Source organism: Phyllobacterium sp. 1468 (assembly GCF_031455525.1).
In the GTDB taxonomy this organism is placed as follows: domain Bacteria; phylum Pseudomonadota; class Alphaproteobacteria; order Rhizobiales; family Rhizobiaceae; genus Phyllobacterium.
Window position 1 is genome coordinate 230,309 of sequence record NZ_JAVDSX010000006.1, and the last position, 56,706, is coordinate 287,014.

At 57.4% G+C, this 56,706-nt stretch carries 58 protein-coding genes (2 of these 58 only partly in view); 31 read left to right on the top strand and 27 right to left on the bottom strand.

Annotated elements, in window-relative coordinates:
- The 3 genes in view from J2X72_RS17760 to J2X72_RS17770 are tightly spaced (at most 42 nt apart) and all read left to right on the top strand, a layout consistent with a single transcriptional unit that may run on beyond the window.
- A protein-coding gene (locus tag J2X72_RS17760; protein WP_210002923.1) for a DUF3300 domain-containing protein crosses the window boundary here: on the top strand, positions 1-1,131 show its 3' portion. 339 nt of this gene lie to the left of the window's left edge; 1,131 of the gene's 1,470 nt are visible here — the last part of the coding sequence; the start codon falls outside the window, past its left edge; the stop codon is at positions 1,129-1,131.
- A 42-nt stretch (positions 1,132-1,173) separates the two neighbouring features.
- A complete protein-coding gene (locus J2X72_RS17765; RefSeq protein ID WP_310074020.1) occupies positions 1,174-2,103 on the top strand; it encodes a DUF2950 family protein in 930 nt (309 codons plus the stop codon).
- Between the two features lie 26 nt (positions 2,104-2,129).
- Positions 2,130-2,918 (top strand): DUF481 domain-containing protein, encoded by a 789-nt coding sequence (locus J2X72_RS17770; protein WP_210002925.1) that lies wholly within the window; start codon positions 2,130-2,132, stop codon positions 2,916-2,918.
- 46 nt (positions 2,919-2,964) lie between these two features.
- Here J2X72_RS17770 and J2X72_RS17775 read toward each other — a convergent pair whose 3' ends face one another.
- From J2X72_RS17775 to J2X72_RS17810, 8 genes are all read right to left on the bottom strand, one after another.
- Positions 2,965-3,381, bottom strand: a complete 417-nt coding sequence (locus J2X72_RS17775) for a hypothetical protein (protein WP_310074021.1) — start codon at positions 3,379-3,381, stop codon at positions 2,965-2,967.
- A gap of 111 nt (positions 3,382-3,492) precedes the next feature.
- Positions 3,493-4,599, bottom strand: coding sequence for an ionic transporter (locus tag J2X72_RS17780; protein WP_310074022.1), 1,107 nt, complete (start codon positions 4,597-4,599; stop codon positions 3,493-3,495).
- 118 nt (positions 4,600-4,717) lie between these two features.
- Positions 4,718-5,890 (bottom strand): 4-hydroxybenzoate 3-monooxygenase, encoded by a 1,173-nt coding sequence (pobA, locus tag J2X72_RS17785; protein ID WP_310074023.1) that lies wholly within the window; start codon positions 5,888-5,890, stop codon positions 4,718-4,720.
- Between the two features lie 73 nt (positions 5,891-5,963).
- Positions 5,964-6,785 carry a carbohydrate ABC transporter permease gene (locus J2X72_RS17790; protein WP_310074024.1) on the bottom strand — a complete coding sequence of 274 codons (822 nt, stop codon included), beginning with the start codon at positions 6,783-6,785 and terminating at the stop codon, positions 5,964-5,966.
- Positions 6,782-7,657 carry a sugar ABC transporter permease gene (locus tag J2X72_RS17795; protein ID WP_310074026.1) on the bottom strand — a complete coding sequence of 292 codons (876 nt, stop codon included), beginning with the start codon at positions 7,655-7,657 and terminating at the stop codon, positions 6,782-6,784. Before J2X72_RS17795 ends, J2X72_RS17790 begins: the two co-directional genes overlap by 4 nt.
- Positions 7,658-7,810: 153 nt before the next feature.
- Entirely contained in the window at positions 7,811-9,136 is a 1,326-nt protein-coding gene (locus J2X72_RS17800; RefSeq protein WP_310074028.1) for a sugar ABC transporter substrate-binding protein, read from the bottom strand.
- 16 nt (positions 9,137-9,152) lie between these two features.
- Entirely contained in the window at positions 9,153-10,685 is a 1,533-nt protein-coding gene (locus J2X72_RS17805; RefSeq protein ID WP_310074030.1) for a putative N-acetylmannosamine-6-phosphate 2-epimerase, read from the bottom strand.
- Positions 10,686-10,755: 70 nt separating this feature from the next.
- Positions 10,756-11,505 carry a GntR family transcriptional regulator gene (locus tag J2X72_RS17810; RefSeq protein WP_310074031.1) on the bottom strand — a complete coding sequence of 250 codons (750 nt, stop codon included), beginning with the start codon at positions 11,503-11,505 and terminating at the stop codon, positions 10,756-10,758.
- A 385-nt stretch (positions 11,506-11,890) separates the two neighbouring features.
- Between J2X72_RS17810 and J2X72_RS17815 the strand changes: the two genes are divergently transcribed.
- On the top strand, positions 11,891-13,648 hold the full coding sequence (locus J2X72_RS17815; protein WP_210002934.1) for a cation:proton antiporter: 1,758 nt from the start codon (positions 11,891-11,893) through the stop codon (positions 13,646-13,648).
- Positions 13,649-13,651: 3 nt separating this feature from the next.
- On the opposite strand, the gene treY is transcribed toward J2X72_RS17815, so the two are convergent.
- Positions 13,652-16,306 carry a malto-oligosyltrehalose synthase gene (treY, locus tag J2X72_RS17820; protein ID WP_310074034.1) on the bottom strand — a complete coding sequence of 885 codons (2,655 nt, stop codon included), beginning with the start codon at positions 16,304-16,306 and terminating at the stop codon, positions 13,652-13,654.
- Between the two features lie 5 nt (positions 16,307-16,311).
- Positions 16,312-17,712, bottom strand: a complete 1,401-nt coding sequence (locus J2X72_RS17825; RefSeq protein WP_310074036.1) for a trehalose-6-phosphate synthase — start codon at positions 17,710-17,712, stop codon at positions 16,312-16,314.
- 149 nt (positions 17,713-17,861) lie between these two features.
- Here J2X72_RS17825 and otsB point away from each other — a divergent pair, with 149 nt between their 5' ends.
- Complete coding sequence (gene otsB, locus J2X72_RS17830) at positions 17,862-18,632, top strand: trehalose-phosphatase (RefSeq protein WP_310074038.1); 771 nt, start codon at positions 17,862-17,864, stop codon at positions 18,630-18,632.
- A 162-nt stretch (positions 18,633-18,794) separates the two neighbouring features.
- The gene (locus J2X72_RS17835; RefSeq protein ID WP_210002938.1) at positions 18,795-19,643 is read left to right on the top strand and encodes a DUF2189 domain-containing protein; all 849 of its coding nucleotides are present in this window, start codon (positions 18,795-18,797) and stop codon (positions 19,641-19,643) included.
- A 58-nt stretch (positions 19,644-19,701) separates the two neighbouring features.
- On the opposite strand, the gene J2X72_RS17840 is transcribed toward J2X72_RS17835, so the two are convergent.
- The 9 genes from J2X72_RS17840 to J2X72_RS17880 all read right to left on the bottom strand — a co-directional run bounded on the left by J2X72_RS17840 (position 19,702) and on the right by J2X72_RS17880 (position 28,237).
- Positions 19,702-20,049, bottom strand: a complete 348-nt coding sequence (locus J2X72_RS17840; protein ID WP_310074041.1) for a cytochrome C oxidase subunit IV family protein — start codon at positions 20,047-20,049, stop codon at positions 19,702-19,704.
- 11 nt (positions 20,050-20,060) lie between these two features.
- Positions 20,061-20,783 carry a heme-copper oxidase subunit III family protein gene (locus J2X72_RS17845; RefSeq protein WP_310074043.1) on the bottom strand — a complete coding sequence of 241 codons (723 nt, stop codon included), beginning with the start codon at positions 20,781-20,783 and terminating at the stop codon, positions 20,061-20,063.
- Between the two features lie 10 nt (positions 20,784-20,793).
- Positions 20,794-21,498, bottom strand: coding sequence for a cytochrome c oxidase subunit 3 (locus tag J2X72_RS17850; RefSeq protein ID WP_310074045.1), 705 nt, complete (start codon positions 21,496-21,498; stop codon positions 20,794-20,796).
- Positions 21,495-23,273, bottom strand: a complete 1,779-nt coding sequence (ctaD, locus tag J2X72_RS17855) for a cytochrome c oxidase subunit I (RefSeq protein ID WP_210002942.1) — start codon at positions 23,271-23,273, stop codon at positions 21,495-21,497. The genes J2X72_RS17850 and ctaD overlap by 4 nt, the downstream gene beginning before the upstream one ends.
- A 49-nt stretch (positions 23,274-23,322) precedes the next feature.
- Positions 23,323-24,141 (bottom strand): cytochrome c oxidase subunit II, encoded by an 819-nt coding sequence (locus J2X72_RS17860; RefSeq protein ID WP_310074046.1) that lies wholly within the window; start codon positions 24,139-24,141, stop codon positions 23,323-23,325.
- 211 nt (positions 24,142-24,352) lie between these two features.
- The gene (locus tag J2X72_RS17865) at positions 24,353-24,706 is read right to left on the bottom strand and encodes a DUF1428 family protein (protein ID WP_210002944.1); all 354 of its coding nucleotides are present in this window, start codon (positions 24,704-24,706) and stop codon (positions 24,353-24,355) included.
- Between the two features lie 66 nt (positions 24,707-24,772).
- Complete coding sequence (locus J2X72_RS17870) at positions 24,773-26,638, bottom strand: adenylate/guanylate cyclase domain-containing protein (RefSeq protein WP_310074048.1); 1,866 nt, start codon at positions 26,636-26,638, stop codon at positions 24,773-24,775.
- Between the two features lie 6 nt (positions 26,639-26,644).
- A complete protein-coding gene (locus tag J2X72_RS17875; protein ID WP_210002946.1) occupies positions 26,645-27,175 on the bottom strand; it encodes a FecR domain-containing protein in 531 nt (176 codons plus the stop codon).
- A gap of 123 nt (positions 27,176-27,298) precedes the next feature.
- A complete protein-coding gene (locus J2X72_RS17880) occupies positions 27,299-28,237 on the bottom strand; it encodes a LysR family transcriptional regulator (RefSeq protein WP_310074053.1) in 939 nt (312 codons plus the stop codon).
- Between the two features lie 117 nt (positions 28,238-28,354).
- On the opposite strand from J2X72_RS17880, the gene J2X72_RS17885 reads away from it, so the two are divergent.
- Genes J2X72_RS17885 through J2X72_RS17925 form a run of 9 tightly spaced genes read left to right on the top strand, consistent with a single transcriptional unit; the run spans position 28,355 to position 37,526 of the window.
- Positions 28,355-29,404 carry a class 1 fructose-bisphosphatase gene (locus J2X72_RS17885; RefSeq protein WP_210002948.1) on the top strand — a complete coding sequence of 350 codons (1,050 nt, stop codon included), beginning with the start codon at positions 28,355-28,357 and terminating at the stop codon, positions 29,402-29,404.
- A 15-nt stretch (positions 29,405-29,419) separates the two neighbouring features.
- Positions 29,420-30,292, top strand: a complete 873-nt coding sequence (locus J2X72_RS17890) for a phosphoribulokinase (RefSeq protein WP_310074055.1) — start codon at positions 29,420-29,422, stop codon at positions 30,290-30,292.
- Positions 30,293-30,303: 11 nt separating this feature from the next.
- On the top strand, positions 30,304-32,316 hold the full coding sequence (gene tkt / locus J2X72_RS17895) for a transketolase (RefSeq protein WP_310074057.1): 2,013 nt from the start codon (positions 30,304-30,306) through the stop codon (positions 32,314-32,316).
- A gap of 19 nt (positions 32,317-32,335) precedes the next feature.
- Entirely contained in the window at positions 32,336-33,415 is a 1,080-nt protein-coding gene (fba, locus tag J2X72_RS17900; RefSeq protein WP_210002951.1) for a class II fructose-bisphosphate aldolase, read from the top strand.
- Positions 33,416-33,445: 30 nt separating this feature from the next.
- Positions 33,446-34,906 (top strand): form I ribulose bisphosphate carboxylase large subunit, encoded by a 1,461-nt coding sequence (locus J2X72_RS17905; RefSeq protein WP_210002952.1) that lies wholly within the window; start codon positions 33,446-33,448, stop codon positions 34,904-34,906.
- 10 nt (positions 34,907-34,916) lie between these two features.
- Positions 34,917-35,336: a ribulose bisphosphate carboxylase small subunit gene (locus J2X72_RS17910; protein ID WP_210002953.1), complete on the top strand. Its 420-nt coding sequence runs from the start codon at positions 34,917-34,919 to the stop codon at positions 35,334-35,336.
- The gene (cbbX, locus tag J2X72_RS17915; RefSeq protein WP_310074061.1) at positions 35,329-36,267 is read left to right on the top strand and encodes a CbbX protein; all 939 of its coding nucleotides are present in this window, start codon (positions 35,329-35,331) and stop codon (positions 36,265-36,267) included. The genes J2X72_RS17910 and cbbX overlap by 8 nt, the downstream gene beginning before the upstream one ends.
- Positions 36,264-36,953: a ribulose-phosphate 3-epimerase gene (gene rpe / locus J2X72_RS17920; protein ID WP_310074062.1), complete on the top strand. Its 690-nt coding sequence runs from the start codon at positions 36,264-36,266 to the stop codon at positions 36,951-36,953. Before cbbX ends, rpe begins: the two co-directional genes overlap by 4 nt.
- A 15-nt stretch (positions 36,954-36,968) precedes the next feature.
- Complete coding sequence (locus J2X72_RS17925; protein WP_310074064.1) at positions 36,969-37,526, top strand: thioredoxin family protein; 558 nt, start codon at positions 36,969-36,971, stop codon at positions 37,524-37,526.
- A 35-nt stretch (positions 37,527-37,561) separates the two neighbouring features.
- Here J2X72_RS17925 and J2X72_RS17930 read toward each other — a convergent pair whose 3' ends face one another.
- On the bottom strand, positions 37,562-37,948 hold the full coding sequence (locus J2X72_RS17930) for a cytochrome c family protein (protein ID WP_210002957.1): 387 nt from the start codon (positions 37,946-37,948) through the stop codon (positions 37,562-37,564).
- Between the two features lie 330 nt (positions 37,949-38,278).
- Here J2X72_RS17930 and J2X72_RS17935 point away from each other — a divergent pair, with 330 nt between their 5' ends.
- The 6 genes from J2X72_RS17935 to J2X72_RS17960 all read left to right on the top strand — a co-directional run bounded on the left by J2X72_RS17935 (position 38,279) and on the right by J2X72_RS17960 (position 42,966).
- The gene (locus J2X72_RS17935) at positions 38,279-38,488 is read left to right on the top strand and encodes a hypothetical protein (protein ID WP_210002958.1); all 210 of its coding nucleotides are present in this window, start codon (positions 38,279-38,281) and stop codon (positions 38,486-38,488) included.
- 66 nt (positions 38,489-38,554) lie between these two features.
- Positions 38,555-39,538: an ABC transporter substrate-binding protein gene (locus tag J2X72_RS17940; RefSeq protein WP_310074065.1), complete on the top strand. Its 984-nt coding sequence runs from the start codon at positions 38,555-38,557 to the stop codon at positions 39,536-39,538.
- Positions 39,539-39,622: 84 nt separating this feature from the next.
- Positions 39,623-40,357, top strand: a complete 735-nt coding sequence (locus J2X72_RS17945) for an ABC transporter permease (protein WP_310074238.1) — start codon at positions 39,623-39,625, stop codon at positions 40,355-40,357.
- Positions 40,317-41,075 carry an ATP-binding cassette domain-containing protein gene (locus J2X72_RS17950; protein ID WP_310074067.1) on the top strand — a complete coding sequence of 253 codons (759 nt, stop codon included), beginning with the start codon at positions 40,317-40,319 and terminating at the stop codon, positions 41,073-41,075. Before J2X72_RS17945 ends, J2X72_RS17950 begins: the two co-directional genes overlap by 41 nt.
- Complete coding sequence (locus J2X72_RS17955; RefSeq protein ID WP_310074069.1) at positions 41,072-42,031, top strand: quinoprotein relay system zinc metallohydrolase 2; 960 nt, start codon at positions 41,072-41,074, stop codon at positions 42,029-42,031. The genes J2X72_RS17950 and J2X72_RS17955 overlap by 4 nt, the downstream gene beginning before the upstream one ends.
- A gap of 80 nt (positions 42,032-42,111) precedes the next feature.
- Positions 42,112-42,966, top strand: a complete 855-nt coding sequence (locus J2X72_RS17960) for a quinoprotein dehydrogenase-associated SoxYZ-like carrier (protein ID WP_310074070.1) — start codon at positions 42,112-42,114, stop codon at positions 42,964-42,966.
- A gap of 48 nt (positions 42,967-43,014) precedes the next feature.
- Here the strand turns inward: J2X72_RS17960 and J2X72_RS17965 are convergent, their stop codons facing one another.
- Positions 43,015-43,362: a hypothetical protein gene (locus J2X72_RS17965; RefSeq protein ID WP_210002961.1), complete on the bottom strand. Its 348-nt coding sequence runs from the start codon at positions 43,360-43,362 to the stop codon at positions 43,015-43,017.
- A gap of 502 nt (positions 43,363-43,864) precedes the next feature.
- Here J2X72_RS17965 and xoxF5 point away from each other — a divergent pair.
- From xoxF5 to pqqE, 9 genes are all read left to right on the top strand, one after another.
- Positions 43,865-45,640 (top strand): lanthanide-dependent methanol dehydrogenase XoxF5, encoded by a 1,776-nt coding sequence (gene xoxF5, locus J2X72_RS17970; RefSeq protein WP_210003038.1) that lies wholly within the window; start codon positions 43,865-43,867, stop codon positions 45,638-45,640.
- 187 nt (positions 45,641-45,827) lie between these two features.
- Positions 45,828-46,340, top strand: a complete 513-nt coding sequence (locus J2X72_RS17975) for a c-type cytochrome, methanol metabolism-related (protein ID WP_405044740.1) — start codon at positions 45,828-45,830, stop codon at positions 46,338-46,340.
- Complete coding sequence (locus J2X72_RS17980; protein WP_310074075.1) at positions 46,341-47,204, top strand: substrate-binding domain-containing protein; 864 nt, start codon at positions 46,341-46,343, stop codon at positions 47,202-47,204. It abuts the gene before it with no gap.
- Between the two features lie 54 nt (positions 47,205-47,258).
- The gene (locus J2X72_RS17985) at positions 47,259-47,780 is read left to right on the top strand and encodes a PQQ-dependent catabolism-associated CXXCW motif protein (RefSeq protein ID WP_310074077.1); all 522 of its coding nucleotides are present in this window, start codon (positions 47,259-47,261) and stop codon (positions 47,778-47,780) included.
- A 75-nt stretch (positions 47,781-47,855) separates the two neighbouring features.
- Positions 47,856-47,951 carry a pyrroloquinoline quinone precursor peptide PqqA gene (locus J2X72_RS17990; RefSeq protein ID WP_100002498.1) on the top strand — a complete coding sequence of 32 codons (96 nt, stop codon included), beginning with the start codon at positions 47,856-47,858 and terminating at the stop codon, positions 47,949-47,951.
- A gap of 98 nt (positions 47,952-48,049) precedes the next feature.
- Complete coding sequence (gene pqqB, locus J2X72_RS17995; RefSeq protein ID WP_310074083.1) at positions 48,050-48,985, top strand: pyrroloquinoline quinone biosynthesis protein PqqB; 936 nt, start codon at positions 48,050-48,052, stop codon at positions 48,983-48,985.
- Positions 48,982-49,737, top strand: coding sequence for a pyrroloquinoline-quinone synthase PqqC (pqqC, locus tag J2X72_RS18000; protein ID WP_210002964.1), 756 nt, complete (start codon positions 48,982-48,984; stop codon positions 49,735-49,737). The genes pqqB and pqqC overlap by 4 nt, the downstream gene beginning before the upstream one ends.
- On the top strand, positions 49,734-50,033 hold the full coding sequence (gene pqqD / locus J2X72_RS18005) for a pyrroloquinoline quinone biosynthesis peptide chaperone PqqD (protein ID WP_310074085.1): 300 nt from the start codon (positions 49,734-49,736) through the stop codon (positions 50,031-50,033). The genes pqqC and pqqD overlap by 4 nt, the downstream gene beginning before the upstream one ends.
- On the top strand, positions 50,030-51,172 hold the full coding sequence (pqqE, locus tag J2X72_RS18010) for a pyrroloquinoline quinone biosynthesis protein PqqE (RefSeq protein ID WP_310074087.1): 1,143 nt from the start codon (positions 50,030-50,032) through the stop codon (positions 51,170-51,172). Before pqqD ends, pqqE begins: the two co-directional genes overlap by 4 nt.
- Positions 51,173-51,184: 12 nt before the next feature.
- Here the strand turns inward: pqqE and J2X72_RS18015 are convergent, their stop codons facing one another.
- From J2X72_RS18015 to J2X72_RS18040, 6 genes are read right to left on the bottom strand one after another with little or no spacing between them, the layout of a single operon-like run.
- Positions 51,185-51,817, bottom strand: coding sequence for a hypothetical protein (locus J2X72_RS18015; RefSeq protein WP_310074089.1), 633 nt, complete (start codon positions 51,815-51,817; stop codon positions 51,185-51,187).
- Positions 51,814-52,668: an ABC transporter permease gene (locus J2X72_RS18020; RefSeq protein WP_310074092.1), complete on the bottom strand. Its 855-nt coding sequence runs from the start codon at positions 52,666-52,668 to the stop codon at positions 51,814-51,816. The genes J2X72_RS18015 and J2X72_RS18020 overlap by 4 nt, the downstream gene beginning before the upstream one ends.
- On the bottom strand, positions 52,665-53,471 hold the full coding sequence (locus J2X72_RS18025; protein ID WP_310074095.1) for an ABC transporter ATP-binding protein: 807 nt from the start codon (positions 53,469-53,471) through the stop codon (positions 52,665-52,667). The genes J2X72_RS18020 and J2X72_RS18025 overlap by 4 nt, the downstream gene beginning before the upstream one ends.
- Positions 53,472-53,524: 53 nt before the next feature.
- Positions 53,525-54,025, bottom strand: coding sequence for a hypothetical protein (locus tag J2X72_RS18030; RefSeq protein WP_310074097.1), 501 nt, complete (start codon positions 54,023-54,025; stop codon positions 53,525-53,527).
- A 31-nt stretch (positions 54,026-54,056) separates the two neighbouring features.
- Positions 54,057-55,034, bottom strand: a complete 978-nt coding sequence (locus J2X72_RS18035; RefSeq protein WP_310074101.1) for a YVTN family beta-propeller repeat protein — start codon at positions 55,032-55,034, stop codon at positions 54,057-54,059.
- A 22-nt stretch (positions 55,035-55,056) separates the two neighbouring features.
- Positions 55,057-56,289 (bottom strand): ABC transporter substrate-binding protein, encoded by a 1,233-nt coding sequence (locus tag J2X72_RS18040; protein WP_310074102.1) that lies wholly within the window; start codon positions 56,287-56,289, stop codon positions 55,057-55,059.
- 160 nt (positions 56,290-56,449) lie between these two features.
- On the opposite strand from J2X72_RS18040, the gene J2X72_RS18045 reads away from it, so the two are divergent.
- On the top strand, positions 56,450-56,706 hold the start of the coding sequence (locus tag J2X72_RS18045) for a (5-formylfuran-3-yl)methyl phosphate synthase (RefSeq protein ID WP_310074104.1). The gene runs 916 nt beyond the window's last position; only the first 257 of its 1,173 coding nucleotides appear in the window; it begins with the start codon at positions 56,450-56,452; its stop codon lies beyond the right edge, outside the window.

Consider the following 56,706-nt stretch of genomic DNA (forward strand, 5'->3'; position numbering starts at 1 on the left):
TATCCAACAGTACTGACGATGATGAACGACGATCTCGAATGGACTCAGCAATTGGGCGAGGCGGTCGTCAATCAGCAAAAAGATCTGCTTGTGGCGATACAGGAACTCCGCGACAAGGCAGTGGACAATGGTACGATCAAGTCAAATGACAAGGTTGTCGTAGAGACAAACGACGACGACAACGTTGTCATCCGCCCAGCCAAGAAGGAGGTGACGTATGTCCCGACCTACGACCCCGTCATCCTGACCAGCCCGACCTATGTTGCGACAGCCCCGATCGTTTATGGCGATCCTTATCCTTCGTACTATTACCCATATGCGCCCTATTGGAGCGGATTTATCACGGGAGCAGTTTTTGGCGCTGCAATCGACTGGGATAATTGGCATTCATGGGGAGGCAACGACGTCGACATCAACATTGGCGACATCAATCGCAACGATTTTCACTTTGACAAAAACAATATCAACAACCTCAATTTCGACAGCAGCAAATTCAATTTCGACCGGGATTCCATTGCGAATAATGTTCGCGAGAACAGGGGAAACCGGCTTGATCTAAGGGAAAACGGCGGCCAGCTCGGCAACCTCGGTAACCTTGGCGGACTCGCCGGTGCCGGGCTTGCAGGCGCCGCGGGTGGCGCACTCGGATCAAGGATCCAGAGCAGCGATGTGCGCCGCGATGTCCAGAACCAGCTGAAGCAAAGGGATGGCGGCAATTTTGCCGGCAATCGCCCTGGTCAAGGGGCAAATCGCCCGGCCAATCGCGATATCGGGCAAGGAGCGGGAGCGGGTAACCGCAACATCGGACAAGGCGCCGGCGCCGCCAATCGCCCGAATCGGGACAGGCCAAATGCAAACCGTCCCGATCGCCCGCGGCAACAGCCGACAGGCGGCCGCGTCGATAATCGTCCGAGGCAGCCAAGCGCTCTCGGCAATTATGGCTCTGGCCGGGATGCCCGCGCCTCGTCCCAGCGCGGCAATGCTAGCCTGGGTGGCGGCGGCGGACGTCCCAGGGTCCAGGGTGGCGGTGGTTCCAGGGTCCAGGGCGGGGGAGGACGCCCGAGATTCCAGGGTGGCGGCGGAGGCAGAGGCGGCGGAGGCCGGGGTGGCGGAGGCCGCGGTCGTCGGTGACCTGTCGAAGCCATCACCATTCCTTGTGAAGGGATCAGGAAAATGTATCGCTCAACTTTGAAAATACTTCTCGCTTCTGCCTTTCTTTCGATGGCGGCAACGTCTCCCTTGATCGCGGCGGAGCCTTCGCTTCAACGTTTCGTTGGCGCAAAGCCGGAAACCTTCAAGGAACCGGGAGATGCGCTTGATGCTCTGAAGAAAGATCTCGGTGCCAAGGATGCAGACGCTTTGGCCAAGGTTCTTGGTCTGAATGCCGAAGCGGCCAAGAAATCAGACGACTTCGATGATCGTCTGACCGACCTCCAGAAGGCCTCCACGGAACGCGCCGAACTGAAAGACCGGAAAGACGGCAGCAAGGAAGTTGTCCTCGGAAATCTTGCCTGGCCATTTCCGTTTCCCTTGGTCAAGCAGGACGCCGGCTGGCAGTTCGATACGCAAAAGGGGCTCGAGGAGATTCTGGCGCGGCGGATCGGCGAGAATGAAAACGAGGCATTAGAGACGTTGCGTAATTATATCCTCGCCCAAACTGCCTACGCGCAGGAGGATCATGATGGTGATGGCGTGCTCGAATTTGCTCAGAAGCTGATCAGCGAGGAGGGCAAGCACGACGGTCTTTACTGGAAATCGGACGGCGGCGAGGAAAGCCCTGCCGGCAGTTTCGGAGATGATGCCAAGATCGAAGCCAGCGCGAAGTCAGACCGCGGTTATTTCGGCTATCGCTACCGGATACTCAAAGGCCAGGGCAGCAACATTGCCGGCGGCAAGTATGATTTTGTCATCAATGGCAACATGATCGCCGGACATGCTTTGATCGCCTGGCCCGCAATATATGGCGAAACCGGTATCAAGACTTTCGTCGTCAGTCATCATGGGACTATTTACGAAAAGGATCTCGGACCGGCTACCGACAAGATGGTTAAGGAGATAAGATCGTTCAATCCGGATCAAACATGGGATTCGGTTGACGACTGATCGCGACGTTCAAAAGGGGGACAGCGATGAAACTTTTCAATACTTTGGCACCGGCGCTTGCGGCGGGTTTGCTGTTTGCAAGCCCGGTCTCGGCGGCCGACATTACCTCGCCAATGGCGCCGGAACTCAAGCAAATCGAAAAGGATGGTTGGACCTTTGCGGTCAGCCCCTATTTCTGGGCGGCGGGCATGTCGGGCGATTCGGGTCTGTTCGGCCTGCCGACAGTGCACATGGACATGAAATTTAGCGACATTCTCAAGGAGCTCGATTTTGCCGCCATGGCCATTGGCGAGGCGCGCTATGATCGCTACAGCATTTTCACCGATATCATGTACTCGAAGATCTCCAGTGGCCGGGGCACGCCGCGAGGGATTATCGCGGACAATGTCAGCGTGACCTCCGAAACCTTTGCCGGGCTCGTCGGCGCGGGGTATTCCGTGCTGCAGAGCGACAGAGGCAACCTCGATGTTGTCGCCGGGTTGAGGGTCTGGAATGCAAGCACCGAGATTGCGTTTAGCGGCGGCATTCTCGATGGTGTGAAGCGTGAAGACAGCGCGACCTGGGTCGATGGCCTCGGCGGCATACGTGCCAAATATTCGATCACCGACAAGGTCTATTTTACCGGTTGGGGTCTTGTAGGCGGCGGCGGCGCCGATGTCGACTGGGATGTCGCCGGAGGCATCGGCTACAGTTTCAACGAAAAGGTTTCAGCCGTCGCCGGCTATCGGGCGCTCGGCGTCGACTACAGCAATGACGGTTTTGTCATGAACGTCGTCCAGCAGGGACCGATCTTCGGCGTCGTCATGCATTTCTGACAGCCAGGTCGGGCCCCGCCGCGAACAGGCGGGCAGGGCCCGAACATTACATGTCACACTTCTTGTAGGTGACATACATATTGTCGCCGAAGGGGTCGAACCGCTGAAAGGTGTTGGCATCGACGATCTTGAACGTCTGGGTCATGTCGCTTTCGATCATTGAATCGGTGCAGGACAACGTCGCCGACAGCCGGTCTTTCAGTTTCTTGACGCTCTTTGTCGTGCACACGGCGTTCGGCCCGGTGACCTTGCTGCCGCTGATCAGCAATCCCGTTGAAGTCGAAGCCGTCCGGTCCTTGAACTCGACCGTCTTGCCGGCTTTCTTGAATGTGTCCTCACACTTGGTTCCGTTCATGGTCCATGCGCCCTGCAGCTCCTTGATCGTTGCCGCCGCGACGCTCGTTGTCAGGCACAGGCCGAGGACACCGCCCGCCAATATGACTTTGCCGAATTTGCTCTTCATCGAATTGCTCCGGAATCCATTTCACCTCGACAACGATAGATGTTCGTCCGGGCGCTGGAAATGCGGCGGCGGCAAATATACGGCTACGATACGGTAAATGCGCCTCGTGTCTTAGGGAGCCGCAAGCAAAAGCACGAAGGCGATGAAGACGACCAGATGCACCATGCCGGTGAGCACGTTGGTGCGTCCCGTTCCGAAACTGTGGATGCTGATCGAAAGGATCAGCGCCAGCAGTACCGTATCGCCCGGCGAAAGGCCGAGCGTCAGTTCTCGCCCCGTGACAAGGCTTGCCATGCCGACTGCTGGAATCGTCAGCCCGATTGTCGCCAGGGCCGAACCGAGCGCAATGTTGAGGCTGCGCTGCAATTCATTGTTGAGCGCGGCACGAATGGCGGCCAGGCCTTCAGGCAGAAGCACCAGCGTCGCGATAAAGGCGCCGACGATGGCATCGCTCTGGGCAACATTCAGCGCGGCAAGGCCGTCCTCGATGCCGACGGCCACCTGTTCCGCGAGCAGGACAATGCCGACCAGTCCTGTCACCAGGAAAAATGCATTCGCGTAAAGTGCTCGCTTGGATGTATTTCCCGCATGAACACCGGCATAAGCGGCGCTTTCATCGAGAAAGTCATCGCGGTGTCGCACCGTCTGCGCAAACACGAAACTCGCGTAGAGCAGCACGGCGCAGAAGCTGACGAAGACGAGCTGCACCGGCGAAAAGCTGCCCGGGTCCGTCGAAAGTGTGTAATTGGGCAGAACGAGCGTCAGTACCGTCAAGGCGGTCAGAACCGAAAGGATGGCGCTTGTTCCCTGCCGTTTCAGATCCTGCTGGCGATGCAGCCATGCTCCAAGCGTAAGACACAGGCCGACGACACCGGCGCAGACGATCATCACCGTCGAGAAGACAGACTCGCGCGCCAGCGTCGGGTTGTTTTCGCCATGCAGCATCATCGAGACGATAATCGAAACCTCTACGGTCGTGACGGCAAAGGTTAGCAGCAGCGTCCCGTACGGCTGGCCAAGACGGAACGCCAGGGCTTCGGCATGTTCGAGGACGACGAATACGGTGACGAGCAGCACGCACAGGGTGAACAATGAAACCAGGATCGTAACCCAGGCATGACCTTTGCCCGCAACGCCAAAGAGCTGCAAAACAATGGCAAGTGCCAGCGCCCCCAGCGGTACCACATATGACGAAGCCGGCAGGTGACGCGAGATCATGAGCGCGAATCCAAATGAGCGACTTCCCGACACTAGAGTCTTTCATGCTTGGATGGAAACAGTTCTGTTTCCCGGATGGCGGGTTTCCGGTCCGGCCACAGGCCGACCGAAATCGCGTTCAGTAAGGCAGACCGACGTAGTTTTCCGCCAGCACCGTAGAAGCGGCGCGGGAATGGGTGAGATAGTCGAGTTCGGTCTCCTGGATCTTCTGGTCGAATTCCCCCGTATCCGGAAAACGATGCATCATCGTTGTCATCCACCAGGAAAAGCGCACCGCTTTCCAGACACGTGCAAGCGACCGCACCGAATATGCGTCGATGCCGCTGTCCGAACCATCGCGATAATATTCGGCAAGTCCGGAGAAAAGGTAATGGACGTCACTCGCCGCCAGATTAAGCCCCTTGGCTCCGGTTGGAGGCACAATGTGCGCCGCATCGCCGACGAGGAAAAGACGGCCGAAGCGCATGGGTTCCGCAACGAAGGAACGCAGGGGCGCGATTGACTTTTCAAACGAAGGTCCAGTTGTCACCGCGTCCGCGTGGTGGGGAGGCAGTCTGCGCCGCAGCTCGTCCCAGAAGCGATCGTCGCTCCAGTCCTCGATCTTCTGGTCGAGTGCACATTGCACATAGTAGCGGCTGCGGGTTGTGGAGCGCATGGAGCATAGCGCAAAGCCGCGCGGATGATTGGCATAGATCAGTTCGTGATTGACCGGCGGCACATCGGCAAGGATGCCCAGCCAGCCGAAGGGGTAGACCTTCTCGAAGACGCGCAGCGATTTTTCCGGGATGGATTTGCGGCTGACACCATGAAAACCATCGCAACCGGCAATGAAATCGCAGTCGATACGATGGGTGAGGCCGTCCTTTTCATAAGTGACGTAGGGCGAGTTGCCGTCGAAATCATGCGGCTGAACGTTGCTTGCATCATAGATGCTCCCGCCGCCGCTCTTTTCGCGATGTTCCATCAGGTCGCGGGTGAGCTCGGTCTGGCCGTAGACCATGACGCGCTTGCCGCCAGTAAGGCCGGTCAGGTCGATGCGATGATCGCGTCCGTCGAAAACAAGCGAAAAGCCATCATGCCGCAGCCCCTCGACATGCATCCTCGTGCCGGATTTCGCCCTGTCGATGAGGTCGACTGTGCCTTCCTCGAGAACCCCCGCGCGGACGCGGCCGAGGATATATTCCTTGCCGACGCGGTCGAGGACTATGTTGCTGATACCAGCATCACTCAAGAGCTGTCCGAGCAGCAGGCCGGATGGCCCCGAGCCTATTATGACGATCTGGGTACGCATTATCCCCCCGCATTTTTGGCTCAACTCTGTACCGGCGAGGCTCGGACAGCAAGCGAGATTTCGCGAACGGACCCTAACCCTTCACCGCACCTGCCGTCATGGAGCCGCTGATTTGCCGGTACATGATGATGCCGATGAGCATTGGCGGCAACGCGCCTACGATCATGACGGCCGACGCCGCGCCCCATTGAATGCCGCCGCCGCTCGCCGCAAAGAAGAAAGAAGCGCCGACTGTCATCGGCACGGCCCTGTTTGACGTCAGCATCAGTCCGAACAGGAATTCGTTCCACGCTGTGATGAACCCGAATATGAAGACCGTCGCCAGCGCCGGGCGGCAGACAGGGAACAACATCCCCTTCATGATTCCCCATCTGCTCATACCGTCCAGCTTTGCCGCCTCGTCGATCTCGATGGGAACTTCCGCGATCGCGTTGACGAATACGATCAGCGAAAGCGGCAGATTGACGATCGTCAGGATCAGCCCGAGGCCAAGCTGTGTATCGAGCAGGCCGGCAAACTGGAACATCATGTAAAGTGGGATCGCAAAGATGATGAGCGGCACTGCGCGCAGATTGACGATCAGCGGCATCAGGATCTTGCGGCCATATCTGCCGCGGGCAATGGCATAGGCTGCCGGAAAAGAAATGATCATGGCGAGCCCCGTGCCGATCAGTGACGCCGCCAGGCTGTTGAAGAGATAGGCGAAAATGTTCAACCGGTCGCTCACCCGCAGAACCGTCGCATAGTTTTCGAGGGTGGGGCTCGAAATCCAGAATCCCGGATTGACCGATATCTCCTTGCCGCTCTTGAACGAGGTGAGCAGCGTGACGATTACCGGAAAATTCAGGGCAAGAGCAGCCACGGCATAGACGATCCAGCGCAAGAGCCTAATCATGTAAGGCTGCCTTTCCCGCGGCGGGATAGCCATGTCAGGGCGTACAAACCAAGGAACGATGCCAGGAACAGAATGACGGAAGCGGCGATTGCCTTGCCGATGGCGCCTTGCTTGAAGAAGGCCTCGTAGATGTAGATCGGCAGCGATGTGGTTGAACCGCCGGGACCACTGCCGGTCAACGTATAGACATTGTCGAATACGCGAAATCCATCGATAAACCGGATGAAAAAAGTGAAGATGAGCGTGGGGCGCATCAGGGGCAATTCAATTGCAGTCAGGATTTGGCGAGCGGAAGCGCCATCGATAGCCGAGGCTTCGCGCACATCGTCCGGAATGGCCCGATAGGCGGTATAAAAGAGCAGCAGTGCGAAAGGTGTCCACTGCAATGTCTCGACGACGACAAGCGTCCAGAAGGCATTCTGCGCATTGAGGAATGATGGGCTATCGCCCAACCATAGATACAAATAATACGGAACCGGGCCGACGAACTCATGCAGCACGAGCCGGTACATCAGCCCGATCATCGCGGGCGCCACCATCAGTGGCAACATCAGGGGCGCCATGAGCCAGGAGCGCTTCTCGATGAGAGGCGAGAGGAATACGGCAAGCCCGAGACCGAGCACACATTCCAGAATTGCTGTGATCAGGCCGAAGCGCAGCGAAAACCAGCTGGCCCGCCAGAATTGCGCATCGCCGAGCACCTCGCCGTAATTTCCGAAACCGACGATTTCCGGGCTGCGCAAATTTGTGAAACTGACGTGAGAAAAGCTGTAGACAAGATCGATCAGGATCGGAAATCCGAGGAAAAGCAGGAGAAACCCGACCAGCGGGCTAGCAAAAACTCTCCAGCCTTTGTGGTGCAAATCGACCATGTTTTTCCTTTTACAAATGGTCTGGAACAGGATGCGTTGTTTTATCTCCCCCTTTGTGGGGGAGATGGCGCCTTCAGCATCTCAGCACCTGCTAAGTGCTAGAACTCGCGAGAGAAGGGGATTTGCTGCACTCATCCGCATCTACCGGCGCAACTATTGCTTCAGCAATTTCTCCATGCCAGCCTTTGTGTTGGCGAGCGCTTCGTCCAGGGTTTCCTGCCCCGACCAGTAGCCGGTGAATTCCTTCGCCTGCAGTTCGTAAACCGGGAAGGCATTGGCCGAGGTGGCTCCCGTCATGACATAGCCATAGGCGCCGGCATATTGACCGAGCGTAACCAGGTCCGGCCGCTCCTTGGCAATCTTTGCTGCCACATCCGGCAGGAGCGCAGGCGAACCGCCGCTGCGGGCATAAAGCAAGGCTGCGTCCTCGGTCGCGAGCCATTGCAGGAACTTCGCTGCACCTGGTTTGTTCTTGGCGTTCTTGTTGATACCAAGCCCGAGACCGTGAATATGGTCAGCCCGACCGGCGGAGCCCGCTGGCGGTGCAACGATACCGACATTCTCGGCGATCGCCGGAGATTTGGCGGGATCGCTGAGTTCGCTGGCAGCAGCATTCCATTGCAACGCCGTCGCCACCTGACCGGAGCCGAACGCGGCATTGGTTTCAGCATATTCATAGGATAGCGAATCCTTCGGCGAAGCACCCGCATCATAGAGCTTCTTGTAAAGCTCGAGCGCCGTCCGGTAGGCCGGAGAGTCGATGGTGATATTACCCGAAGCATCCATCCAGTCGCCGCCATTGGCACGGGCCACGGACTGCCACACCATGATATTGAAGAGGAGGTTCTTCATCTGCAGCACCGTACCGTAGCGCACGGGGCTTTCGGGATTTACGGACTTTGCGAAATAGAGTGCGGTCGCCGCCCAATCATCCCACGTCCAGCTGTCGGCCGCTTTCGGCTCGAGGGGCTTGCCGAGATATTTCTCGCTGATCTCGGCATATTTGGTCTTGGCTGCCGGGTCGGCGAGCAGGGCGTCGATAAGGTCCTTGCGATAATACATGAAATGCAGGGAGAGATCCGTCGGGACGCCGTATTGCTTGCCATCGAACTGCATGGTCTTCAAAACTGACTCGCCAAATACCTTGGCGGCATCCGGGCCAAGGTCGACCGGCTCCATGTAGGACGCGTAGCGGCCGATCGAATATGTCGCGAGAAGATTGATGTCGAAGGCGCTCGATCCGGCTGCCATGTCGGCCTGCAACTTGTCGTAGAAGCCATCACGGCTGTAGAAAAGAAGCTCGACCTTATCCGCGTCGGCAACGCCGCTTTGTGCGTTGTAAGCTTCAGCGACAGCGCGCAACGCGGTCTCTTCCGAACCGCCCGGCCAGCCAAGAACGGTAACCGCGGCGTTGGCGGCACCCAAGGACGTGGTGACCAGTGCAAGAGCCGATAAAGTGATTTTGGCTAGTTTAAGCATTATAGCCTCCAATGATTTATGAGTTACGACCGATACTTTTAATGGCGAGATCCGCCGCGCCGACAACCCCCGCATGACGGCCGAGGCCGGCACTCACAAGGGTAGGGCGCAGCGATATTTTGGGAAATGTAAACGCCCCCCGAACCTGATCGATATATCCGTCTGCAAGCCCGATCCCGCCGCCAATGACGATGCATTTCGGATCAAGCGCCAGCTGTATGTTCTGGCAGAGTACAGCTAGTCGCCGGGCGGAAATTGCGATGATATGCGATGCCCAAGGCGCGCCGGACCTCGCTGCGGCGAAGATGGCCGGCGCCTCTAGCTCATAGCCCGCCTTGCAGGCTTCCGCATGCATCCAGTGGCCCGAAATGCTGTCTTCGAGCGGTCGGTGTGAGCATTCGAAATAGCCCTGAAATAGTCCGAAATGACCGGCGGTTCCCTGCAACAGCCGGCCGTTAGTGACGATGCCGCCGCCAATGCCGGTCGAGATCGTGAGGAACACCATGTCTTTTTGTGCGCCGGCGCCGAACCGGTGTTCGCCCCAGGCAGCGCATTGCGCATCGTTGACGGCAATTGCGTCGACGCCAAACGTACTGCGCAACCTGTCGATGAGCGGATAGTCGTGCGGCAGATTGAGCGTAGCCGGATTTAGTGCCTGCCAATTTCCGTCGACGACAATCCCTGTAACGGCTGCAGCAACCCGCCTGTAGGAGCCGCGCCAGTTGGACACCTTGGCCGCGATAGCGTCGATCCAGCCGTCGGGACCAAGATTGTGGTCGGTAGCAAATTGCGCCTCCTCGATGACTTTGCCTTCCCTGACCAGACACGCCATCGTCTTCGTACCGCCAATATCGATCGCCAGCACGGCTTTATTGGTGGCATGTTCACGCCCGGTATCGATTGCCTGCTTGAACCACGAGGTGACATGCTCGGTGCGGGTGATGGCGGAGCCGACGACAACGCTGTGTGCCCCACGACGAAGTGCCTCCGTCGCTTGCTCGGGCGTCCGGATGCGCCCCTCCGCAATCACGTAGGGGGTCAGTTTCCGCAGTCCGGCTATCAGCTCGAAATCCGGCGCATCGGGAACCGGCCCCCCGGTATAGCCGGACAGTGTCGATCCGACGCAATCGGCACCCGCGGCCAGTGCGGCGCGGCCATCCTCGACCGACGAACAGTCGGCCATCGCCAAAGCGCCTTTCGCGTGGATCGCCGCAATGATATCTGCGACGTTCTCGGGTCGCGGCCGCAGTGTCGCGTCGAACGCGACGATCTGTGCGCCGGCAGCAACCAGCGCCACCGCGTCGGCCACATGGGGCGTGATCCGGACGGGCGACGTTTCAAGATCTTTTTTAACGATACCGATGATGGGCGCGTCCGTCACCCGGCGGACCGCTCGCACATATTCCACGGATTCGATCCTGAGTGCGCCTGCACCTCCGGCGATCGCCGCCAAGGCAAACGCCGTGACCATGTCGGCACGATCCATCGGGCCGTCGGGAACCGGCTGGCAGGAGACGATAAGGCTACGTTCGAGATCCCCGATTTTCACTTCAAAATCCTCGCTTGTTGCGAGAACGATATCCGGTTCATACCAGATTGCAACCAGTCAAAAACTGGTATTAGCGGCTTAACTCCGTAACGAAATCGTAGAGATCGCCGCGATATCTTGTTTCGGTAAATTCCACGGGCTGGTCGTCGGCAAGGAAACAACGCCGCTCAATGATAAGCAGCGGTGCGCCGGCCGCGCATTTCAAGAGCTCGCTGTCACGGTCCGAAGCTGGCCGCGAACGCAACCGTTGTATGGCCCGCTGGGGCAAAGCATTGCGCTTTGCCAGTGCCTCGTAGAGGGAGTCCCCAACGAGTTCGGGCGATGGCAGGAACCTTGCCGGAACGACTGCGGTCTCGTAGGCGGCAGGCTGGCCGTCAGCAGTTCGTATCCGTTTCAAGCGGATGATGTCTGCATTTGGCGGCAGGGCGAGCGCCATCGCTTCCGCCGGGGATGGTCGGCCTATCTCTTTGGAAATCCAGATACATCCGGGTTCAAGCCCCCGTGCAACCATATCTTCGGAAAAGCTCGCCAAGGTCGAAAGCGATTTTTCGACGGGAACGCTCACTTCTGTCTTCGCGCCATGCCGCCGTCGCAAATGGCCATCCTGGATAAGAAGTTCCAGGGCCTTCCTAACGGTCACACGCGAAAGCGAAAGAGCTTCCGCCACCGCCCGCTCGCCCGGAAGGGTAGAGCCCCGCTTGATGCGATTGCTGATGATGAGATCCTGCAGCGCCATCTTCAATTTCTTGTGCAGGGGAATTCCCGTTTCGAACGCATCGATCCGTGACCGGATCTCCGCTAACAGCTGCTGGCGTTCCATGATCTCTCCTTGCCAGCGGTCTTTCCAAGGGCTGGATTGTCACCCTTGCATTATTTTTTTGGAAATCCAACTGGTATTATTGCATTGACGGTTTTTCCATCGCCGGAGATCGGGAAAGCGCGAAGCAACTGATTTTGCGCAGCAGGTTCTCATTTCTGTGGGGTTCCTATATGGAATAGAGCCATTTTCGCACGGTAACATCCGATTCTTGCGCGAGTATCCTTGAATTCGGAACGGTTTTCGCTACGCAGGATTGAAATTTACGTGTGACCAGTTGTAACTGCGGGGGTTCAAACATAATCGAACGATCTATTGCAATTTCCTGCGGATCGACCTTTTGTGAAATCCTGCTTCGAGAGCCCGCAAAATTCATGGAAAGAGAGACGTGCATCAAGAGGTCTCACTCTTAGCGACGGTTGCTTTCGGCTTTGTGTTTGCCGCGGTCTTCGGCTATCTGGCCGATCGTCTGCGCTTGCCGCCGCTCGTCGGTTATCTCGTCGCCGGTATCATGATGGGGCCGTATACACCAGGCATCGTCGCAGACAGCGGGCTTGCCTCGCAGCTCGCGGAAATGGGCGTTATCCTTTTGATGTTCGGCGTGGGTCTGCATTTCTCCGCCTCCGATCTGTTGGCGGTTCGCGGGGTTGCTGTCCCCGGAGCCCTGGGGCGTATCCTGCTTGCTACCCTGCTCGGTATCGGCCTTTGTTCCTTATGGGGCTGGGGTCTTGGTGCGGGTATCGTCTTTGGGCTTAGTCTTTCCGTCGCCAGCACCGTGGTCCTGCTCAAGGCGCTTGAGGAGCATAATCAGGTGGACACCGTTAATGGCCGCGTGACGGTCGGCTGGCTCATCGTCGAGGATCTGGCGATGGTTCTCGCCTTGGTCCTGTTGCCAGCATTTTCGGGGGTTTTGGGCGGTCATGCGGACGTAGCAGCCGGAGAGGCCGCCACGGCTGGTGGCGGCCTCTCCATCACATTGACCATTGGCATAACCCTGCTCAAAGTCGGCGCTTTTACGGTGATGGCCATATATTTCGGGCCCAAGGTCGTTCCGTGGATTCTCACATTGGTTGCCCGCACCGGCTCACCGGAACTGTTCACGCTTTCCGTTCTCGCCGTTGCCCTCGGCATCGCCTTTGGCTCGGCGGAGATTTTCGGCGTATCCTTTGCGCTCGGGGCGTTTGTCGCAGGCGTCGTCATGAGCGAGTCGCATCTCAGCCATCGTGCCGCGGCCGACTCCCTGCCTCTGCAAAATGCGTTCGCCGTATTGTTTTTCGTTTCGGTCGGGATGCTTTTCGACCCCTATGTCATCATCCGCGATCCGCTTGCGGTTGCCGCCGTGCTGGCGCTGATCATTTTTGGTAAATCGTTGATCGGATTTCTGATCGTCGTTCTCCTACGCTTTCCGATCGCTATGGGCCTGTCGGTCGCTGCCGGTCTGGCGCAGATCGGCGAGTTTTCTTTCATTCTGGCCAGCCTCGGTGTTTCGCTTGGCCTTTTGCCGCGTGAGGGACAGGATCTGATCCTTGCCGGTGCCATCCTGTCGATCACCGTCAATCCACTCGTTCTGCTCGGTGGCGACTGGCTACAAAAAGCCGTTCGTCGAAAGTGGCCATCGCTGTTCGAACAATACGGCAAGAGCAAGCATGACGCACTTTGCCGCGAACTGGAGCGCATCCGGAAGATCAGCGATGAAAGAAACAGGCAGCATCAGCTCGAAATGCAGCAACTGATCGAGACGTTCCCGATGTTTGCCCAGGTTGATGAAAACTCTCAGGAAGAGCTTCTCCTGTTGTTTCGGCCAAAGGTGGCATCGCCCGGCGAACGCGTCATCCGTATCGGCGATCGTGGCGACGGTATGTATTTCATTTCCTCGGGAGCCGTAGAGGTTCAACTGGAGGACGACCCGGTTCGACTCCAGGCCGGTTCCTTCTTTGGCGAAATGGCACTTTTGAGCGGCGGGCGCAGGACGGCGGATGTCATCGCTGTCGATTTTTGTCAGTTCCTGGTCCTCGAACGCCGGGATTTTAATGTTTTCATGTCGAAGCATCCCGCACTTCGGACCGCAGTCAGCGATATGGCCAAAGAGAGAAAAGCGATGAACGTTTCACGCAGGAAGCGCAAGAAGTCTCTCGATGCGACGTAATTACTAGTCCGACATCAGCGACAGCGTGGAAAATCCTCGCATCGCGTCGGCCACGAGACACTTGTCCGTCAGGGTCAATCGATTTCCCGTCACGATGTCCTGGAATTCCTTGCCATTGATTTCCGCTGGAACATGCACTGCGGTGTCGCCCCACGCGGGTATCGGCATGAAGGGTTCGTGAAACCGTTTCACCGCTTCGAAGGATTGGCGGGGCACGGCAACCAGACAATAGTCGGATTCGTGCTTGCGCAGAAAAGCGATAACGTTTTTTCGCTTCTTGCCGGTGACCTTCAGAGGAATGTATTGGCCGCCGATGAACAGCTCAGGCTTGCGCTTTCGCGCCCGAAGATGGGCGGCGACTAGCCGCTGTTTGACGGCGCCCGTGTGCCAATCTTCCAGAAGAATGTTCAAGGGGCACTGGTCCGCATAGGAAAGCCGGGCAGTCAACGCATCGAAATCTATGTCATTCGATGCCGGGATATTCGATACGGCGAAATCCCAGGATTCCGCTCCATTGTAGATAACGGGAACGCCGGGAGCAGTTGCTTTGAGGACCGTTTGCGAAAAACTGTTGAGCGCCCCGGCTATCCAGAAGGGCCGCATGGTCTTCGTGAAGTCGAGGAGGAAAGGACGGTCGGCGAAAAGCTGGTCGATGTAGTCCATTACGGCCAACTCATAGGGCTTGTTGATTTCCGTCCAGAAGGAATCTCTCTGAATTTCGCTTATCGCTTTCTGGATGAACGCGCAAAGATCGTTACGAACGGCCTGCAGGCTGTTTTCATCGTCGATCTGCAGCGTCAAAGGCCAGATCGCAGCAAGGGTTTGATAGATCAGCCATTCAGTCTGAGGGTCCGGCGCCAGCGTTTCCTCGATCGTCGCCACATCGCCCGCATGGAGCTCGCGCCAGCGTGCCACCGCCTCGCACCAGATTTCCGGCGCTTCGGACAGAGCGAGTAGCCGCATCCTCGCATCCTCGCCGAATTTGGTGGTGTAGGAGAACGTTGTCGCCAGCATGCCTTTCGGCGCAACTTCGGCTTTGCGCAGCATCTTTGAGTGGAAAAGCTGCACCGGATCCCCGGCATCACCCGAGCGTAAAATGATTTCATCAAGCGCGATCGGCCCGCGGCCATATTGGTAGGATTGTTCGATTGCCTGTGCCATGACTGCGGCAGTCAATTGCTGGAATCTCACAATGAATTGGCCGATATTTCCGTCAGGATCATTCGCCGCTTCCAATATGCGTTGTACGAATTTCAGCGGAGCGGGATCGGCAGCGTCGGGGCGCGCCAGGATATCGGAAATGGTGGACTGGAGAATGGCTCGATAGGATCCGAGAATTCCCGCCGCATTCGAATAGGTCCGGAAAACCGGAAGTTCGATAACGAGATCGCTTACCGCGCGTCTCAGCTCCAGCTCGTCGGCTACATTCGGTTCTATCACCATGAGCAGGTCGACCAGAGCCTGCAGTTCCGCAGCAAATCTGCTATGCAGCACAGCTGACTTTGCACCGCGATAGTGGAGCGTACTTTGCGCACCAATATTGCTGCTGTAGAGTTGTTCGAGCGCAGCCAGCTTTGCATGATCCACCATAAGGTTCGCCGTCACCGAAATGAACTCGTAACCTGCGGTTCCATCGACATGCCATGAAGCGGGATAAGGTTCGCCGTCCAGGAGAATCTTGTCGGCGACAAGATAGGCTTTGTCACCGGCGTGCCGGCGCAATTCCTGCGAATATGTTTCAGGATCAGCCAGACCGTCGATCTGGTTGACACGAAAACCGATGACTTGGCTGATCTCGAGCAGATCGAGTGGAACCTCGTGAAAATCCTTGAATGGTTGTGTCTTTTCGACTTGAACGCCCACAGAGTGCATGGATTCGAACGAGTGGCGGTAGTTCATCCGGCGGCGAGCCTTCTGACGTGTTACAAGACGCCACTTTTGCATCGACAGCACGTCTTCGAGCATCGAGATGTCCTGTGAGATATCTTTCAGCCGTGATGCAAGCGCGAGACGATGAGCGAGTTCACTGTTGTCGTAGAGTTCACGCAACCGAACGTGAAATTCCTCCGATCGTTGCGGGTCGGCCTCGTTTACAGCATCCAGGATATCATTCGAGAGAGCGTTGTCGACGCCGCGAAGAACAGTTTCGTAGGATTTTGGATGCAGCGGATAAAAGACCTCGCCGTAAGAGATTCCGAGGGCATGTTTATTCGCATCGAATTTGAGCTGCAGAGCCTCGGCCTCGACTTCTTCGATCAACGGGCGCTGTAAAACAGGCAACGCCAGGCGTTTCTTCCAGTCCACGTCGAAATGATCGGCGTAACGACTCTTTGCTCCCCATTCGAGAACATCAAACCACCACGGATTGTGGTGGGTAGCTGGCAGCTGGTTTGGATTGATATCGACGATGAGGCCCATACCGAACGTGCGAAGTGCAGAATCAAGGGCGACGAAGCCGTCTTCACCCCCGGCGTCCCTGTCCAGCTTCGTCGGGTTATACGATTTCTTGCCGCGGCCGACATCGATCGAGCTGAAAATTGGAGAAATGGTGAGCGTGTCGATGCCGAGATTATGCAGGTATGGCACGATCGCTGCTATATCAGTGAAGGACAGTCCGTTCCTCAATTGAATGCGATAGGCGGAATTGGGTAAGGCCATATTCTTCACGCAACCCGTTCATTGGCGGAGTGCTGATCGCCATGTTGCAGCGCATGGAGATATTCCCGCTGCCACCATTGCGCATCGCGATCGACGACACGCTTCAGAAGCTTGCGATGGCGCAGTTGTCGCTCTTCCAGCGGCATTGTGACGGCCGTCTTCAAAGCGTGTGCAACCTCGCTGATGTCGTAGGGATTGACAATGAGCGCCTCGCTCAGCTCCTCGGCTGCACCGGCGAACTTGGACAGGATCAGGATGCCTGGATCCTTGTTGTCCTGAGCCGCGATGTATTCTTTGGCCACAAGGTTCATTCCGTCCCGCAACGGCGTTACCAGCCCGATCAGACTTGCCCGAAACAGAGGGGCCAGCTTTTCTCTTGGAATATTGCGGTTGATGTATTGGACAGGGGCCCAGTTGAAATCCGCGAATCTGCCATTGACCGCGCCTGCGAGCTGTTCGAGTTCGGCCTTGATATCGGAATAGGCGGTAACATCTTCCCTGGATGGCGAGGCAATCTGCAGGTAGTCCGCATGCCCCTGATATTCCGGACACATCTCCAGGAATTTTCTAAAGGCTTTCATGCGGTGCGGCAGGCCTTTCGAATAATCCAGGCGATCCGCAGAAATGACCTGGAAGCGCTTCAAAACGGTACGGCGCATGCGTTCGAGTTCGATCGTATCGTCGGTTCTGGCCGACACTTTCGCAAACTCCTTGACATCGATGCCTATGGGGAAATGCCCGATATGGATTGTGCGATCGTTGACGCGGACGAGTTCCGGCGAAATGATTGCCGCGTCGGAATGCTCTTTGAGGTAGCGGTGAAAATTATGGACGTCATTGATCGTCTGGAAGCCGATGAGATCAAACTGCAGCAGGCAATATCGCAGCCATTCGTGGCGAGGGACGGCGGAGAAGATGTCCGCAGAGGGGAACGGGATGTGCAGGAAAAATCCGATCCTGTTCTTGTGGCCGCGTTTGCGGAGCTCGGCAGCCATAGGTATCAGATGGTAGTCGTGCACCCAGATAACGTCGTCGTCCCGCAGATGCGGACTGACCATCTCGGCGAACTTCGCATTGGTCGCCGAATAGCAATCCACAAACTCCATACGGTAATCCATCAGGTCAAGGCGGTAATGAAAGGCAGGCCAAAGGACCTTGTTGGCGAAGCCGAGATAATATTTTTCGTGCTCTTGGCTCGTCAGCGGGGTGGTCAGGCTCGTGACGTTGCCGTGGGTCTGAATTTTGGTTGGTGTGGTTTCTTCGGCGTCAACGACACTTCCGTCCCAGCCGGCCCAAAGGCCGCCTTGAGCTTTAAGCGCATCCACGATACCGACAGCGAGTCCGCCAATTTGAGTATTCTTTCCCAAATTCGCCGTGCGATTTGAGATTACGACTAGCCGTCCCATAAAATGTCCCTTGCATGCAATCAGGACTCTACCCAACGCCTTCAATCCATGATGGTTCCGCAAAAAAGTGGTAGCACGTCAACTTTGATTGAACGATTCCGGGCCGGTTGAGTTCTCCAAATATGAGAGTTCACGCAAAGGAAACAGATATGCAGCCGAGCACGGCGGTTGACAATGCAAGCCACCCACTGCCAGACGATCTGAAAGGTTGGGCGCTTTTCATCGACATTGACGGCACGCTGATTGATCTGGCGGCAACGCCTGAAAGCATCGTTATTCCCCCAGAGTTACCGCTTCAACTCATGAAGCTCTCGCAAAAGGTGGATGGTGCCATGGCGCTTGTGACGGGCCGTTCCATCGCTGCAGTTGATGCGATGTTTGAACCCTACCACTTCACCGTCGCAGGGCTTCATGGCGCGGAAATCCGCAGGGAAAATGCAGAAATTCTCAGGAAGGGGATGGAGGCAGCAGCCCTCGATCAGCCGCGCATGGTGTTGCAGAAATTTGCGAGCCGATGGCCGGGTATGGTGATCGAGGACAAAGGCCTGGGGCTCGCTGTACACTACAGGCAGGTGCCGGAAGCGGCCATTGCCGCGACGCATGCGGTCGATGGCCTGGTCAAGGACCTCGGTTACGGGTGGAAGCGCCAGGACGGCAAGATGGTCATCGAAATTGGGCCTGCCGGAACCGACAAAGGCATGGCAGTCGCGCATTTCATGGAGACCGCACCCTATGCAGGGCGGAAGCTTCTCGTCATGGGCGATGACCTGACCGACGAGACCATGTTCCGCTTTGCCAAAGAAACAGGCGGACGCTCGGTAAGAGTGGGTGACCCGCCTTTCAAGAGCGTTGCCGAATTCAAGCTGGACTCTGCAGCTGCCGTTCGATCATGGATCGCCAGGATGGTGGCTCCGCAATGATTTTGCGCTGCCGCGTGACCACCCTGAGGGCCTATTGTCTCTGGCTTAATTTTTCCGATTCGCGTATGTTTTGTCTTGTGCAGGTTTGGGTCCGTTGGTACCGCCTCTAGCATGGTACCACTGGTGCCTTTCCCGCTCGAAACGAGATTGGGAGAATTGCTCATGGCACAATTTCATGTGATCGCTGGCGCAAATGATACCAGCGCCTATCCTGAGGTGCGTAAAATCAGTGTGGCAGATGTGTTTGCTGCGCTTCGTCAGGGGCTCGACGATTTTTGGGAAAAGCCCTCCCACTATGTTTTCCTATGCCTGATTTATCCTGTCGCCGGCCTGGTATTGGCGCGCTGGTCGTCGGGAGCCAACGCGCTGCCGATCCTGTTTCCGCTGATGTCGGGTTTCGCGTTGATCGGTCCGTTTGCAGCGATCGGTCTTTATGAGATCAGCCGCAGGCGCGAACTCGGTCTCGATACATCATGGCAGCACGCACTTGAGGTCAGGCGATCGCCTGCCATGCCATCGATCTTCGCCGTCGGTATACTTCTCTTTGCAATCTTCATCGTATGGCTGCTCACCGCACAGGCGCTTTACGTGAGCTTGTTCGGTCCCGCAGCGCCGGAGTCTATCAGTGCCTTCCTTAACCAGGTGTTCAACACATCCGAAGGCTGGCGGATGATCATCCTCGGTAACGCCATTGGATTTGTCTTTTCCGTTGTTGTCCTCTGCACCAGCGTGATCACCTTTCCGCTTCTCCTCGATCGGGATGTAGGTGCGCTGGCGGCCGTCGTAACATCGATCAAGGCCGTCCTTGCCAATCCGATACCGATGCTATTGTGGGGCTTGATAGTGGCCGCGCTGCTCTTCGTCGGCTTCTTGACGCTGTTCGTCGGCTTGGCGATCTTCATTCCGGTACTCGGTCATGCGACATGGCATCTTTACCGCAAGGTCGTCGCGCCGCTCCCGAGCGTGGAAGTACAGAACATCGCGATGCCAAGACCACGCAGAAAGGCTTGAATGAACAAAAAATGCGGCACCTGCGGGTGCCGCTTTTTTTTCATGCCTATGAGAAACTTTACGGTCCGGTCCCGAAGAAGGTCATCCGGCTCGACAGGACGTAGTGGGATTCCGAAACCATCATTGCCACGAACACGAGCACGAGAAGCGGCGGGAGAATGATGGCATAGATAAGCGCCAGCCTTTCCCACGCCATGTGCATGAAAATCGCGACGATCAGCCCGGCCTTGAGGATCATGAAAAGCAGGATAAGCGACCATCGCAGATAGCCTTGAAGACCGAGGTAGTCGACCATATACGAGAAGAGGCTCAGGACGAAAAGCATACCCCAGACGACGAGATAAAGTTTGATCGGGTGCTCTTGATGTTCCGTTTGAATTGCCGGTTGCGTTGCCGGTTGTGTCATGATTGGAGCCCTCACCACAAATAGAAGAAAGCGAAGATAAAAACCCAGACCAGATCGACGAAGTGCCAATAGAGACCAGTGATTTCGACGATTTCATAGTGGCCCTTCCGACTGGTGAAGAAGCCGCGTTTCTGCGTGTCGAAATCGCCGCGCCAGACCTTACGGGCTATGATGATCAGGAAGATGACGCCGATTGTGACGTGCGTACCGTGAAAGCCGGTGATCATGAAAAAAGTCGAACCAAACTGTGGAGCGCCCCAGGGATTCCCCCATGGACGAACACCTTCGGAGATTAACTTGGTCCATTCGAAAGCCTGCATTCCTACAAACGTTGCACCAAACAAGGCGGTCAGCAGCATTAATAGCGCCGTCCTGCGCCGGTCGCGCCGGTAACCGAAATTGACGGCCATAGCCATCGTACCGCTGCTGCTGATGAGAACGAACGTCATGATGGCGATCAGAATCAGGGGGACTTCCGTTCCGCCGATATTCAGCGCAAAAACCTCGCTCGGATTGGGCCAGGGAACAGTGGTCGACATGCGGGCGCTCATATAGGCCAGCAGGAAACAACCGAAGACGAACGTATCGCTGAGAAGGAAGATCCACATCATGGCCTTCCCCCAGGAGACATTCTTGAATGTTCGCTGGTCGGAGGCCCAGTCGGAAGCGAAGCCACGCAGGCCGTCAGGCCGGGGCGGGGATATTCTGGTTTCGGTTTCCACGACGTCGGTCATTGTCACATCCTCAGGTCAACAGTTGCCGGCAGATATCGACGAAATCATTGGCCCAGCCTGCGAACAGCGCAAAAATGACCAGCCAGACGATGAGCATGAAATGCCAGTACATCGCGCAGAGTTCGATGCTGAGCCGCGCCTCTTTTGGCGGCTCGCCTTGCCATGCGTTGAACGTTGTCCGGCTTAGGACCAGGAGACCACCAAGAATATGCAGCCCGTGCATTCCCGTGATCAGATAGAAAAAGCTGTTGGCGGGATTGTCGGCGAGGACATAGCCCTCAGACACCAGCTCGCGCCAGGCGAACAACTGTCCGGCCAGGAAACCGATCGCTGTGACGAAACTTGCCAGAAGCGCGATCTTCATGGCGTTGGCATCGTTCTGCTGTGCCGAGGATTTTGCCATCTCCAGGGCAATGCTGCTCACAACGAGCGCAGCCGTATTGACCCAGAGCACGCCGGGCAGGGGAATGGCCCACCAATCCTGCAACCCCATGCGCATGAAGTAAGCACTGATGAAAAGTGTGAACAACGCGCCGACCACGGCGAGAAATACGCCGAGGCCGATTTTTGCAGTTGGTATCTGTGACCGCGTAATCGGGGAAAAGTCACTGGCTCGTGCGGACTCAAGCCATGGTTTGGACGTCAGCCGCTGTTGCGCCATCCACCAGATGATGATCGACGCCAGCCCCGCCAGGAAGATCAGGATAGCGCTCATGACGCGTGCTCGCGCGATCGGTTTTCAGGATCTGGTTCATTCTGCGGAATGAAATCCTCGGGAGCGCCGGGAACGCTGTAATCATAGGCCCAGCGATAGACGACTGGCAGTTCCTTGCCAAAATTGCCATGCGGCGGCGGCGTCGTTGGCGTCTGCCATTCGAGCGTCGTCGCCCGCCAGGGATTTCCCCCCGCGTCTTTTCCGTGTCGCAGACTCCAGGCGGCATTGAACAGGAACAGGACTTGTGCGGCACCGACAGTCAGCGCCATCATGGTGATGAAGATATTCAAATCATGCGCCGATGGCGGGTTGACCACGGATTCGCCGAGTTCGTAGTAACGGCGCGGAGCCCCCAGCAGACCGAGATAGTGCATCGGGAAGAAGATCAGATAGGCGCCGAGGAACGTTACCCAGAAGTGAATCCGCCCCATGGTTTCATCCAACATTCGCCCGGTGATCTTTGGATACCAATGGTAGATCGCGCCGAAGATCACCATGATCGGCGCAACGCCCATCACCATGTGAAAATGTGCAACGACGAACATCGTATCGGAAAGCGGGACGTCCACGACGACATTGCCGAGAAACAGTCCCGTCAATCCGCCATTGACGAATGTAACGATGAAGCCGAGCGCGAAGAGCATCGGTATCGTCAGGTGGATATCGCCGCGCCATAGCGTGAGAACCCAGTTATAGACCTTGATCGCGGTGGGAACCGCGATGATCAGCGTCGTCGTGGCGAAGAAGAACCCAAAATTGGGATTCATGCCGCTGACATACATGTGGTGTGCCCAGACAACGAAGCTCAGCGCACCGATGATCACGATGGCCCAGACCATCATTCGGTACCCGAAGATATTCTTGCGGGCATGAACACTGATGAGGTCCGACACGATACCAAAGGCAGGCAAGGCGACGATGTAGACTTCCGGATGGCCGAAGAACCAGAACAGATGCTGGAAAAGGATGGGACTGCCGCCGCCATGTTGCAGCTGTGTTCCCATCTCGACGATTGCGGGCATGAAGAAGCTTGTGCCGAGGACGCGGTCGAACAACATCATGACGGAGGCGACGAAGAGGGCGGGGAAGGCGAGCAGCGCCATGACCGTCGCGGTAAAAATCCCCCAGATGGTCAAGGGCATGCGCATCAATGTCATACCGCGCGCGCGCCCTTGCAGAACCGTGACGACATAGTTCAACCCGCCCATGGTGAAGCCGATGATGAACAGGATCAGCGAACTCAGCATCAGGATGATGCCCCAATCCTGCCCGCCCGGCGTGCCGGAAAGCACCGCTTGCGGTGGATAAAGCGTCCAGCCCGCGCCCGTTGGGCCGCCAGGTGCGAAAAAGCCCGCCACAAGAACAAGCACGGCAAGAAGGTAGATCCAGTAGCTCAGCATATTTGCGTACGGGAACACCATGTCCCGTGCTCCGAGCATCAGCGGGATAAGGTAATTGCCGAAACCGCCGAGGAAGAGCGCAGTCAGGAGATAAATCACCATGATCATGCCGTGCATGGTGATGAACTGGTAGTAGCGGTCGGCATCGATGAAGGTGAAAACGCCGGGAAAAGCAAGTTGCAGCCGCATCAGCCAAGAAAGCACTAGCGCAACGAGGCCAATCGAAATGGCTGTCAACGAATATTGGATGGCGATGACTTTGGCGTCTTGGCTGAAGACGTAGGTCGTCCACCAGCTATGCGGGTGATAAAGCTCCACATCTTCGACTTCCGCTGCCGGAATGGGGTCGTTGATGCTGGATGGAATATTGACCATCTACTGCCCTCCCTGTGTTCGCTCTTTCTCCCGAAGAGCGGTGCCGTTTTTACTGTGCCGTCTGTGGTTCTCCGGATGCCGCCATCATCTGTGTGAATGTCTGCTGTTGCTGAAGCCATGTCTGGTAGTCGGCCTCGTTGTCGACTACTACGGTTCCACGCATTTGCGGGTGCCCGACGCCACAAAGCTCGGCACAAAGGACTTCGAACGTGCCAGTGCGTGTCGGCGTAATCCAGAAATAGGTGACCATGCCGGGCACCATGTCCATTTTCGCGCGGAATTCCGGCACGTAGAAATCATGCAGGACATCGACCGAGCGCAGCACCATCTTCACAGGCTTTCCGATCGGAAGATGCAGTTCGCCGCCCTGAATGATGATGTCGTCGAGACCTGCGCTGTCGTTCTTGTTCACGCCGAGCGGATTTTCTGCGGTGATATCGCGAGTTTCCGACGTTCCGAGCTTGCCATTGGCTCCAGGCAACCGGAAGCTCCATAGCCATTGCTGGCCGACGACTTCGACTTCGGTCGCATCGCTCGGCACTTTAACGAAGTGGTTCCACACGAACAAACCGGGCGCAAGCATGGCGACAACGCCGATGGTGGTGACCGTGGCGAGCCAGAATTCGAGCTTCCTGTTTTCCGGTTCATAATGCGCGCGGTTTCCCGGCCTGTGCCGGAAGCGCCAGACGCAATATGCGACGAACAATACCACCGCGACGAACACGAAACCGGTAATCCAGAAAGTAATGATGATTGTATTATCGATGTATTGCCAATTGGACGCGATCGGCGTCCACCACCAGGGACTCAAAAGATGAAACAAGACCGACGCAACTGCAACAAAAGCAAGAATAAAGACTACAGCCATTCTATTGTCCCCTCCCTGCCGGAATCGGCTGTGGACATGAACTCGCAATCCGTAGAACCTCACCCTAGCATTTCATAAACGAGAAATACAGGTAGTCGTCTCATCGAAGGTATCGGTGCACAGAATATCGGAAACGTCGCCGGAAATTACTGTCGTCCCACCGCCGCGCCGGTATCGCCGGCGCGGGGTTGAGAGTCGGAATACTGGTCCGCTACAGCTCCACGATGGGCGCAAATCCGCCGAAGATCATACGCTTGCCGTCGAAGGGCATGTTGGCGACGTCGCCTTTCAGGCGAGGGTCCGCCATCACCTTGGCATTGATGGCATCGCGCCTTTCGCGCGATTCATAGACGATCCAGGAAAAGACGACAGTCTCGTCGTCTTTTGCCTGCACAGCCCGCGGGAACGAAGTAACCTCACCATAGGGGACGTCGTCGGCGACGCATTCGACAAAGGCGAGCGCGCCATGCTCTTTCCAGACCTCTCCTGCCGTACGAGCGAGTTCCTTGTAGGCTTCCAGCTTCGCTTTCGGAACGGCAAGTAAGAAACCATCGACATAGGACATAGAAAACCTCCACTTGATTGACACGGCCAAAGGACGTTGGCGCAAGCAGAAATCCTACATCGCCGTTCAAACTTTGTCGTTGCTGCGCCACAGCCAGATCGTAACCGAGCCTGAGCGTCCCCGTATTTCCGTTTCGAGCGGTCCGCTCAGAACGCCAGTCTTGTACGGCTCGCTGTCCGGCCCCGCCATGTGCAGGATATCGGTCGTAAGCGCGAGTTCCGCGTGGTTCTTCTTGGCCACTTCCATGAGCCGGCTGGCGACGTTGACCGTATCTCCGGTCGCCGTGATCTGCTGGCGATCGCCGCCGCCGAGACGGGAAGCAACCACTGTGCCGAAATGTGCACCCAGTTTGAACCCGATGCGCGACGCGGTGGATGGGGGAAGCGAGGCGAGCCATAGTTTCGTTCTGTTGGACAGCCTTATGCAGCAGAGTGTGGCATTGGCCGCATCTTGCGGATCAGGTTTGGGGAGGCCGAAAAGTATCATCGCGCCGTCGCCCATGAAGCTCGTAATTGTTCCATTGCAGGCCGCGACTTCCTCGTCGACCAGCTCGTAAAAGCCGTTCAATAATTCGCGCGTGGCATTGGGCCCAAGAACCTCGCTGAGGCCGGTAAATCCGGAAAGGTCGATGAAAACCACGGCGGCGTCCTGGCGAACAGGCTCGGCCAGAAAATCGGGGTTTCTTGCCAGCCATTTTCCAAGTCCCGGCGCCTGCACGCTTTGCAGCATCGCGCTCTGCCGAGCAAAATGCAGCGCGCGGCGGCGATCGAGCAAGAGCTGGCTTGCTCCGAATAGGAGGAGCGGGGGGACTGCAGCCGCGATAGGAATTGCGGCACTGAGCCAGATGCCGTCTGCAAATGCGACCATATTGATGACGAGCCATGCGCAGACCACCGCGACTATTGTGGCCAGGCCGATGATACTGCGCCGCCAGGCAAGCAGTCCCACGAGAACGATTGGCAGGCCGACAGCAAAGCCTGCATCGATAAGCCGGATATGACGATCGCGGACTGTGGCATCGCCCGCTACGAGTTGCGCTATTGCGGTTGAAATCACTTCCACGCCGGGAAGCACCTGATCGAATGGTGTCGGGAACACGTCGCCGCCGCCGGTCACCGTCGTCCCCAGCACGACGATCTTGCCGGCAATGTCCCTGGCCTCAAGCTGACCATCCAGCGCGGCAGTGGCGCTGATCGTTTTTATCGTACCCCTAGGGCCGTAAAAGGTCAGAGGAAACGACTGGCCGATATCGGTGCGGATGTGGCGTTCATCCAGTGCGATGCCGCCGGGCTCGAATACGGGGTCGACGCCGGAGGCAAGCGCAACCGCACGCAGTGGAAAGGACGGCTGGACCTCGTCACCCTTCTTGAACAGCATCGGGATGAATCGCGGCGTTCCGGATTGGTCGGTTGCGACGTTCACAATGCCCACTGCCGCGATATCGGCAAACTCCTGCTGCGGGAGCAACAAGCTGACAGCATCAGGAATGCGATCAAGTGCGTCGTCGTGAGCGGGCTCTATCAGTTGCTTGCCACTTGCGAACACGGCCGCTCCCGCCAGAAGTGTCGTCGCCTTCTTCAGCGACTCCGCGAGCTTCCGGTCGCCATCTTCCGGGCCGCGATCCACCAGAAGCAAATCCAGGGCAATGACTTTTGGTTTGAGCTCGGCGATTGCGTCGATGACAGCAGCCAGCGTCGAACGGGGAACAGGATAACTCCCGACCAGCGTCACTGTCGGGTCGTCAATGGCTATGATTGTTACAGCGTCCGGTGCCGGCTTTTTGCCGCGGATATTGGTGCGCAGATCGGCGAAGGTAGCCTCGACACGCTCCAGAAACCAGGTGTTTCCCCTGATGTGCATCAGGCCGAGCCCGGCGCCCCACATGCCCGCAAGGATCAGTGCGACCAGTATCTGCCGTGCACGACTGGACATGGGTGATTATTGACCGAGACGCGCCATCAATGCGTTGACGCGAGGTTGGGGCCACCGCTTTACAACAAGGGCGCTGCTGCTTTCGTCGACATCAACGCCTTCACCGGGGCCGAGCACGACAGTTGCGGGCGCATCCTGCCGCCTGACGCCGACCGCACCTCTGACAACGAAAACCGCGGTCTTGCCCGCACTGACATCGACAGCCCATTTCGTACCCCGGACCGCCGCAATAGCCTGCGGTGTGTCGACCACGAATCCGGACGGCGACTTCGGAGCATCGAGCAATATCGCCTTGCTCCGGACCCGAACCGCATCGACGACACCGTCCCGGCTGCGGTCCAGCAATGTGTACCGTGCCCCGCGCTCAGCGGTAATGGTGAGGCCGCCACGGCATTTCAATATCTGCCTTCCGGTCCCGCCGACTTGCGTCAGTGCGCATCCGGAATTGGCCGATTGTGCCGAGGCAATTTCTGTGCCGAGCACAAAAACAAAGCCAATGGCCACCGCCGCGCGAAAGATTCCCGCCATTGAGTCCATGGAAATTGCCCCCGTTCACCGGCACCAGAATAGGCGCGGTCTCATCCGTAATATAGAACCTACGGAGGGCATTTCAAAGCGCTGATAAGGTTTTCTCGTCGGTACGGGCATCATCAAACCGGGTTAAACCTCGGTTGCCGGGTATAGCCGGTCGATCGCCGGCAGGCACTGTGCGCCTTTACGGCTGAGAAAATCCTGGAATGCACGCATGGCCGGTGACATTGTCCGGTCAGTGCGCATGACCGAAAACCACTGGCGGCGGATAGGCATGCCGATCACGTCGAGCATCACGAGCCTGCCGACATCGAGCTCCAACGCGATCGTGTGAGCGGAAATAAAGGCGATGCCGAGACCGGCCATCACCGCCTGCTTGATCGTCTCGTTCGACGACATTTCCGTGCCGAGATCGTCAAGCCGGCCCGGCAGTTCGCTCAGGAAAATCTCCAGCGATATGCGCGTGCCGGAGCCCGGTTCGCGGATGAGAAAATGCTCCTGCGCGATGCGCTCCTTGGTGATGTCGCGGCACCTGGCGAGCGGATGATCGGGAGCGGCGATCATAACCAGCGGATGATCGCCGAAAACCGCCGAACGCAACGGCACGTCCTTCGGCGGTCGGCCCATCAAGGCGAGATCGACTGCGTGGCTCTTCAGCGCGTCAATCGTCTCGGCGCGATTGCCGATAGCGAGCTTTATCGCGATATCCGGGTGTTCCTTGCGAAAAATCGCCATCAGTTGCGGCGCGAAATACTTTGCCGTTGATACGACTCCGAGGGTCAGACTGCCGATGCGCAACCCCTTTATCGCATCGATCTCGTCTTCAAGCAGGCGCAGCCGTTCATCGACCATTTGCGCAGCATCGAGAAAGGCCAGCCCGGCGGCGGTCGGCCGCAGGCCCTCATTCGTGCGGTCAAACAGGATGATATTGGCATCTTCTTCAAGAAGTTTGAGCTGGATGGTTACCGCCGGAGGCGTCAGGCCCAACGCATTGGCTGCTGCGGCGATCGTGCCGTGCTGCATGATCGCCTGTATCGCCCGCAGTTGTTTCAAATTCAAATTGCGCATGCCTAGCAGTTAATGGAATTTATCGAGTACGTAAATATAATAAATTTTACTAAGTGCGGTCTGCATGGTTCCATGTTCGAAGTCCGATCCGGAGATAATCGGACAGGGAGGACTACCATGACCACGGCAACACTGGATGCCTTTCTTGGATCCTATGCGGAGAGCGGCGATACGCTGCGCACTTCCGTTTCGCTGGTCGTTCGCCAGCTGTCCCTGACTGCGGTCAAGATCCGTAACACGATCAATCAAGGCGCGCTCGGCAAGGCCTTCGCCAGCAGCCAGGGCGGCAGGAATGCCGATGGCGATGCACAGAAGGACCTCGATATCTTCGCAGACGACATGTTCCTCGAGGCGATGCGTCAAGCGCCTGTAGCACTTTACGGCTCCGAGGAACTCGCGCACCCGGCCCTGCTCGACCCAAGCGCGCCACTGGCGCTGGCGATCGATCCGCTCGACGGCTCATCCAATATCGACACCAATGTCTCGATAGGGACAATCTTCTCCATCCTCCCGGTGGCAGGCCAGCCGGACAGCGAGCCTGGCGCATCGTTTTTCCAGAAAGGCGATCGCCAGCTCGCTGCCGGTTTCTTCATTTACGGGCCGCAACTTGCCTTGGTACTTACGCTTGGCAGCGGCACGCATGTCTTCGTGTTTTCGGCTCGGCTCGGAACGTTCGTTCAGGCGTATGCGAGTATCGTTATTCCCGACCGTGCCTACGAATTCGCCATCAATGCCGCCAATTACCGGCATTGGGACGAGGCGGTGCAGCTCTATGTTGATGACTGCCTGAAGGGCAGCGAAGGACCGCGCGAGCGTGATTTCAATATGCGATGGATCGCATCCCTGGTCGCGGAAACCTACCGGATCCTCATGCGCAGCGGCGTGTTTCTCTATCCGGGAGACAGGCGCAAGGGCTATGGCGACGGCCGCATACGTCTCGTCTACGAGGCCAATCCCATTGCCTTTCTCATCGAGCAGGCGGGCGGCGCCGCGACCAACACGGCGAGCCGCATACTCGATCTGACACCGAAGACCATGCATCAACGTGTGCCATTCATCTTCGGTTCGGCGAGGGAAGTAGCCCGTATCAGCCGGTATCACACCGAGCCCAGCAACATCGGCGAACGCGCGCCGCTGTTCAGCAAGCGTGGCCTGTTCAGGGTTTGAGTGGAGGAAGAAATCATGTCGGCAAAGCACCCAATCATATCCATCACCGGCTCGTCAGGCGCGGGAACGACCTCCGTTAAGCGCATCTTCGAGCAGATCTTCCGCCGCGAACACATCGAGGCCGCTTTCATCGAGGGCGACGCATTCCACCGGTATGACCGCAATGCCATGAAGGCAAAGGTCGCGGAGGAGGAAGCCAGGGGTAACCCCAATTTCACCCATTTCCATGTCGATGCCAACGAATTGAACAAGCTCGACGAGGTTTTCGAGGAATACGGCCGCCGGGGTACGGGCCAAACGCGTACCTATATCCACGACGAAGAAGAAGCCGCGCAATACGGTGCACCTGCAGGCACATTCACCGAATGGCGCGATTTTCCGCCGAGCACCTTGCTGTTCTATGAGGGTTTACATGGCTGCGCCGTAGCGGAGGGCGTCAACCTTGCCCGCCACGCGGATCTGAAAATCGGCGTCGTTCCCGTGATCAATCTCGAATGGATTCAGAAGATCCATCGTGATCGTTCGACCCGCGGCTATTCCACCGAGGCGGTCATGGATGTGATCCTGCGCCGCATGCCGGATTATGTCCGCTACATCACGCCGCAATTCACGCTGACCGACATCAATTTCCAGCGTGTGCCGATTGTCGATACGTCGAACCCGTTCATTGCGCGGTGGATCCCGACACCGGACGAGTCGATGCTGGTGATCCGGTTTGCCCGGCCGCGCGGCATCGATTTCCCCTATCTGCTGTCGATGATCCACGATTCCTTCATGTCGCGGGCCAATTCGATCGTCGTCCCCGGCAACAAGCTGGATCTTGCCATGCAACTTATCCTGACGCCGCTGATCATGCAGTTGATCGAACGCAAAAACCGCGCCTCGTGAAGGAGATAGCGATGAATACGCAAGCCTTGCTTCAAGAAACGCAGGAAACGGAAACCGTTTCGGAACGGGATATGGCTAACGCAATCCGCGCGCTGGTTATGGACAGCGTTCAGAAGGCCAATTCCGGACATCCCGGCATGCCGATGGGCATGGCCGACGTCGCAACGGTTCTCTTCAACCGCTTCATCAAGCTCGATCCACTGCATCCGCAGTGGCCAGATCGTGACAGGTTCGTTTTGTCCGCCGGGCACGGCTCCATGCTGCAATACGCGCTGCATTATCTGATCGGCTATCCCGACATGCCGATCGAGGAGTTGCAGCGTTTCCGCCAACTTGGGGCCAAGACGGCCGGCCATCCGGAATATGGTCATGCGCAGGGAATCGAGATGACGACGGGCCCGCTCGGACAAGGTATTGCGACCGCCGTTGGCATGGCGCTGGCCGAGCGCTTGCTTGTCCAGCGGTTCGGCGAAGACATCGTCGATCACCATACTTATGTGATCGCAGGAGATGGTTGCCTGCAGGAGGGCATCAGTCACGAAGCGATCGATCTTGCCGGTCATCTGAGGCTGTCGAAGCTCATCGTCTTCTGGGACAACAATTCCATCTCGATCGACGGGCCGACCTCCCTCTCAACCTCTATGGATCAGCTGATGCGGTTCGAGGCGGCGGGTTTCGATGTTCAGGAAATCGACGGACACGATTACGAAGCAATCGCCGATGCCATTGACCGCGCGAGGTCGTCTGACCGGCCGTCGCTGATCTCATGCCGCACGATCATCGGCAAAGGGGCGCCCAATCTGCAGGGAACCGAGAAGACCCACGGCGCCCCGCTCGGCGACAGCGAAATCGCGGCAGTGCGTCAGGCGATCGACTGGCCGCATCAACCATTCGAGGTTCCCGAAGACATCATCGAGACCTGGCGCGACGTGGCGCGTCGTGGGGCTGATGAACGGCGAGAATGGTGTGTACGAATGGCGGCATCGCCGCATGGCGACGATCTCAGGCAGGCCGTTCTGAAGCAATTGCCGGCGAGCCTGTTTGAAGAGCTTGGCGCATTCCGCCGCGAGCATGTCGAAAAGGCAACCAAGGTCGCGACACGCAAGGCTTCGGAGATGGTGCTTGGCGTCATCAACAATGCAACCGATCTGACGATTGGCGGTTCGGCTGACCTTACCCACTCGAACCTGACCGTTACGCCCGGAATGCGCGACGTCACACCGCAAAGTTTTTCAGGCCGCTATATCCACTATGGCATCCGCGAACATGGCATGGCGGCGGCGATGAACGGCCTTGCCCTGCACGGCGGCTTCATTCCCTATGGCGGCACGTTCCTGGCCTTTGCCGATTACGCGCGGGGTGCCATGCGTCTCTCGGCGCTGATGGGCCAGCAGGTTATCTACGTCATGACACATGACTCGATTGGTCTTGGTGAGGACGGTCCGACCCATCAGCCGATCGAACATCTGGCGATGTTGCGGGCAACACCCGGCATAAACGTATTTCGTCCTGCCGACATCATCGAAACTGCCGAGTGCTGGGAGCTCGCGCTGAAGTATTCCGACCGGCCGAGTGTCATCGTCCTGTCACGCCAGAACCTCGCGATGCTGCGTCACGCCCATGTTGAAGAAAACCGGTCCAGCCGCGGCGCCTATGTCCTGCGTGAAACAGCGGAGCCGCGCGCAATTACGCTGATGGCGACTGGTTCGGAAGTCGAAATCGCCTGTACTGCCGCCGATATGCTGCGCGGACAGTACAAGATCCCGGCCGCCGTTGTCTCGATGCCGTCCTGGGAGTTGTTCGAAGCCCAAACCCCGGCCTATCGCCGCTCGGTTCTGGCCGCGGCGCCCCGCATCGGCATCGAAGCCGCCGCTCGCCTGGGCTGGGATCGCTGGATCGGTGAAAAAGGTGCCTTCATCGGCATGCAGGGCTTTGGCGCCAGCGCCCCGGCGCCGGATCTCTACCGTCACTTCGCTATCACGCCCGAAAACATCGTCGCCACGGCGCGCAAGCTTATCAATTGAACTGAAAGGAGTATTGATCATGGCCCGGATTACCTTGCGACAATTGCTCGATCATGCTGCCGAGTATGGCTACGGCGTGCCCGCCTTCAACATCAACAATATGGAACAGGGGCTCGCAGTCATGGAAGCGGCGGCAGCCTGCGATGCGCCGGTTATCTTGCAGGCGTCGCGCGGTGCACGATCCTACGCCAAGGATTTGATGCTGGCGCGGATGATCGATGCGTTGGCGGATATCTATCCATCGATTCCGATCTGCATGCATCAGGATCACGGCAATGACGAGGCCACTTGCCTGACCGCGGTCCGGCATGGATTCACTTCGGTCATGATGGACGGTTCGCTCGAAGCCGATGCAGCAACGCCAGCCTCATACGAGTATAATGTCGCGATCACGAAGCGGGTTGCCACCATCGCCCATTGGGTCGGCGTTTCGGTGGAAGGCGAACTCGGTGTCCTCGGGTCGCTCGAAAGCGGTGAAGCCGAGGCTGAAGACGGTCATGGTGCGAGCGGCGTACTCAGTCATGACCAGCTCTTGACTGATCCGGATCAGGCAGTGGATTTCGTGCTGCGCACCGGAGTCGATGCGCTGGCCATCGCCTGCGGCACGTCGCACGGCGCCTATAAGTTCACCCGCGCTCCCGACGGTGACATTCTGGCGATGGGCGTCATCGAGGAAATCCACCGCAAATTGCCCAATACGCATCTCGTCATGCACGGCTCGTCATCCGTTCCGCAAGCCTTGCAGGACATCATCAACCGCTTCGGCGGCGAGATGCCGCAAACCTATGGGGTGCCGGTCGAGGAGATCGAGCGCGGTATCCGCCACGGTGTGCGCAAGGTCAATATCGATACGGACTGCCGTATGGCCATGAGCGGTCAGTTTCGCCGGATCGCCACCGAAAACCCGGCGGAGTTCGATCCACGCAAATTCCTCAAACCGGCCATGGATGCCATGCGCGATCTTTGCCGTGACCGCTTCGAGCGGTTCGGTACGGCGGGCAACGCATCGCGGATCAAGGTCATTGGCCTCGATGACATGGCCAAACGCTACGCCGCCGGCAAACTCGACCCGCAAATCGCTGCAGCCAAGGCTGCTTGAAATCAAAATTACCAAGGAAAGAACCTCATCATGTCGAACAAGTCAGAAACGGTCACAGGAAAGGACCGCTACAGGTCCGGTGTCATGGAATACAAGAAGATGGGCTACTGGGAGCCTGACTACGAACCAAAGGACACCGACATCATAGCGCTGTTTCGCATCACGCCGCAGGATGGCGTCGATCCGATCGAAGCGGCCGCTGCCGTTGCCGGTGAATCTTCGACTGCCACCTGGACCGTCGTGTGGACGGACCGGCTGACAGCAACGGAGAAGTACCGTGCCAAAGCGTACCGCGTCGATCCGGTTCCGAACGGTGAAGGCCAGTATTTCGCCTACATCGCCTACGACCTTGACCTGTTCGAGCCGGGCTCCATCTCGAACCTGACGGCATCGATCATCGGCAACGTCTTTGGCTTCAAGCCTTTGAAGGCTCTGCGGCTTGAGGACATGCGCCTGCCGGTAGCCTATGTGAAGACCTTCCAGGGCCCGCCAACGGGGATCGTGGTCGAGCGCGAACGTCTCGATAAGTTTGGCCGTCCGCTGCTCGGCGCAACGGTAAAGCCCAAGCTCGGACTGTCTGGCCGCAACTATGGCCGCGTGGTCTATGAAGCGCTGAAGGGTGGACTGGATTTCACCAAGGACGACGAGAACATCAACTCGCAGCCCTTCATGCACTGGCGTGAGCGCTACCTCTACTGCATGGAGGCCGTCAACAAGGCGCAGGCCGCAACCGGTGAGATCAAGGGCAGCTACCTCAACGTTACAGCTGCCACCATGGAAGACATGTATGAGCGCGCGGATTTCGCCAAGGAGCTCGGGTCGAACATCGTCATGATCGATCTGGTCATCGGTTACACGGCGATCCAGTCGATGGCCAAGTGGGCGCGGCGCAACGACATGATCCTGCATCTGCATCGTGCCGGCCACTCGACTTACACGCGGCAGAAGTCGCATGGCGTGTCCTTCCGCGTCATCGCCAAGTGGATGCGTCTCGCGGGTGTGGATCATATCCACGCGGGTACTGTGGTAGGCAAGCTTGAAGGCGATCCGGCAACCACGCGCGGCTACTACGATATCTGCCGCGAGGACTTCAACCCGATGCGGCTCGAGAACGGTGTGTTCTTCGACCAGCATTGGGCCTCGCTCAACAAGATGATGCCGGTGGCTTCGGGCGGTATTCACGCCGGCCAGATGCACCAGCTGCTCGACCTTCTGGGCGAGGACGTTGTTCTGCAATTCGGCGGCGGCACCATCGGTCACCCGCTCGGCATTGCAGCCGGTGCTACGGCCAACCGCGTAGCACTTGAATGCATGGTGCTTGCGCGTAACGAAGGCCGCGACATCGTCAACGAAGGACCGGAGATCCTGCGTATGGCAGCACGCACCTGCCAGCCTCTGCAACAGGCGCTCGAAGTCTGGAAGGACGTTTCCTTCAACTATACCTCAACCGACTCGCCGGATTTCGTTCCGACGGCAACAGCAGCAGAGTAGGAGAAACGACATGCGTATCACTCAAGGGGCATTCTCGTTCCTGCCCGACCTGACCGACGAGCAGATCGCCAAGCAGGTGCAGTACTGCATCGACAATGGCTGGGCGGTAAGCCTCGAATTCACCGATGACCCGCACCCGCGCAACACCTATTGGGACATGTGGGGACATCCGATGTTCGACAACCCGGATGCGGCCGCCCTCATGATGGAGCTGAAGGAATGCCGCAAGGTCTATGGCGATTACTACATTCGCCTTGTCGCCTTCGACAACACCCATGGCTGGGAATCGGTCAAGCTGTCGTTCCTCGTCAACCGCCCGCCAGAAGAGCCCGGCTTCCACCTTGCCCGCCAGGAAGGCCAGGGCCGCGTGGTTCGCTACACGACGAGATCCTATGCAACGGACAAGCCAGCGGGGCAGCGCTATGGCTGATGCCAGCATCACGCAACTCGAGGAGTCTCCTGCGGAGGTTCCGTCTGCCATCGACCTGCGCGCCGAATATGTCGAATCCGGCGTCAAGGAGGTGCTGGACGAGCTTGACCGCGACTTGATCGGCCTCAAGCCGGTCAAGCAGCGTATCAAGGAGACCGCGGCATTGCTGCTTGTCGAACGAGCGCGCCGGCGCATGGGTCTCGCGCACGAAACGCCGACGTTGCATATGAGTTTCAGCGGCAATCCCGGCACCGGCAAGACCACCGTGGCGATGCGCATGGCGGACCTGTTGCATCGCCTCGGCTATATCCGCAAGGGTCATCTCGTCTCCGTCACGCGGGACGATCTGGTCGGGCAATATATCGGGCATACCGCCCCGAAGACCAAGGAGATCCTGAAGAAGGCCATGGGCGGCGTATTGTTCATTGACGAGGCCTACTATCTGCACCGTCAGGAGAACGAGCGCGACTATGGACAGGAAGCGATCGAGATATTGTTGCAGGTGATGGAAAACCAGCGCGACGATCTCGTGGTGATCCTCGCAGGCTACGCCGATCGCATGGACAAATTTTTCGAGAGCAATCCGGGCTTCCGTTCGCGAATCGCCCATCACATCGATTTTCCGGACTACAGCTCTGGCGAGCTGCTGAGTATTTCCGAAACGATGCTATCGAAGCAGAACTATACGTTCGATGCGGAAGGCCGGGCCGTCATGGCCGACTATATCGAACGACGCCGCCAGCAGCCGCACTTTGCCAATGCCCGCTCCATTCGCAATGCATTGGACAGGGCAAGGCTTCGCCATGCGAACCGGCTGTTCGAGGCATCCAACGGGCCGACCGATGCGGCGGCGTTGTCAACGATCACTGCGGACGATATCAGGGTCAGCCGCGTGTTTTCCGCGTCAACCAAGGAGGAGCAAACGCCATGAACAGGAACGTACTGATTGCGCCGTCCGTGCTTTCGGCGGATTTTTCCCGGCTCGGCCAGGAAGTTGAAGACGTCATGGCGGCGGGTGCCGACTGGGTGCATCTCGACGTGATGGACGGGCATTTCGTCCCGAACATCACATTCGGGCCGCAGATCATCAAATCCATCCGCAACCGGACGTCGGCGATATTCGATTGTCATCTTATGATCGCTCCGGCGGATGCCTATCTTGCTGCTTTTGCCGATGCGGGCTGCGACTACATCACGGTGCATGCCGAAGCCGGCCCGCATCTCGACCGCTCGCTGCAGGCCATTCGCACTCTTGGCAAGAAGGCGGGTGTGTCACTCAACCCTTCCACTCCGGAGAGCGTCATCGAATATGTGCTGGACCGGCTCGATCTGGTGCTCTTGATGACGGTCAATCCAGGTTTCGGCGGCCAGGCGTTCATCCCCTCGGTGGTCGACAAGGTGCGGCGCGTGAAGGCGATGATCGGCAACCGCCCGATTCATATCGAAATTGACGGCGGCGTAACGCCTGAAACCGCGCCGCTCGTTGCGGCGGCTGGGGCGAATGTGCTTGTTGCGGGATCTGCGGTCTTCAAGGGTAACGGTAAGGCGGCCTATGCTGACAACATCGCTGCAATCCGTCATGCTGCCAACCATGCGAGGCACCGGGCGGCAGCTTGAGCGGAGGAGAAGATAATGGCGGCTATACCACCCCTTTGTGATTTTGGCTGGAAGGCCGTTGATGCAAGCCTGACCGGTACCGATGGCCGGCAGCATTCCATTCTGGCGCAGGCAGGCGACAGGGGGCTCGTCGTCGCTTTCATCTGCAACCATTGTCCCTATGTGAAAGCGGTCATTCAGCGCATCGTCCGTGACGCCCGGGAGCTCAAGGAACTCGGCATCGGCTTCGTTGCCATCAACGCCAATGACGCGAGTGCCTATCCTGCCGATTCGTTTGACAACATGAAGGTTTTCGCCCGCGAGAACGTTTTTCCGTTTCACTATCTGCATGATGCCGACCAGAGCGTGGCGCGTACATACGGGGCCGTCTGCACACCCGATTTCTTCGGGTTCAATGGCGCGGGCGAACTACAGTACCGAGGACGCCTCGATGCATCGCGCAAGGAAGCGGCGGCGCCAGAAATCCGCCGCGACCTGTTCGAGGCGATGAAGCAAGTCGCCAATACGGGGCAGGGGCCGCGCGAGCAGATCGCATCGGTCGGTTGTTCGATCAAATGGCGTGAGAATGCCTGAAGTGCCGCCGGCCAGACCGACCGGCGGCGATGGGGCTATTTATATTGATTCAGATAGGCTTCAAGATCAGTGATTTCCTTGTCGTCCTTCAGGCCGGGAAAGGCCATTTTCGTGCCTTTGACCTTGGCCTTCGGATCGTGCAGATAATCACGAAGGCTGGCTGTGTCCCAGACAAGTCCGGCCGCGCCCGCCGCCTTCATGGCAGGTGAATAGCTGAAACCTGGATGGGTTCCTGCGGTTCTGCCCATCAATTTGTTCAACGATGGCCCGACCTTGTTCTTGTCGGTATCGGCCACGTGACAGACTGCGCATTTCTTGAAAACGGTCGCTCCTGCCGTGGCGTCGCCGGCGTCTTGCGCCCGGGCTCCCGCAACAGACACAATCGCAACGGATAGTCCAATCAGAACGGTAGAATAACGCATGGCATCTCCTCATTTTCGCCAAGGGTGCCCTGGACGAAGACCGGCGCCAATTTTCCATGCATTGGCGCCCCCAATTTTTAGAACACTTCCAGAAGGTACCTTCAGCGCCTGATAAGTCAATTGCTTGACCGGGATATAACGCCGCAGCTTCACGATCGTGTTTTCTCGGCCCGTTGCAATTGACGCCGAGAGATGACACCCGTAATTTGTCATGAATATTTCTCATCGGGCACCTTGAGAAATCCGCACCACGACCTCCTAGCGTGTCAGGACTCCTGAGATTTCGGCGCTATGAGTGTGGGACGTGCCAGAGGATCGGGAGGTGCCTGTATGGACGTTGTTGATCTCGTTTTGACCATCTGTCTCATATCCAACCCGGCGAGTTGCCGGGAGGAGCGCCTGCATTTTGAAAACAGGGGCGGCCTGAACAATTGCATGTTCCTCGCACCGACAGAAATTGCAAAATGGTCCGGGGAACATCCAAAGCTCAAGGTCGTCCGGTGGAAATGCGATTATCCGTCAAAGGATCTGGAGCTCTAGAGCCTGCCATCCAGGCATGAAAGGCTCCAGTTCGCATACTTATGACGATTCGTCTGGGAGGACATCGTGGCAGGACTACACCAACGACTTTTCCGCTTTTGTATCTTGCTGGCGCTCGCTCTTGGTTTTGGCACGCAGGCAAGTCCGGCTGCTGAAACCGTCCGTGTCGGCGTCCTGAAATTTGGGACTGTCAATTGGGAGCTGGACACGATCAAGCAGCACAAGCTCGACGAAAAGTATGGTGTGAATGTCGACGTCCGCTTCTTTGCCAGTGAAGATGCAACCAATGTCGCCATGATGGCCGGGGATGTTGATATCATTGTCACGGACTGGCTCTGGGTGTCGCGGCAGCGTGCATCGGGCGAAGACCTGACCTTCGTGCCCTATTCCAGTTCAGTCGGCGCCTTGATGGTTCCGGATGACTCGCCGATCAAAAATCTGGCGGATCTCAAGGGCAAGAAAATCGGTGTGGCAGGCGGGCCGCTGGACAAGAGCTGGCTGCTCATGCAGGGCTATGCCAAGCACCAGTTCTCACTCGATCTGCCGGCGCAAAGCGAAGTTGTCTATGGCACGCCGCCGCTGCTTGCCGAAAAGGCGCAGCAAGGCGAACTGGATGCCGTGCTGAACTTCTGGAATTTTTGCGCTCGGCTTGAAGCCAACGGGTTTCACCGCCTGGTCAGTACCAGCGACGCTGCAAAGGCGCTCGGCGCTACGGGTGACGTGTCGGCCATCGGATACATCTTTCATGACAAATGGGCCGACGCCCATCCGGATGCAATTGCGGGTTTCGTCAAGGCAAGTCGAGATGCGAAGGCTCTGCTCGGCAGTTCCGATGAGGAATGGCAACGTCTGGCGCCGGTGGTGAAGGCCGAAGGCCATGAACTGGATGTGCTGCGTGACCGGTATCGCGAGGGTATTCCCGGCCGGCCAATCGAGGACGAACAGGCCGACGCGACGAAGCTCTATGCTATCCTTGCCGATCTTGGCGGCGAACGGCTCGTTGGCCCCGGCAAAACCTTGGCACCAGGCACATTCTGGAGGGCAGACTAATTGGCTCTTGCATCCAGCGACCAGCAGCAAACGGGCAAGCTTGTTTCTAACGCGGCTCCAAAGCGGCAATGGAGTTCGGCGCTCATGGTGTTACTGTCGTTTGGGGCGTTGGTGGTTGCATGGCACCTCGGGGCGACGATCTGGCCCAGCCGCGCCTTCCCGGCGCCTTCGCTGGTTCTGCAAACCTTCATCAGCGAAACCGCGAGCGGCGATCTACCCTATAATCTCGGCATCACCCTGTGCCGCGTCGCCGCCTCCTTCGTCCTCGCGATGCTTATCGGCTCGGTGATCGGTGTCCTGCTTGGCAGCCATCGACGCGCAGACCAGTTTTTCAATCCGTGGGTCATTCTCTTCCTCAACATACCGGCGCTGGTCATCATCGTCCTCGCCTATATCTGGTTCGGACTCAATGAAGCCGCAGCGATCGGCGCCGTAGCGCTCAACAAGATCCCCAATGTGGTCGTTACCATGCGCGAAGGAACGAGAGCGCTCGATCCGCGCTACGCGGAAATGGCGAAGGTGTACCGCTTCAATGCACTCGATCGCTTCCGGCATATATTGATACCCCAGCTGCAGCCCTATATTGCCGCCGCGTCGCGTTCCGGCATTTCGCTGATCTGGAAAATTGTGCTCGTGGTCGAGCTGCTCGGCCGCTCCAACGGTGTTGGTTTCCAGATCAATCTATTTTTTCAACTCTTCGATGTCGCGGCGATACTTGCCTATACACTGGCGTTTGTTGCCGTCATGCTCTTCATCGAACTCGTCGTGGTGCAACCGCTTGAACACACATCAACTCGCTGGCGTCGCAGCGCGGCTTAAGGTCAACATAGAAGAGAAAACGTTCCGCTCCTCCAACGGTGGAACGATCGAGGTCCTGCGCGATCTGCGCTTCGAGGTCGAGCAGAACGAATTCGCCTGTATCCTTGGACCATCAGGTTGCGGAAAGACCACCACGCTGCGCATTTTGCTTGGTCTCGACAGCGACTACCAAGGGTCGATACAGTTACCCGGCTTGGCTGACGCGCGTATCGGGGCGGTGTTTCAGGAGCCGATGCTTCTTCCATGGCGCACGGTCGAGCAGAATGTGCGGCTCGCCATGCCCAAGCCCATGCGCGACACCGATCTCAACGGCTTGTTCAGCACGCTTGGCCTGTCGAAGATGCGCAATTTCTATCCGGCAGAGCTGTCGCTGGGGCTGGCACGCCGCGCGGCGATAGCGCGCGCACTGGCGATCGAGCCGGATATACTTTTGCTTGATGAACCATTTGTCTCACTGGATGAGTCCACAGCGCAGCAACTTCGGCATATGCTGCTCTCCGTGTGGTCCGAGCGCCCGACGACCGCGTTGATGGTGACGCATAATCTGCAGGAGGCGATCATGCTCGCCGATCGTATCATCGTGCTTTCCGAACGTCCCGCCCACGTGATCGGCACGTTCGACATCCGCCTGCCGCGCAACTATCGCAACGAGCAGGTGAAGGCCGATTTGCAGCGTTCGTTCAATGAGAAATTCGCCGGGCTGAGAAACGGGACATGAGCGAGCCGACCCGCCGCAGCGTTCTTAAAACGAGCGTGTTCCTCGCCTGTTGCGGCATTTCGCATGTCCGTCTGGCGCGGGCGCGGGCGGGCCCGGTCGAGGCTTTGCCTGTCAAGGAGATTACCGGCGGAATCTTCGCCTTTGCAGGCAGGCCCGAGATGATGACCGCGAAGAACGAGGGCGAAATCTGCAATGTCAGCTTCATCGTTGGCGATGAAGCTGTCGCCGTGATCGACAGCGGCGGCAGTGTTGCCGAGGGGAGGGAGCTCGTCGCCGCCATTCGCGCCAGGACCGGCAAGCCTATCCGCTATCTGATCAACACGCATATGCACCCCGATCATATCTTCGGAAACGCCGCGTTCGGGGAAACGGGAGCGATTGTTGTCGGGCATCACAATCTGCCGCGCGCCCTCACTGCCCGGGGAGATTATTATCTGCAGAGCTACCGCGAAGCGATGGGTAGTGAGCTGATGGCGGACATCCGGATCATCCCGCCGACAAAGCTCATCACTGGCGAGGAGCAGCTCGATCTCGGTAAACGGAAGCTTACATTGAAAGCCTGGAAACCTGCCCATACGGACAATGATTTGACAATTTTCGACGAACAGACGGGCACCTTATTCACTGGCGATCTGTGTTTCATCGAGCATCTTCCGACGATGGATGGATCGCTGCTTGGCTGGATCGCACAGCTGGAGGAACTCAAAGGTATCAAGGCAAAATTCGCAGTACCGGGACATGGCCCCGTGCCGTCGGCGTGGCCGGAAGCACTTGAGCAGGAGCAGCGTTATTTCGATGCGCTCGCCCGCGATATTCGCAAGGCGATCGCCGATGGCGTGCCCATGGCGGAAGCGGTCAAGACAGCTGCGGAAAGCGAGCGGGATAACTGGCGCCTCTTTGACGAATATAATGTGCGCAATGCCACGGCCGCCTTTGCCGAACTCGAATGGGAATGAACCCGTTTGCAAGTATGTCAGCCGAGGTGATATACTGGATGTCGGCCGGGCACCGCCAATTTTCTTGGTGGAGGCAGAACATGACGATAAAGCCGATACGACTGCGTAGCCGGGTGGTTGCGTTTGTCTTTCTCGCGCTCGTTGGATTAGCGGTGCCGTTTGCGGCTGGCGCGCAAAGCGCGAGCGTTCCGGATACGAAGACGTGGGATGGCTTGAAGGGCGATGTGTTCGGCCAAAAGCCGATTGGAGATGCAGGCGGCATCATCTCGATCGATGCGCCGAAACGCGCTGAGGACGCGGCAATCGTCCCCATCGATCTGCATTTCAAAACCGATGCGGCAACTGGCCGTATCAAGGCTGTCACCCTCATCGTCGATGAAAATCCGTCGCCCGTCGCTGCAGTATTCCAGTTCGGCAAGGATGCAGGCGTCACCCATCTCGCCACTCGTCTTCGGGTGAACGCCTATTCCTATGTCCGCGCCATTGCCGAGACCGAAGACGGCAAACTTCATATGACGCAGACCTTCGTCAAGGCGTCCGGCGGCTGTTCCGCACCGGCGATGAAAAATCAGGACGAAGCGCTGGCTTCTCTCGGGAAGATGAAGCTTCGCGTCTTTACATCCAAGACGCCTGGCAACGAGCCGATGACCCGCGCAACCGAAATGCAGCTGATGATTCGCCACCCCAACAATTCAGGGCTGCAGATGGATCAGCTCACGCGCTATTATATTCCTGCGCACTTCATCCAGGGCCTGACCGTCTCGCAGGGCGACCGGCTTATCATGTCGATGGAAGGCGGTATTTCGATCTCTGAAGACCCAAACTTCCGCTTCGAGTTCGATGCGAAGCCCGGCGAGGATGTGAAGGTCGAGGCTGCCGATACCGAAGGCAAGAAATTCCAGGATGAATGGCCGGTGGAGTCGTCCAGCCTGTGAGCGATAACGCTGCCACGAAGACTTGCCAGAATTAAAAAATGGAATGCTCTAGAAGCAGCGGACATCGGCTTCCGCCTGCGCCCGCTTCAATTCAGTGATCGAAGCTTTCGCCGGAGCACTTTCGCGGAACAGGGCACCATTCTCTCCGGACACCAGCCCCATCTGTTTATAGGTCTCGGCGGCCTCGTAATGAGGGTAGGTCACGACGGACGCAATGACGTCGATCGAACAGGAACATCGCTGCAGCATATCGCGGTTTTCACCATTGGCTTTCATGCAGCCGTAAACATATTCGGCAAGGGTCGAAGTAGGGTAATCTGATGCAGCATTTGCTGGCAAGGAAAGGACAATTGCTGCACCTGCTAAGAAGGCAATCTGTCCGATTTTCGACGTCATCCTGGCATCCTCGCATTTATCAGCGGTAAATATACATTTTACAGATAGATAGCAAATGACAATAAGAAACTGCAATCAAAATCCATTTTGAAAGTATCAAATTATGTGACAAGTCCTTCCGGCAGAATATAACAATTAAATCGGGTACTTACTGCAACGCAGCAAAAGTACACCGCAGTGCAGCAAATATAATTTGATAATCCGGCTTGCCTAATGGAATTCTTTCTCCTATCGTCAACTTGTTTCCGGCTTCAAGGACGTTACCGTCAAGGGAGTGGTGACAGTCTTCGTAGGCCAAGCGAGGTGGGCAGTAACGGTGCCCTCTGCGCGCCTGGCTTTGTCGTGACACGCTGCCGGAAATACTTCCCCATTTGCGTGAGCTAATGGAGCGAACCCGCACTGAAAAACGGCTTCGTCCGATAGTTCATAAATGTGAACTTAGGGAGGACTCAAAATGCGTGTACACAAGAATTTAATTGGAATTGCATTGGCTACAACGGCCATGACGTTCTCATTGGCGGGGGGCGCTCTGGCCAATGACGATCTTCAGGCAGTAATTTCTGATTCGAAGAACTGGGCTATCCAGACCGGCGATTACGCCAATACGCGATACTCGAAACTCAATAAAATCACTGCGGACAATGTCAAAAACCTTCAGGTCGCCTGGACGTTTTCGACCGGTGTGCTGCGCGGCCATGAAGGAGGCCCGCTCATCGTTGGCGATGTCATGTATGTTCATGCGCCATATCCGAACACCGTCTTTGCGCTTGACCTGAACAATGATGGCAAAATCCTCTGGAAGTATGAACCCAAGCAGGACGCAAACGTCATTCCTATCATGTGCTGCGATACCGTTAATCGCGGCGTAGCCTATGGTGACGGCAAGATATTCCTTTATCAGGCCGACGCAACGCTCGTTGCTCTCGATGCAAAGACGGGCAAGCCCGTGTGGTCTGCCAAAAACGCCGAGGCGGTAGACGGCAGCAAGGGCGAGTCTGGAACGTCCGCACCAATGGTCGTGAAAGACAAGGTCATTGTCGGTATTTCCGGTGGTGAGTTCGGTGTTCGCGGCCATTTGACCGCTTACAACATCAAGGATGGCAAGCAGGCCTGGCGTGCTTATTCCATGGGTTCCGACAAGGACACCTTGGTCGATCCGGAAAAGACTATGGAGCTTGGCAAGCCCGTTGGAGCGGACTCCAGCACCAAGACCTGGGAAGGTGATCAGTGGAAAGTCGGTGGTGGAACGACCTGGGGTTGGTATTCGTACGATCCCAAGCTGAACCTGATCTATTACGGTACCGGCAATCCATCTACCTGGAACCCAAGTCAGCGCCCGGGTGACAACAAATGGTCCATGACCATCATGGCGCGCGATGCCGATACAGGCATGGCGAAATGGCTCTACCAGATGACCCCGCATGACGAGTGGGATTATGACGGTATCAATGAAATGATCCTGGCGGATGGCATCGAAATCGGTGGCAAGCCGCGTGATGTCCTCGTGCACTTCGATCGTAACGGCTTTGCCTATACGATGGATCGTGCAACCGGCGAACTCCTGGTCGCAAAGAAATACGATCCGGCAGTGAACTGGGCGTCTGAAATCGATATGGACAAGGACAGCAAAACCTATGGCCGTCCGAAGCTCGTAGCGAAATACTCGACGTCAAAAGAGGACGTCAATGCGCAGGGCATCTGCCCGGCGGCTCTTGGTACGAAAGATCAGCAGCCCGCCAGCTATTCGCCAAAGACCAAGCTTTTCTACGTTCCGACAAACCATGTCTGCATGGATTACGAGCCCTACAAGGTCAGTTACACCGCCGGTCAGCCTTATGTCGGCGCGACACTGTCCATGTATCCGGCTCCGAACAGCCATGGCGGCATGGGTAACTTCATCGCATGGGATGCGGCGAAGGGTGAAATCGTCTGGTCCAAACCCGAACAGTTCTCGGTCTGGTCAGGCGCTTTGGCAACGGATGGCGATGTCGTCTTCTACGGAACGCTCGAGGGCTATCTGAAGGCGGTCGATAAAAACGGCAAGGAACTTTACAAGTTCAAGACACCGTCCGGCATCATCGGTAACGTCACCACATACGAACATAAGGGCAAACAATATGTTGCCGTTCTGTCCGGTGTTGGCGGATGGGCTGGTATCGGTCTTGCCGCTGGTTTGACGAAGCCGAATGAAGGCCTTGGCGCGGTGGGCGGTTATGCCGCTCTTTCCGACTACACGGCCTTGGGCGGTCAGTTGACCGTTTTCGCTGTTCCTGAGTAATCGGGAACGAAGCTGACACAGTGAGCCCGCGAATGCAGGCTTTGAATAATGGGCGCCCGGTTCAACCAGGCCGGGCCCCCCGTGTCACCTGTCCCAGTTTGACGATTCAAACAACCGTCCAGGCGGCGCCGCAAGGTGCTGACCCGAGTTGACGAGTTGAATGCGAGGTTCTTGTATGCCTATTCGAATGACATTGCTTGCCGTCACTGCCGGTCTTGCGCTTGTAGCGGGCCTCGGCAGCGCTTACGCCGATGACAAAGCCGCAGCAGCTGTTGCCTCCGACGAAAACGGCAAATATGCCGATAAGGACGGGAATCCCACATTCAAGATAGAGGAGGACGGGACGGTCGATTGGTACACCTATAGCGGGTTCCGCCGGTTCAATTCAGATTGTTTTGTTTGTCACGGCGCGGATGGTGCCGGTTCTTCCTTCGCACCGGCTTTGGCAAATTCGCTGAAGACGATGCCTTATGCAGAGTTCCTGTCGATCGTTGCCGAGGGACGCAAAAACCTCAAGAATGGCAATGACAAGGTGATGCCGGCTTTTGGCAACAACAAGAATGTCTACTGCTATATGGACGACCTCTATGTTTATCTACGTGCCCGGGCCGTGGGCGATCTGCCACGCGGGCGTCCGGCAAAGCATGCGGACAAGCCGCCGGCAGCCGCAGAGGCGGAAGCCTCCTGTATGGGTGGGTAAATGATGCGATATGCACGACCACTGATGAGATGGATTGCCGGTGGCGTGATTGCGGCGGCAGTTGCCGTGCCGTCGGTGGTCCTTGCGCAAGGCGCTGGTCTCGGAGCCTCTGGCGAACTGGTCGATCCCGACGTCCTGCGTGTTTGCTCTGATCCATCCAACATGCCGTTCTCCGATGAGAGCGGCAAGGGGTTCGAGAACAAGTTGGCCGAACTTGTGGCCGCACAGACCGGCCGTAAATCTGTAGCCTATACCTGGTTCCCGATGGCAACAGGGTTCGTCCGCAGCACGCTGCGGGCCAATCGCTGCGACATTATCATGGGATACGCGCAAGGTGACGAACTCGTCCAGAATACCAATGCCTATTATCGCTCGACTTATGTGATGATCTACAAGAAAGGCAGCGGCCTCGATGGCGTGGATACGATCGAGGACGGCAAATTGGCGGACAAGAAAATTGGCGTTGTTGCCGGAACGCCTCCGTCAGCAAACCTCGCCAAGGTCGGCTACATGCGCAATGTCCACCCCTATCCTTTGATGGTCGATACGAGGCTCGCGCCTTCGATGGCGGAGGTCATGATCAAGGAACTCAAAAGCGGTGTGATCGACGTTGCGATACTTTGGGGGCCGATGGCTGGTTATTATGCCAAGCAGATCGATCCCGACCTTGCCGTGGTTCCGCTGGTCAAGGAAAAAACCGGGCATATGGCATACCGGATCACGATGGGTGTGCGCCCGTCCGATCAGGAGTGGAAGCGCACATTGAACAAGGTAATCCGGGAGAACCAGAGCGAGATCAACAAGATCCTTCTCGATTTCCAGGTGCCCCTGATCGACGAGAATAACAAGCTGATCACGCAATAGCGTGGCGGGTGGATGAAGCGAGGTGAAAAACCGGTGCGGAACTGTTCCTGTGCGTTGGCCGTTTTAATTACCGTATTGGTGACAACGGCTTTCGCGGGCGAAACGGCGCCGGAGCCGAAAGACTACAGGACCGAAAATTACAGGGCGCCGGTTCCTGCCACCCTGAAGGGGGCAAAGGTGGTCACCACCGAGGAAACCATCGCCCTGTGGAAAGACAAATCGGCGGTGTTCGTCGATGTCCTTCCTCACGATCCCAAGCCGGCAAATCTTCCGGCCGGGACTATCTGGAAGGAAAAAGTCCGGGAAGATATTCCCGGCAGCATTTGGCTCGCAAATGTGGGCTACGGGATCATCAACAAGGAGACGGAAGCCTATTTTCGCAAGGGGCTGAAGTCCCGGTTGGGCGACGACACGAAAAGAAAGGTGCTTTTTTACTGCATGGCGAACTGCTGGATGTCCTGGAATGCGGCCAAACGAGCCGTCGAGTGGGGATATAAGTCGGTACTCTGGTATCCGCTCGGCACGGATGGCTGGACCGCAGCGAAACAGCCAACACAGAAAAATGAGCCCTTTTAATTTCAATCTTGCGCCATTACGGCGTATGATAAGGAGAAAGATCAATCTTTGATCTTTGAGTAGAAGGAGGAAAGCATGAAGAAAACATGGACAAAGCCTACCATGTGTCAGGTTGCTGCCGGTATGGAACTTTCACGATACCTGCCTGCAGAACTCAAGGCAAAAAAGTAAGATCTGACCCATCGCCCTGCGCGATCTGATCGCGTAGGGCGGCACCTTTGTAGTTTCGGCCGGAGCCTCAACTCCGGAAGGAGAGGGTTTGTGTCCGCATGCGATTGACAGTCATCGGCTCCGCAGCAGGAGGCGGGTTTCCTCAGTGGAATTGCAATTATCGATTGAGCCGTGGAGCACGGAATGGCGAAGCCAGTTTCCGTGCGAGAACCCAGTCCAGCCTCGCTGCAAGTGCGAACGGGAATGACTGGATTTTGTTCAACGCATCGCCCGACATTCGCCAGCAGATTGCCGTCACACCTGAATTGCAGCCCCGGGCCGATGGACCGCTGCGTTCGACGCCGATTCGCGCTGTTATCCTGACCAATGCCGATGTCGATCATATTGCCGGCCTGCTCAGCCTGCGCGAGCGCGAACCGTTCGCGATTTATGCGACAAGGCGGGTTCTCGACGTGCTTGAATCCAATTCGATTTTCAACGTGCTTGACCCGGAAATCGTCCACAGACGCGAGCTCCCCGTAGGCAAGACAACGGATATTCTGGATGCCCGTGGAAATCCTGCCGGCATTACCGTCGAAACTTTTGCTGTGCCGGGAAAGGTTGCGCTGTTTCTCGAAGACAAATCGAAGGCGACTGAAGGCTTTGGCACGAAGGAAGGTGATACGATCGGCCTGCGCATCGCATCGAATGATGGTGCGACGGCCTTCTATATTCCGGGCTGCGCCGGTATCGACGCCCCGCTTAGAGAACGCTTGTCAGGTGCCGATTGTCTTTTCTTCGATGGCACCGTTTATACCGATGACGAGATGATCACGGCAGGGGTGGGTACAAAAACTGGCGCGCGCATGGGCCATATGTACATTTCGGGTGAGGGCGGTTCTCTGGCGGCCCTGGCCGATCTTGGCATCAAAAAGCGGATTTACGTGCACATCAACAATACCAACCCCATTCTCGACGCGGCATCGCCTGAACATGCGGCCGTTGTCGCAGCGGGGTGGAGGATAGCATTTGACGGCATGGAGGTCAGGCTTTGAGCAAATTCGGCAATGCGGCGCGAGGCGGATTGTCACCGGCTGATCTGGAAAAAGTTCTGCGCGAGGTAGGTGCGGAGCGCTATCACAATCGTCACCCTTACCATCATCAGATGGTCAACGGCGCCATGACCAAGGGCCAGATGCAGGCCTGGGCGCTTAACCGCTATTGCTATCAGGCGGTCATTCCGCGCAAGGACGCGATGATTCTTGCGCGGGCCGAGGACCCCGAATTTCGTGCCGAATGGCGCAAGCGGATCGAAGATCATGACGGCGACGACGGATGGAGTGGCGGCATCGCGCGCTGGCTCAAGCTGGCGACCGGCCTTGGCCTTGATGCAGATGATGTGAAAAGTGAAAAGCTGGCTCTGCCCGGCACGCGATTTGCTGTCGGAGCCTATCTTTCCTTCTGCACCAACCGCACGCTGCTGGAGGCCGTAGCCTCGTCGCTGACAGAGCTATTCTCGCCCGTTATCATCAACGAGCGTGTTCCGGCCATGTTGGCGAAATATGATTATGTGACGCCTGATATCCTGGCCTATTTTGACAAGCGGCCGACGCAGGCGTCACGTGATTCCGATTTCGCCTTGGCCTATGTGATGAAACATGCCGATACGCCGGAAAAGCAGCAGGCCGTCATCGACGCGCTCATTTTCAAATGCGATATTCTCTGGGCAATGCTCGATGCGTTGGCTCATGCCTACGGCGAAAAGGGCAATATCCCGCCCGGCGCTTTCGATCCGGAGGCGGCATGACTGAGGCAAGTCGCGTCCGTGCGGTTGTTTCCATGCAATCGCGACCCATATTAAAGTCTCACACGCGGCTGCAGTATGATAGGGTGCGCGAGGCATGGGCGCTGCTGTCGCCGGAACGGGTGTTCTGGCCGAATGAAGTGAGCCTCGATATCTTGAGGCTGTGTGACGGCCGCCACAGCGTTGCGCTGATGATTTCATTGCTGGCGGACCAGTATGCAGCGGATGAAGCCGAGATCGCGCCGGATGTAACCGGCTTTCTGCAGGAATGGTCCGACAAGTTTCTGGTGACGTTATGAACGAACCTGTCCTACCCCCGATCGGCATGCTGGCGGAATTGACGCATCGCTGCCCGCTGCAGTGCGCCTATTGTTCCAATCCGGTCGAGCTCTTGAAGGCCAATCGGGAAATGGATACGGCGGGCTGGCTTTCGCTGTTCGAACAGGCAGCTGATCTCGGCGTCTTGCAGGTACATCTTTCCGGCGGCGAGCCAACGCTCCGGCCCGACCTCGAGGAACTCATTGCCTGTCTGGCGCGGCGCGGCGTCTATACGAATCTCATCACGGCGGGTGTTGGCATCGCCGACGGCCGGATTGAAGCCTGGGCCGAGGCCGGACTTGATCATATCCAGCTGAGTTTCCAGGGGGCGTTTGCTGCCACAACCGAGAAGATAGGCAATTCGCGCGGCGCCCACGAAAAGAAGCTCGAAACGGCACGCCGCGTTCGTGCGGCAGGTCTGCCCTTGACGATCAATGCGCCGATCCATCGCCACAATATGGAAGAAGTGCCCGATTTCATAGAACTCGCGCTCTCCCTCGGCGCCGAGCGGTTGGAAATCGCCAATGTCCAATATGCGGGCTGGGCTCTGCTCAATCGCAAGGCGCTCATGCCGGAACGCGAAGCGGTGGAGCGTCAGGTGCAGATCGTCGAGGAAGCGCAGGAACGTTTGCGCGGCATCATGACGATAGACTTCGTCACGCCGGATTATTTCGCCATTTATCCGAAACCCTGCATGGGCGGCTGGGCGCGGGATGCCTTCATGGTAGCGCCCGATGGAACCGTGCTTCCATGCCATGCGGCCGGTACGATCAAGTCTCTGCATTTCGAGCGTTTCGGCGACTGGAGCCTCAGCCGTATCTGGCATGAATCCTCAGCATTCAATGCGTTTCGTGGAACAAGCTGGATGCAGGAACCCTGCCGCAGCTGCGAGCGTCAGGAGATCGATTGGGGCGGTTGCCGCTGTCAGGCCATGGCAATCGCCGGCGACGCGGCTGCTACGGACCCGGCCTGCATCAAATCACCGCTGCATGCCCGCATGGGCGCGCTGATCAACGAGGCCATCAGCACAAAGACGGCCGACACAACACCGGACGCCTTCACCTATCGCCGCATTGGCCGTGTCACCGAACCTAGAGCCTTTCAGAACGGTTCCATCTAGCTATGAAAGGCTCTATGGTTTGATGATCGATTGCTGGATTGTCTTCGACAGACCATATAAGCGTTGCTCGATAATCGTCGGCACCTCGCAGACATAGGTCAGCGAATGCACCCGTTCATCGTATATGCGGGTTTCCCACGTCAGTCTTTCATTTGCCCTGTCGAGTTCCTCCGGATCGGCATCGGGCTTGGCGCGCATCGCGTCCACTGCCGAGGCTTCCTTGCGCAGATCCTCCGCCATGTCACGTTGCTTGTCGGCGTAGCGTCCGATACCGGATATCACTTGCTCGCGCTCGCGGTTCAACGTGTCGAATACACCCTGGAACAGCATGAACATCTTGTCGTTCACCTGTTCTTTCGGCAGTCCTGCGGCGAACTCCATGATCTGCTTTTGTGCCGCGTCGAGTGGATTGCGCCGCGCCGAGACTTCGCCAACGAGATCATCGATTTTTGGATCGCTATCCCAGTTTTTTGCCGCCTCCGGGATGTCCGGGCCGTTCCACACCTGACCGATCGAAAGTTCCGGTACCTTGCGTTGGACGCAAGGCCAACTCGGATCATTGTTCGCCGCGGCAATAGCACCGTTGCCTGAAACCAGCAGGACAAGGCCAGCCGACGCCGCGAAGAATACCGCTGACCGTTTCAATTATTGCCTCCCTCTTGTTTCTTGATGACGAGACCGCGCGAGGGGTCGTAGGCGATGATCGCGCCCGCAATGAAAACGATGGTGAACCCGCAGACGACGGCCAGCGAGGTCCACTCGATCTGTGCGTAGAATGCAAAGCGCACCAGTTCGACCGCATAGGTAAACGGATTGAGCAGACAGATCTTGTAGAGCAGGGGACTTGCCTCCTGCACGCGCCACAGCGGGTAAAGCGCCGAAGAGGCAAAATACATCGGGAAGATCACGAAGTTCATGATGCCGGCGAAGTTTTCCAGCTGCTTGATCAGCGATGACAGAAGCATTCCAAGCGCACCCAGCATCATGCCAGACAGGAACAGCGCCGGCAGCGTCAGCAGGTATCCTGACGGCGGCGCCTTGACGCCCCAGAACCAGGCGATGAACAGGAAGGCGTAGACCTGAATGATGGACACCGCAACGCCGGCCAATAGCTTCGACACCAGCAGGAACCAGCGCGGAAACGGACTGACGAGAAGCGTGCGCATATTGCCCATCTCCCGGTCGTAGACCATGGAGAGAGATGATTGCATGCCGCTGAACAGGAGTATCATGCCGCACAGGCCGGGCGTGATGTAGACTTCGTAAAGCACATAGGTTTGATAGGGCGGGATGATCGAAACGCCGAGCACCTGCCGGAAGCCGGCCGCAAAGATGAACAGCCACAACAGTGGCCGCACCAGCGAGGAGATGAAACGTTCGCGCTGGTTGAGATAGCGCAGGCCTTCACGGATGAGAATACCCTTAAGGCAAACGAGATAATTCATCACGCCGAAGCGCATGCGTCCGATCTGCCGGTGGCTGGCAATGTCCGTCATAGCCGGTTCCCCGCATTCAGTGCATATATCCCGGTAAGCCGCGAGAACGCCTCGTTGATGGTCTCCGCCCCGGCGTTCTTGACCACGTCATGCACCGGACCGTTGGCGACGAGCTTGCCCTGGTTGAGGACGATGACCTGATCCGCATGACTGACCTCATCGATCAGATGCGTCGCCCACAGGACGCTGATCCCCTTCTCCTCCACCAGCTTGCGGATATCGGCAAGGATGGTGGCACGCGACTTGATATCGAGGCCAACGGTCGCTTCGTCGAGCAGCAATAGCGAGGGTTCGTGCAGCAGCGCGCGCACAATCTCCACGCGCCGGATTTGCCCGCCCGAGAGACTGCGGGCTTTTTCATGAAGTCGGTCGCTCATGTCGATGGATTGCATCAGATCGTGAATGCGCCGGTTGGCTTCGCGTGAGCCGATACCATGCAGCGATGCATGGTAGGAGAGGTTCTGATGGACCGAAAGATCGAGATCGAGCGTGCGCGCCTGGAAAACAATGCCGAGCCTGCGCAGCGCGTCGCCTGGCCGCCGGTCGATGTCATGGCCGAACACATGGATGCGACCATGCCTTGTCGCGAACAGATGGCTGATCAGGGAGAACAGCGTCGTCTTGCCGGCACCATTCAGGCCGAGCAGCACGGCAAAACGTCCGGGCGCTATGGAAAACGTGACGTTATCCAGCGCCTGGCGTTTGCCATAGGCGTAACTCACCGATGCAAGATCAAGGGCCGGAAGATTTGCTTCCGGCATTGATTTGTCATTGATGTTTCTCAGTCCTGCATTTGTACCCATCAAGCTCCACCCTTGGTACTTTATGCGACGATGACCTTGCCGCAAACTGACGGCTATTTGATGGTGATCGTACCCTTCATTCCCTTGTCTGCAAGGTCCGGCACCGACCAGGTATATTTGCCGGGCCGCACCGCTGTAAACTGTACATTGATCGTCCCCGGCGAGTCGAATTCGAGCCATGCCGGCCCGCCATCCATATGCACTTCAAGATCGTTGATGACGATCTGGTTCATCCACACATTGCGGAAAAGATCGGTGACGAATTTATATTCAAGCCCGGCCGCGGACGTGATCTTCCAGCGATAGCCCTGTCCAGCAACCAGTTCGAAATCCTTCTGGTTGACCGTGAATTCATCGTCCTTGGACCCAAGAATAAGCTCCGGCACATTCTTGCTGGCGCGCGTGATCGCCGGCGGCTTTGCCTGCATCGCCGCTTTCGGCTCGGGTGCAGCCTTGGCGTCGTCATCGTCGTCGTCAGCCTGGGCAAAAGCAAGGGATTGCGCCATGCCGATGCTGAGAACTGCGGCCAGTGCGAGCGTCTTGTATGTTGTCATGTAGTCCTCCCTGGGTTTTTCAGACATGCTTTCAATTCGGCGATATTGCGACGCCCCAAGGCAATTGCCCCACGGTAACGGATTTGATCGGCTCATCGGTTTCCGTATCGATGAATGTGATGTCGTTCGACAACCCGTTCGTGCTGATGATCTGCTTGCCATCCGGCATGAATGCGAGCTGCCATACCCGCTGGCCGACAAGCACGTATTTTTCGACCTCGTAGGTTTCCGTATTGACCACGGCGACGCGATTCGCCGGTCCGAGCGCTACATAGGCTTTCTTGCCATCGGCGGTGATGCGAACGCCCACAGGCTGGATCTGTTCGGAGCGCAATCCCTGGATTTCGAAGGTGATCTTATGGGTGACCGCGCGGGTCTTGTTGTCGATGACCGACACTGTCCCGCCGATTTCAGCGGAGACCCAGACCTCGGAGCCATCGGGCTTGAACTCGGCAAAGCGCGGGCGCGAATCCACGAGCACATTGTCGGTGATTTCATGGGTCGACGTATCGATGAAATGCGCCATGCTCGTCGTTTCGGAGGTATTGACGATGGTCTTGCCGTCCGGGCTCACGCCCATGCCTTCCGGCTCGACGCCTACCGGAATTTCCGCCGCGACACCCTTCGTATTGACGTCGATCACCGTGACGAGATTGTCGTCCTCATTGGCGACGTAGAGCGTTTGCCCATCGGGCGACAGCACGAAAAGCTCGGGGTCGGGCCCTGACGGCAGCGACCCCACGACCTCATTCGTGGCGGTATCGATCATTTCGACCGTGTCGTCATCGCTGGCGCAGACATAGATGATCTTGCCGTCAGGCGAGATGGTGATGCCGCGGGGCCGTTGCCCGACATTGATCGTCTTGACCACCTCCATGGTCTTCGAATCGACCACCGTCACCGTGTTGTCTTTCTCATTCGAGACATAGACCAGATTGGCCCAGGCTGGCTGTGCAAGAAACGGCAGCGCTACGGTCGCAGCGAGCAGGCACATGTGTCGTCGTCGCATCTTGGTCCTCCCAATATTATTCTTAATTAAGCTTGCACTTGGTTTCCGGCCTGTCCACGCCCAGCGTATCGAGCTCCGAGAACTGATGCAGGAAACCTTCCTGCGGCGAGGTGGACACGACGCCGTGGCCGTCGCCAATCAGGATCGGCTGGCGCAGCTGCCAGTTCCAGTTGCGGAAACTGAGTTTTTGTCCCTTGAAGGCCGCTATGGAAAAGTCATCCGCCTTGATGAACGTCTCGACCTGTTTGGGGTCGTTTCCCTTTGACCGCGTGATCGCCTCTCCCAATATGCGCACGGCAGTCCAAGCCTGCATGTCCTTCGACAGCATTCGCCGTCCCGTCGCCTTGTCGAAACGGTTCTGAATCTGTGACCCGCCCCATTGTTCGCTGGCGGGGTGCCAGCTCGAGGGAACCAGTGCGGCCGTTCCCGCTACCGGCCGCGGCGTCCAGGTCCGGTAAGGGACGTAGCTGCCGAAAACCTCGCTCTCGTCGGCGACGATGACCACATCGTGTTCCGGGAGATTCTGGGTGAATACCGGCATCTGCTTTTGCACCTGGATGATGCCCGTGTCGGTTCGGCGCGCCGTGCCCTTGTCCTCGTAGAGCCGCTCTTCCACGATTGTTGCGCCGAACCGCGTCGCAGCTCGGCGGATGGCTTCGGCGTAAAGCTTGTCCCGATCATGCGAGCCGTAGAGCAGCACCCATTTGCGCCACTGTTTCCAGACGAGGTATTGCGCCAGGCCGTCGGCAAGCATGCTTCGCGTCGGGGCCGTGTGGAAGACGTTCGAGCGGCATTCCTCCTCGCGCAGGCTGTCATCCGTGGCGCCTACATTGAACAAGAGGACGCCGCTGTCCTTGGCAAGATCAGCAATCGACAACAATTGCTTGGCGGAAATGTCTGTCAGAATGAACCGGTCGCCGCGGGCGAGCATCTCCTTGAACGCGGGCATGACGTCGGCCTCGAACTTCGTCTCGGTTACGTCCAGCGCAAAACTCTGGCCCAGAAACTTGCCGGTCGTATTGTTGTCGTTGATGGCGACATTGGCGCCGGCCACGCCTTCGTCGCGCGGCGGTATATCGAGCACGGATAGTGCCAGCTGCGGTTCGTAGGCGCGAAGATAGCCGATGCGGGTTTCAACCACCGGTTTTGCAGGCTTATTCGTCGCAGCCTGCTGTGCCGATACGCCGGACACGTTGACGAAGAGCAAAAAAAAGCCGAATAAAAATGAGAGAGTGTTTGGCACCGTACTCTTCATGATCATACCATACAGACTGCCGCCATTCACGTGATGGCGGTCGCTTAAGAACAGAGGTGCCCATAGTGTTTTTAAACAACCCCGTCACAATCTCAACCCTCGGTGTCAACTTTTCGTTGGCGTCAGGCAAGATTTCCAGTCTGTTTCGAGGGCTCTGCTGATGACACAAATGCTGGCGAGTGTTCAGGATGTTCTTGAGGCGGAAATCGTCTTCCAGAATGGTGCGGACATCATTGATCTGAAAGATCCGGCGAACGGCGCACTGGGCGCCGTTGCAGCGTCCAAGCTTATGGAAGTTATCGATTTTATTGCGGGAAGGCGGCCCGTCAGCGCTGCTTGCGGCGATCTTCCCATGCAACCTGAAGTCGTTCGCACGAAGGTTGAGGAATTCGCAGCAACTGCTGTGGATTATATCAA

Coding starts and splice junctions, on each gene's coding strand:
- J2X72_RS17875 (WP_210002946.1), bottom strand. CDS start 27,175: ATGGACTCAATGGCGGGAATCTTTCGCGCGGCGGTGGCCATTGGCTTT.
- J2X72_RS17945 (WP_310074238.1), top strand. CDS start 39,623: ATGGTGTTACTGTCGTTTGGGGCGTTGGTGGTTGCATGGCACCTCGGG.
- J2X72_RS17775 (WP_310074021.1), bottom strand. CDS start 3,381: ATGAAGAGCAAATTCGGCAAAGTCATATTGGCGGGCGGTGTCCTCGGC.
- J2X72_RS17955 (WP_310074069.1), top strand. CDS start 41,072: ATGAGCGAGCCGACCCGCCGCAGCGTTCTTAAAACGAGCGTGTTCCTC.
- J2X72_RS17965 (WP_210002961.1), bottom strand. CDS start 43,362: ATGACGTCGAAAATCGGACAGATTGCCTTCTTAGCAGGTGCAGCAATT.
- cbbX (WP_310074061.1), top strand. CDS start 35,329: ATGGCTGATGCCAGCATCACGCAACTCGAGGAGTCTCCTGCGGAGGTT.
- J2X72_RS18040 (WP_310074102.1), bottom strand. CDS start 56,289: ATGAAGAGTACGGTGCCAAACACTCTCTCATTTTTATTCGGCTTTTTT.
- J2X72_RS17990 (WP_100002498.1), top strand. CDS start 47,856: ATGAAGAAAACATGGACAAAGCCTACCATGTGTCAGGTTGCTGCCGGT.
- J2X72_RS17870 (WP_310074048.1), bottom strand. CDS start 26,638: ATGTCCAGTCGTGCACGGCAGATACTGGTCGCACTGATCCTTGCGGGC.
- J2X72_RS18020 (WP_310074092.1), bottom strand. CDS start 52,668: ATGACGGACATTGCCAGCCACCGGCAGATCGGACGCATGCGCTTCGGC.
- J2X72_RS17910 (WP_210002953.1), top strand. CDS start 34,917: ATGCGTATCACTCAAGGGGCATTCTCGTTCCTGCCCGACCTGACCGAC.
- J2X72_RS18030 (WP_310074097.1), bottom strand. CDS start 54,025: ATGACAACATACAAGACGCTCGCACTGGCCGCAGTTCTCAGCATCGGC.
- J2X72_RS17835 (WP_210002938.1), top strand. CDS start 18,795: ATGGCACAATTTCATGTGATCGCTGGCGCAAATGATACCAGCGCCTAT.
- J2X72_RS17960 (WP_310074070.1), top strand. CDS start 42,112: ATGACGATAAAGCCGATACGACTGCGTAGCCGGGTGGTTGCGTTTGTC.
- pobA (WP_310074023.1), bottom strand. CDS start 5,890: ATGCGTACCCAGATCGTCATAATAGGCTCGGGGCCATCCGGCCTGCTG.
- J2X72_RS17845 (WP_310074043.1), bottom strand. CDS start 20,783: ATGACCGACGTCGTGGAAACCGAAACCAGAATATCCCCGCCCCGGCCT.
- J2X72_RS17810 (WP_310074031.1), bottom strand. CDS start 11,505: ATGGAACGCCAGCAGCTGTTAGCGGAGATCCGGTCACGGATCGATGCG.
- J2X72_RS17765 (WP_310074020.1), top strand. CDS start 1,174: ATGTATCGCTCAACTTTGAAAATACTTCTCGCTTCTGCCTTTCTTTCG.
- J2X72_RS17800 (WP_310074028.1), bottom strand. CDS start 9,136: ATGCTTAAACTAGCCAAAATCACTTTATCGGCTCTTGCACTGGTCACC.
- J2X72_RS17885 (WP_210002948.1), top strand. CDS start 28,355: ATGACCACGGCAACACTGGATGCCTTTCTTGGATCCTATGCGGAGAGC.
- J2X72_RS17850 (WP_310074045.1), bottom strand. CDS start 21,498: ATGAGCGCTATCCTGATCTTCCTGGCGGGGCTGGCGTCGATCATCATC.
- ctaD (WP_210002942.1), bottom strand. CDS start 23,273: ATGGTCAATATTCCATCCAGCATCAACGACCCCATTCCGGCAGCGGAA.
- fba (WP_210002951.1), top strand. CDS start 32,336: ATGGCCCGGATTACCTTGCGACAATTGCTCGATCATGCTGCCGAGTAT.
- J2X72_RS17975 (WP_405044740.1), top strand. CDS start 45,828: ATGACATTGCTTGCCGTCACTGCCGGTCTTGCGCTTGTAGCGGGCCTC.
- J2X72_RS17880 (WP_310074053.1), bottom strand. CDS start 28,237: ATGCGCAATTTGAATTTGAAACAACTGCGGGCGATACAGGCGATCATG.
- pqqE (WP_310074087.1), top strand. CDS start 50,030: ATGAACGAACCTGTCCTACCCCCGATCGGCATGCTGGCGGAATTGACG.
- J2X72_RS17905 (WP_210002952.1), top strand. CDS start 33,446: ATGTCGAACAAGTCAGAAACGGTCACAGGAAAGGACCGCTACAGGTCC.
- otsB (WP_310074038.1), top strand. CDS start 17,862: ATGCAGCCGAGCACGGCGGTTGACAATGCAAGCCACCCACTGCCAGAC.
- J2X72_RS17930 (WP_210002957.1), bottom strand. CDS start 37,948: ATGCGTTATTCTACCGTTCTGATTGGACTATCCGTTGCGATTGTGTCT.
- J2X72_RS17935 (WP_210002958.1), top strand. CDS start 38,279: ATGGACGTTGTTGATCTCGTTTTGACCATCTGTCTCATATCCAACCCG.
- pqqD (WP_310074085.1), top strand. CDS start 49,734: ATGACTGAGGCAAGTCGCGTCCGTGCGGTTGTTTCCATGCAATCGCGA.
- J2X72_RS18035 (WP_310074101.1), bottom strand. CDS start 55,034: ATGCGACGACGACACATGTGCCTGCTCGCTGCGACCGTAGCGCTGCCG.
- J2X72_RS17980 (WP_310074075.1), top strand. CDS start 46,341: ATGATGCGATATGCACGACCACTGATGAGATGGATTGCCGGTGGCGTG.
- xoxF5 (WP_210003038.1), top strand. CDS start 43,865: ATGACGTTCTCATTGGCGGGGGGCGCTCTGGCCAATGACGATCTTCAG.
- J2X72_RS17865 (WP_210002944.1), bottom strand. CDS start 24,706: ATGTCCTATGTCGATGGTTTCTTACTTGCCGTTCCGAAAGCGAAGCTG.
- pqqB (WP_310074083.1), top strand. CDS start 48,050: ATGCGATTGACAGTCATCGGCTCCGCAGCAGGAGGCGGGTTTCCTCAG.
- treY (WP_310074034.1), bottom strand. CDS start 16,306: ATGGCCTTACCCAATTCCGCCTATCGCATTCAATTGAGGAACGGACTG.
- J2X72_RS17780 (WP_310074022.1), bottom strand. CDS start 4,599: ATGATCTCGCGTCACCTGCCGGCTTCGTCATATGTGGTACCGCTGGGG.
- rpe (WP_310074062.1), top strand. CDS start 36,264: ATGAACAGGAACGTACTGATTGCGCCGTCCGTGCTTTCGGCGGATTTT.
- tkt (WP_310074057.1), top strand. CDS start 30,304: ATGAATACGCAAGCCTTGCTTCAAGAAACGCAGGAAACGGAAACCGTT.
- J2X72_RS18025 (WP_310074095.1), bottom strand. CDS start 53,471: ATGGGTACAAATGCAGGACTGAGAAACATCAATGACAAATCAATGCCG.
- J2X72_RS17790 (WP_310074024.1), bottom strand. CDS start 6,785: ATGATTAGGCTCTTGCGCTGGATCGTCTATGCCGTGGCTGCTCTTGCC.
- J2X72_RS17770 (WP_210002925.1), top strand. CDS start 2,130: ATGAAACTTTTCAATACTTTGGCACCGGCGCTTGCGGCGGGTTTGCTG.
- J2X72_RS17840 (WP_310074041.1), bottom strand. CDS start 20,049: ATGACACAACCGGCAACGCAACCGGCAATTCAAACGGAACATCAAGAG.
- J2X72_RS17890 (WP_310074055.1), top strand. CDS start 29,420: ATGTCGGCAAAGCACCCAATCATATCCATCACCGGCTCGTCAGGCGCG.
- J2X72_RS17925 (WP_310074064.1), top strand. CDS start 36,969: ATGGCGGCTATACCACCCCTTTGTGATTTTGGCTGGAAGGCCGTTGAT.
- J2X72_RS17795 (WP_310074026.1), bottom strand. CDS start 7,657: ATGGTCGATTTGCACCACAAAGGCTGGAGAGTTTTTGCTAGCCCGCTG.
- J2X72_RS17825 (WP_310074036.1), bottom strand. CDS start 17,712: ATGGGACGGCTAGTCGTAATCTCAAATCGCACGGCGAATTTGGGAAAG.
- J2X72_RS17860 (WP_310074046.1), bottom strand. CDS start 24,141: ATGGCTGTAGTCTTTATTCTTGCTTTTGTTGCAGTTGCGTCGGTCTTG.